The 57,671-nt window shown below is 59.3% G+C and carries 47 protein-coding genes (1 of these 47 running past the window's edge); 30 read left to right on the top strand and 17 right to left on the bottom strand.

The features are described 5' to 3' along the window. The 11 genes from ccmI to ABFT80_RS27315 form a co-directional block, all read left to right on the top strand. Positions 1–407, top strand: partial view of a c-type cytochrome biogenesis protein CcmI gene (gene ccmI, locus ABFT80_RS27365; protein ID WP_347975106.1) — the 3' portion only. The gene continues 718 nt to the left of window position 1, outside the view; the window shows 407 of its 1,125 coding nt (coding positions 719–1,125); the start codon falls outside the window, past its left edge; it ends in the stop codon at positions 405–407. A gap of 3 nt (positions 408–410) precedes the next feature. Then, positions 411–851 (top strand): cytochrome c maturation protein CcmE, encoded by a 441-nt coding sequence (gene ccmE / locus ABFT80_RS27360; RefSeq protein ID WP_347975105.1) that lies wholly within the window; start codon positions 411–413, stop codon positions 849–851. An 8-nt stretch (positions 852–859) separates the two neighbouring features. Beyond that, entirely contained in the window at positions 860–2,851 is a 1,992-nt protein-coding gene (locus ABFT80_RS27355; protein ID WP_347975134.1) for a heme lyase CcmF/NrfE family subunit, read from the top strand. Continuing rightward, positions 2,848–3,318: a cytochrome c-type biogenesis protein gene (locus ABFT80_RS27350; protein ID WP_347975104.1), complete on the top strand. Its 471-nt coding sequence runs from the start codon at positions 2,848–2,850 to the stop codon at positions 3,316–3,318. Before ABFT80_RS27355 ends, ABFT80_RS27350 begins: the two co-directional genes overlap by 4 nt. A 123-nt stretch (positions 3,319–3,441) precedes the next feature. Beyond that, entirely contained in the window at positions 3,442–4,977 is a 1,536-nt protein-coding gene (locus ABFT80_RS27345; protein ID WP_347975103.1) for a Do family serine endopeptidase, read from the top strand. Between the two features lie 223 nt (positions 4,978–5,200). Continuing rightward, positions 5,201–5,872: a response regulator transcription factor gene (locus ABFT80_RS27340; protein ID WP_347975133.1), complete on the top strand. Its 672-nt coding sequence runs from the start codon at positions 5,201–5,203 to the stop codon at positions 5,870–5,872. 4 nt (positions 5,873–5,876) lie between these two features. Further along, entirely contained in the window at positions 5,877–7,328 is a 1,452-nt protein-coding gene (locus tag ABFT80_RS27335; RefSeq protein WP_347975102.1) for a sensor histidine kinase, read from the top strand. After that, a complete protein-coding gene (locus ABFT80_RS27330; protein ID WP_347975101.1) occupies positions 7,329–10,295 on the top strand; it encodes a bifunctional [glutamine synthetase] adenylyltransferase/[glutamine synthetase]-adenylyl-L-tyrosine phosphorylase in 2,967 nt (988 codons plus the stop codon). It begins immediately after the preceding gene. 42 nt (positions 10,296–10,337) lie between these two features. After that, positions 10,338–10,811, top strand: a complete 474-nt coding sequence (locus ABFT80_RS27325; RefSeq protein ID WP_347975100.1) for a DUF1801 domain-containing protein — start codon at positions 10,338–10,340, stop codon at positions 10,809–10,811. 189 nt (positions 10,812–11,000) lie between these two features. Then, the gene (locus ABFT80_RS27320; protein WP_347975099.1) at positions 11,001–11,687 is read left to right on the top strand and encodes a class I SAM-dependent methyltransferase; all 687 of its coding nucleotides are present in this window, start codon (positions 11,001–11,003) and stop codon (positions 11,685–11,687) included. A gap of 189 nt (positions 11,688–11,876) precedes the next feature. Then, the gene (locus ABFT80_RS27315; RefSeq protein WP_347975098.1) at positions 11,877–12,836 is read left to right on the top strand and encodes an ornithine cyclodeaminase family protein; all 960 of its coding nucleotides are present in this window, start codon (positions 11,877–11,879) and stop codon (positions 12,834–12,836) included. 198 nt (positions 12,837–13,034) lie between these two features. Here ABFT80_RS27315 and ABFT80_RS27310 read toward each other — a convergent pair whose 3' ends face one another. The 3 genes from ABFT80_RS27310 to pepN all read right to left on the bottom strand — a co-directional run bounded on the left by ABFT80_RS27310 (position 13,035) and on the right by pepN (position 18,764). Beyond that, a complete protein-coding gene (locus ABFT80_RS27310) occupies positions 13,035–13,592 on the bottom strand; it encodes an L-2-amino-thiazoline-4-carboxylic acid hydrolase (RefSeq protein WP_347975097.1) in 558 nt (185 codons plus the stop codon). 79 nt (positions 13,593–13,671) lie between these two features. Next, positions 13,672–16,002, bottom strand: a complete 2,331-nt coding sequence (locus tag ABFT80_RS27305; RefSeq protein ID WP_347975096.1) for a PAS domain-containing sensor histidine kinase — start codon at positions 16,000–16,002, stop codon at positions 13,672–13,674. A 119-nt stretch (positions 16,003–16,121) separates the two neighbouring features. Continuing rightward, positions 16,122–18,764 carry an aminopeptidase N gene (pepN, locus tag ABFT80_RS27300; RefSeq protein ID WP_347975132.1) on the bottom strand — a complete coding sequence of 881 codons (2,643 nt, stop codon included), beginning with the start codon at positions 18,762–18,764 and terminating at the stop codon, positions 16,122–16,124. 169 nt (positions 18,765–18,933) lie between these two features. Here pepN and ABFT80_RS27295 point away from each other — a divergent pair, with 169 nt between their 5' ends. Both ABFT80_RS27295 and ABFT80_RS27290 read left to right on the top strand, forming a co-directional pair. After that, positions 18,934–21,243: a xanthine dehydrogenase family protein molybdopterin-binding subunit gene (locus ABFT80_RS27295; protein WP_347975095.1), complete on the top strand. Its 2,310-nt coding sequence runs from the start codon at positions 18,934–18,936 to the stop codon at positions 21,241–21,243. Then, positions 21,240–22,184: a DMT family transporter gene (locus ABFT80_RS27290; RefSeq protein WP_347975094.1), complete on the top strand. Its 945-nt coding sequence runs from the start codon at positions 21,240–21,242 to the stop codon at positions 22,182–22,184. The genes ABFT80_RS27295 and ABFT80_RS27290 overlap by 4 nt, the downstream gene beginning before the upstream one ends. Here the strand turns inward: ABFT80_RS27290 and ABFT80_RS27285 are convergent. Further along, positions 22,178–22,993, bottom strand: coding sequence for a helix-turn-helix domain-containing protein (locus tag ABFT80_RS27285; RefSeq protein ID WP_347975093.1), 816 nt, complete (start codon positions 22,991–22,993; stop codon positions 22,178–22,180). The genes ABFT80_RS27290 and ABFT80_RS27285 overlap by 7 nt on opposite strands. A 106-nt stretch (positions 22,994–23,099) precedes the next feature. On the opposite strand from ABFT80_RS27285, the gene ABFT80_RS27280 reads away from it, so the two are divergent. Then, on the top strand, positions 23,100–23,507 hold the full coding sequence (locus ABFT80_RS27280; protein ID WP_347975092.1) for a hypothetical protein: 408 nt from the start codon (positions 23,100–23,102) through the stop codon (positions 23,505–23,507). A 10-nt stretch (positions 23,508–23,517) separates the two neighbouring features. On the opposite strand, the gene ABFT80_RS27275 is transcribed toward ABFT80_RS27280, so the two are convergent. Both ABFT80_RS27275 and ABFT80_RS27270 read right to left on the bottom strand, forming a co-directional pair. Continuing rightward, complete coding sequence (locus tag ABFT80_RS27275; protein ID WP_347975091.1) at positions 23,518–24,360, bottom strand: uracil-DNA glycosylase; 843 nt, start codon at positions 24,358–24,360, stop codon at positions 23,518–23,520. A gap of 37 nt (positions 24,361–24,397) precedes the next feature. Next, positions 24,398–25,057, bottom strand: coding sequence for a hypothetical protein (locus ABFT80_RS27270; RefSeq protein ID WP_347975090.1), 660 nt, complete (start codon positions 25,055–25,057; stop codon positions 24,398–24,400). Positions 25,058–25,299: 242 nt separating this feature from the next. Between ABFT80_RS27270 and ABFT80_RS27265 the strand changes: the two genes are divergently transcribed. Both ABFT80_RS27265 and ABFT80_RS27260 read left to right on the top strand, forming a co-directional pair. After that, positions 25,300–26,976, top strand: a complete 1,677-nt coding sequence (locus ABFT80_RS27265; protein ID WP_347975089.1) for an electron transfer flavoprotein-ubiquinone oxidoreductase — start codon at positions 25,300–25,302, stop codon at positions 26,974–26,976. Between the two features lie 121 nt (positions 26,977–27,097). Next, on the top strand, positions 27,098–27,688 hold the full coding sequence (locus tag ABFT80_RS27260) for a DUF922 domain-containing protein (RefSeq protein WP_347975088.1): 591 nt from the start codon (positions 27,098–27,100) through the stop codon (positions 27,686–27,688). A gap of 229 nt (positions 27,689–27,917) precedes the next feature. Here the strand turns inward: ABFT80_RS27260 and ABFT80_RS27255 are convergent, their stop codons facing one another. The 3 genes from ABFT80_RS27255 to ABFT80_RS27245 all read right to left on the bottom strand — a co-directional run bounded on the left by ABFT80_RS27255 (position 27,918) and on the right by ABFT80_RS27245 (position 30,789). Then, positions 27,918–28,961, bottom strand: coding sequence for an endonuclease/exonuclease/phosphatase family protein (locus ABFT80_RS27255; RefSeq protein ID WP_347975087.1), 1,044 nt, complete (start codon positions 28,959–28,961; stop codon positions 27,918–27,920). Between the two features lie 64 nt (positions 28,962–29,025). Continuing rightward, a complete protein-coding gene (locus ABFT80_RS27250; RefSeq protein ID WP_347975086.1) occupies positions 29,026–30,528 on the bottom strand; it encodes an AMP nucleosidase in 1,503 nt (500 codons plus the stop codon). 66 nt (positions 30,529–30,594) lie between these two features. Next, positions 30,595–30,789 (bottom strand): hypothetical protein, encoded by a 195-nt coding sequence (locus ABFT80_RS27245; RefSeq protein WP_347975085.1) that lies wholly within the window; start codon positions 30,787–30,789, stop codon positions 30,595–30,597. Between the two features lie 171 nt (positions 30,790–30,960). Here ABFT80_RS27245 and ABFT80_RS27240 point away from each other — a divergent pair, with 171 nt between their 5' ends. Next, positions 30,961–31,662 (top strand): glutathione S-transferase family protein, encoded by a 702-nt coding sequence (locus ABFT80_RS27240; protein WP_347975084.1) that lies wholly within the window; start codon positions 30,961–30,963, stop codon positions 31,660–31,662. A 244-nt stretch (positions 31,663–31,906) separates the two neighbouring features. On the opposite strand, the gene ABFT80_RS27235 is transcribed toward ABFT80_RS27240, so the two are convergent. After that, positions 31,907–32,248: a DUF2147 domain-containing protein gene (locus ABFT80_RS27235; protein WP_347975083.1), complete on the bottom strand. Its 342-nt coding sequence runs from the start codon at positions 32,246–32,248 to the stop codon at positions 31,907–31,909. A 417-nt stretch (positions 32,249–32,665) separates the two neighbouring features. Between ABFT80_RS27235 and ABFT80_RS27230 the strand changes: the two genes are divergently transcribed. The 3 genes from ABFT80_RS27230 to ABFT80_RS27220 all read left to right on the top strand — a co-directional run bounded on the left by ABFT80_RS27230 (position 32,666) and on the right by ABFT80_RS27220 (position 35,124). Then, the gene (locus ABFT80_RS27230) at positions 32,666–32,932 is read left to right on the top strand and encodes an SEL1-like repeat protein (protein ID WP_347975082.1); all 267 of its coding nucleotides are present in this window, start codon (positions 32,666–32,668) and stop codon (positions 32,930–32,932) included. A 377-nt stretch (positions 32,933–33,309) separates the two neighbouring features. After that, entirely contained in the window at positions 33,310–34,416 is a 1,107-nt protein-coding gene (locus ABFT80_RS27225) for an ABC transporter substrate-binding protein (RefSeq protein ID WP_347975081.1), read from the top strand. A 429-nt stretch (positions 34,417–34,845) separates the two neighbouring features. Then, positions 34,846–35,124 (top strand): hypothetical protein, encoded by a 279-nt coding sequence (locus ABFT80_RS27220; protein WP_347975080.1) that lies wholly within the window; start codon positions 34,846–34,848, stop codon positions 35,122–35,124. 10 nt (positions 35,125–35,134) lie between these two features. On the opposite strand, the gene ABFT80_RS27215 is transcribed toward ABFT80_RS27220, so the two are convergent. The 6 genes from ABFT80_RS27215 to ABFT80_RS27190 all read right to left on the bottom strand — a co-directional run bounded on the left by ABFT80_RS27215 (position 35,135) and on the right by ABFT80_RS27190 (position 41,951). After that, positions 35,135–37,093 carry an acetyl/propionyl/methylcrotonyl-CoA carboxylase subunit alpha gene (locus ABFT80_RS27215; RefSeq protein WP_347975079.1) on the bottom strand — a complete coding sequence of 653 codons (1,959 nt, stop codon included), beginning with the start codon at positions 37,091–37,093 and terminating at the stop codon, positions 35,135–35,137. A gap of 51 nt (positions 37,094–37,144) precedes the next feature. Next, positions 37,145–37,912, bottom strand: coding sequence for a VOC family protein (locus tag ABFT80_RS27210; RefSeq protein WP_347975078.1), 768 nt, complete (start codon positions 37,910–37,912; stop codon positions 37,145–37,147). Between the two features lie 74 nt (positions 37,913–37,986). Next, positions 37,987–38,517 carry a P-loop NTPase family protein gene (locus ABFT80_RS27205; RefSeq protein WP_347975077.1) on the bottom strand — a complete coding sequence of 177 codons (531 nt, stop codon included), beginning with the start codon at positions 38,515–38,517 and terminating at the stop codon, positions 37,987–37,989. Between the two features lie 50 nt (positions 38,518–38,567). Beyond that, the gene (locus tag ABFT80_RS27200) at positions 38,568–40,175 is read right to left on the bottom strand and encodes a carboxyl transferase domain-containing protein (protein ID WP_347975076.1); all 1,608 of its coding nucleotides are present in this window, start codon (positions 40,173–40,175) and stop codon (positions 38,568–38,570) included. Continuing rightward, on the bottom strand, positions 40,175–41,338 hold the full coding sequence (locus ABFT80_RS27195; RefSeq protein ID WP_347975075.1) for an isovaleryl-CoA dehydrogenase: 1,164 nt from the start codon (positions 41,336–41,338) through the stop codon (positions 40,175–40,177). The genes ABFT80_RS27200 and ABFT80_RS27195 overlap by 1 nt, the downstream gene beginning before the upstream one ends. Further along, positions 41,319–41,951, bottom strand: coding sequence for a TetR/AcrR family transcriptional regulator (locus tag ABFT80_RS27190; protein ID WP_347975074.1), 633 nt, complete (start codon positions 41,949–41,951; stop codon positions 41,319–41,321). Before ABFT80_RS27190 ends, ABFT80_RS27195 begins: the two co-directional genes overlap by 20 nt. A gap of 203 nt (positions 41,952–42,154) precedes the next feature. Here ABFT80_RS27190 and ABFT80_RS27185 point away from each other — a divergent pair, with 203 nt between their 5' ends. From ABFT80_RS27185 to ABFT80_RS27150, 8 genes are all read left to right on the top strand, one after another. Then, positions 42,155–42,892, top strand: coding sequence for an IclR family transcriptional regulator (locus tag ABFT80_RS27185; protein ID WP_347975073.1), 738 nt, complete (start codon positions 42,155–42,157; stop codon positions 42,890–42,892). Positions 42,893–42,918: 26 nt separating this feature from the next. Beyond that, positions 42,919–44,031, top strand: coding sequence for an ABC transporter substrate-binding protein (locus ABFT80_RS27180; RefSeq protein ID WP_347975072.1), 1,113 nt, complete (start codon positions 42,919–42,921; stop codon positions 44,029–44,031). A gap of 66 nt (positions 44,032–44,097) precedes the next feature. Further along, entirely contained in the window at positions 44,098–45,816 is a 1,719-nt protein-coding gene (locus ABFT80_RS27175; protein ID WP_347975071.1) for an ABC transporter permease, read from the top strand. Continuing rightward, on the top strand, positions 45,809–46,885 hold the full coding sequence (locus ABFT80_RS27170; RefSeq protein ID WP_347975070.1) for an ABC transporter ATP-binding protein: 1,077 nt from the start codon (positions 45,809–45,811) through the stop codon (positions 46,883–46,885). The genes ABFT80_RS27175 and ABFT80_RS27170 overlap by 8 nt, the downstream gene beginning before the upstream one ends. 9 nt (positions 46,886–46,894) lie before the next feature. Further along, positions 46,895–48,115, top strand: a complete 1,221-nt coding sequence (locus ABFT80_RS27165) for a CaiB/BaiF CoA transferase family protein (protein WP_347975069.1) — start codon at positions 46,895–46,897, stop codon at positions 48,113–48,115. Then, positions 48,112–48,987 carry an HpcH/HpaI aldolase/citrate lyase family protein gene (locus ABFT80_RS27160; RefSeq protein WP_347975068.1) on the top strand — a complete coding sequence of 292 codons (876 nt, stop codon included), beginning with the start codon at positions 48,112–48,114 and terminating at the stop codon, positions 48,985–48,987. The genes ABFT80_RS27165 and ABFT80_RS27160 overlap by 4 nt, the downstream gene beginning before the upstream one ends. Next, positions 48,980–49,996 carry a hydroxyacid dehydrogenase gene (locus tag ABFT80_RS27155; RefSeq protein WP_347975067.1) on the top strand — a complete coding sequence of 339 codons (1,017 nt, stop codon included), beginning with the start codon at positions 48,980–48,982 and terminating at the stop codon, positions 49,994–49,996. Before ABFT80_RS27160 ends, ABFT80_RS27155 begins: the two co-directional genes overlap by 8 nt. A gap of 11 nt (positions 49,997–50,007) precedes the next feature. Next, positions 50,008–50,682, top strand: a complete 675-nt coding sequence (locus ABFT80_RS27150) for an RraA family protein (RefSeq protein WP_347975066.1) — start codon at positions 50,008–50,010, stop codon at positions 50,680–50,682. A gap of 30 nt (positions 50,683–50,712) precedes the next feature. Here ABFT80_RS27150 and ABFT80_RS27145 read toward each other — a convergent pair whose 3' ends face one another. Continuing rightward, positions 50,713–53,259: a sensor domain-containing protein gene (locus ABFT80_RS27145; RefSeq protein ID WP_347975065.1), complete on the bottom strand. Its 2,547-nt coding sequence runs from the start codon at positions 53,257–53,259 to the stop codon at positions 50,713–50,715. Between the two features lie 282 nt (positions 53,260–53,541). On the opposite strand from ABFT80_RS27145, the gene ABFT80_RS27140 reads away from it, so the two are divergent. Further along, the gene (locus tag ABFT80_RS27140) at positions 53,542–54,903 is read left to right on the top strand and encodes a virulence factor family protein (protein ID WP_347975064.1); all 1,362 of its coding nucleotides are present in this window, start codon (positions 53,542–53,544) and stop codon (positions 54,901–54,903) included. An 89-nt stretch (positions 54,904–54,992) separates the two neighbouring features. Next, the gene (gene mprF, locus ABFT80_RS27135) at positions 54,993–57,623 is read left to right on the top strand and encodes a bifunctional lysylphosphatidylglycerol flippase/synthetase MprF (RefSeq protein ID WP_347975063.1); all 2,631 of its coding nucleotides are present in this window, start codon (positions 54,993–54,995) and stop codon (positions 57,621–57,623) included. Positions 57,624–57,671 lie beyond the last annotated feature (48 nt).

Below are 57,671 nucleotides of genomic sequence, written 5' to 3'. Positions count from 1 at the left end.
ACGACGATGCCGAGAAAGCGTGGCAGGCGATGCTCGATACGCTGCCGCAGGATTCGCCGTGGCGCGCGCCGGTCGAACGGGCGCAGGCCGAAAGCCGCAGACTAGCCGGTGTTCCGCCGATAGCAGGCCCCGGTCAGGCGGATGTGGATGCCGCCGCAGACATGTCCGATGCGGATCGCAATGAAATGGTGGCCGGCATGGTCGCCAGACTGGACGAAAGACTTCGCCAGAATTCCAACGATGTCGACGGATGGATGCAACTGGTTCGCTCCTATATGGTGCTGGGCAACGGTAAGGAGGCCGCCGGTGCACGCGACCGGGGCCTTGCGGCGCTCGGCAAGGACAGCGAAGACGGCAGGAAGCTGGCCGATTTTGCGGCGTCTCTGAATGTGGAGGCGGCGGAGTAGGCGATGAAACGCAAGCATAAAAGACTGATGGTGATCGGCGGCGGGCTGGCCTTTCTGGGTGCCGCGGCGGGCCTGACCTTCTACGCGCTCGGTCAGAAAGCGTCCTATTTCTACATGCCGAGTGATGTTTATGCCGCAACGCTGGAGCCGGGACAGCGCATCCGTCTGGGCGGTCTGGTCGAAAAAGGCTCGATCTCGCGCGGCGAGGGCACGCATGTCGCTTTCGTCGTGACCGATACGGACCAAACGGTGAAGGTGACTTACAACGGCATATTGCCGGACCTGTTTCGCGAGGAGCAGGGCGTTATCACCGAAGGCAGCTTCGGCGCCGACGGCACATTCACTGCCGACAGCGTGCTGGCAAAGCATGACGAGACATATATGCCCAAGGAAGTCGCGGACGGCCTGAAGGCCAAGGGTCTGTGGCAGGAAGACGGACAATGAACGGCAGCATGGTTGAGATAGGCCATTTCGCGCTCGTTCTGGCGTTCACCCTGTCGCTGGTCCAGTCCATCGTGCCCCTTTGGGGCGCAAGGACCGGCGATGAGCGGCTGATGGCTGTTGGCGAGCCGGTGACGATTACCGGATTTGCGCTGACGCTCTTGTCTTTCGCAGTGCTTACAGTGGCTTACATCCAGTCGGATTTCTCGCTGGTCAATGTCTGGGAGAACTCCCATTCGATGAAGCCGATGCTCTACAAGATCACCGGCACATGGGGAAACCACGAAGGCTCGATGCTTTTGTGGGTGGTGATCCTGACGTTTTTCGGGGCGCTCGTCGCGGTGTTCGGCAAGAATTTGCCATCGACCCTGCGCGCCAATGTGCTGGCCGTTCAGGGCTGGATCGGTGCGGCATTTCTGCTGTTCATTCTGGCGACGTCGAACCCGTTCGCACGGTTGATACCGGCGCCTATCGAGGGGCGCGATCTCAACCCTATCCTTCAGGACATCGGCCTGGCGATCCATCCGCCGCTGCTTTATCTTGGCTATGTCGGGTTTTCCGTCTGTTTCTCTTTCGCGGTCGCAGCGCTCATCGACGGCAAGATCGATGCTGCCTGGGCGCGCTGGGTGCGGCCGTGGACACTGGCTGCCTGGGTGTTCCTGACCGGCGGCATCGCGATGGGCTCTTACTGGGCCTATTACGAACTCGGCTGGGGCGGTTTCTGGTTCTGGGATCCGGTGGAAAACGCATCCTTCATGCCGTGGCTTTCGGGTACGGCGCTGCTGCATTCGGCAATCGTCATGGAACGGCGTTCGGCGTTGAAGATCTGGACACTTCTTCTGGCGATCCTGACCTTTTCGCTGTCGCTGCTTGGGACGTTCCTTGTGCGCTCGGGTGTTTTGACCTCGGTTCATGCCTTCGCGACGGACCCGAGCCGGGGCGTGTTCATCCTGTGCATTCTGATGGTGTTCATCGGCGGGTCGCTGGCGCTGTTTGCATTCCGGGCGCAGCAGCTTGTTCCGGGTGGAATTTTCCAGCCGATTTCGCGCGAAGGCGCGCTGGTTCTCAACAATCTGTTCCTGACGACCGCGACGGCAACCGTGCTGATCGGCACGCTTTACCCGCTTCTGGTTGAGGCTATTTCCGGCGACAAGATTTCGGTGGGCGAGCCGTTCTTCAACCTGACATTCGGCCCGTTGATGGTGCCCCTGCTGCTGGCCGTACCGTTCGGGCCGCTTCTGGCGTGGAAGCGCGGGGATGTTTATGCGGTGGCGCAACGGCTGATGTTTGCTTTCGGCGGTGCGCTGCTGGTCGTTCTGGCAACGCTGTTGTTCGTGGACGGGTCGTCGGTCTTCGCCGCGCTCGGTGCGGGAATTTCGGTGTGGCTCATTCTCGGCGCGTTCACCGATGTTTTCTACAAGGCCGGACTTGGCAGCGTTCCGTTCTCAACGGCGCTGCGCCGCATAAGGGGATTGCCGCGCTCGATCTTCGGTACGGCGCTGGCGCATCTTGGGCTGGGGCTGACGACGCTCGGCATCGTTGCGGTCGTCTCGTTCGAAGCAGAGCGTATCGTCGTCATGCATCCGGGTGAAACGCTGGAGATTTCCGGCTACACGCTGCGCTATGACGGATTGAAGCCGTTTCAGGGGCCGAATTTCACGGAAGAGCAGGGCACATTCTCGCTGATGGGCGACGGCAATACCGTCAGAGGCACTATCATGTCGGCCAAGCGCTTCTACACCGTGCGCCAAATGCCGACGACGGAAGCGGGTATCAGGACTATGGGTCTGAGCCAGCTTTACATCGCGCTTGGCGATCAGGGCGAGAATGGCGCGATCGTCGTCAGGGTCTGGTGGAAACCTCTGGTGACGCTGATCTGGCTGGGCGCCGTTGCCATGATGATAGGTGGTACGTTCTCGCTGCTCGACCGCCGTCTGCGGGTAGGTGCGCCGGCAAAGCGTAAGACGAAGCTGCGCGAAACGCCGAGCCCGGCAACGACATGAAAGTGAAAAGCTTTCTCCTCGTACTGGCGGTTTTTTCGAGCCTGCTGTTCGGCGGTTCGGCAATGGCCGTGCAGCCTGACGAGGTTCTGCCAAACCCGGCGCTGGAGGCGCGTGCGCGCAGCCTTTCGGCGCATTTGCGCTGCATGGTCTGCCAGAACCAGTCCATCGACGATTCCGATGCCGAGCTTGCCCGCGATCTGCGCGTTCTGGTGCGGACACGGTTGACAGCAGGCGATACGGACGAGCAGGTGATGGACTACGTCGTCTCCCGCTATGGCGAGTTCGTACTGCTGCGGCCGAAGTTCAATATCCGCAACGCCTTGTTGTGGGTCACGCCAATCTTGCTGCTGGCAGCGGGAGGCGCCTTTATCTTTTTCTCGTCGAGACGGCGGAAGATCGCCGATTCCGCTGCTTTGAGCGGCGAGGAGAAGCGCGCGCTGGACGATATTCTTAAAAATCAGGGCTGAATCTTCTTATCCGCGAACATTACGAAAGTTTCATTCGTCGGAAAGAGTGCCGTAATGTGATGTGTCCTATTTGTACTTCCGACGATGCCCACGATGGCATTGAGTCTAGAAGGACACGATAAGATGAACAGCGTTCCCACCCCGACATCCAAGACACGCAGCCGGCTTCTGGCAGCCGTGGCATCCATCGCAGTCGCTGGCGCGATCGGCGTTGGCGCAATGACCACCGTAACCGCTCCCGTTCTCGCCGATGCGGTTCGCGTAGACGCGCCGCAGGCGCCGAGCTTTGCCGATGTGGTCGAAAAAGTATCGCCTGCCGTTGTCAGCGTTCGCGTAAAATCGAATGTCGAGCCGACCAGCAATCGTGGCGGCTCGTTCAACGCGCCTCCCGGCTTCGACAATCTGCCCGACGATCATCCGATGAAGCGCTTTTTCCGTGAATTCCGCGGCGATGGCGGGCAGGATCGCCCGAACAGGCCGAACCGTCGCAATCGCAATGAAGCGCGCCCGACCGCTCAGGGTTCCGGCTTCTTCATTTCCGAAGACGGCTATGTCGTCACCAACAATCACGTCGTCGATGGCGGCACCGCCTATACGGTCGTGACGGATGACGGCAAGGAACTCGACGCCAAGCTCGTCGGCACCGATCCGCGCACCGATCTTGCCGTGCTAAAAGTCGATAGCGACCAGAAATTCACCTATGTCGGCTTTGCCGATGACGCGAAGGTACGCGTTGGTGACTGGGTCGTGGCGGTTGGCAACCCGTTCGGACTTGGCGGCACGGTGACAGCCGGTATCGTCTCGGCTCGCGGTCGTGACATTGGCGCAGGCCCTTACGATGACTTCATCCAGATCGACGCGGCGGTTAACCGCGGCAATTCGGGTGGCCCGGCCTTCAACCTCAACGGTCAGGTCGTAGGCGTTAACACCGCCATCTTCTCGCCTTCGGGCGGCAATGTGGGTATCGCGTTTGCAATTCCTGCATCCACCACGAACGAAGTGGTCGAAAACCTGATCTCAAAGGGTTCGGTTCAGCGCGGCTGGATCGGCGTGCAGATACAGCCCGTAACGCCTGAAATCGCCGACTCGCTCGGTCTGTCGGATGCCAAGGGCGCGCTCGTTTCGGAAGCGCAGGCAGACGGTCCGGCGATAAAGGCTGGCATCGTTGCAGGTGACGTGATTACCGGTCTCGACGGCAAGCCTGTGTCTTCGCCGCGCGAACTGGCTCGTCTCGTTGCAGCCATCGCTCCTGGAAAGTCCGTGGACGTGACGGTTTGGCGCAAGGGCAAGTCGGAAGATCTGAAGATCGCACTTGGCGAACTTCCCGGCACCGACAAGCAGGCATCTGCCGATGATCAGACGGCACCCGATACCGAAACCCAAACGGATTCGCTTGCCGATCTGGGGCTCACCGTGACGCGTTCGGATGACGGCAAGGGAATTGTCGTGACCGATGTCGACCCGGACAGTGACGCGGCCGACCGCGGCATTCAGGCTGGTGACGTGATCGTTTCGGTCAACTCGACCGACATCAATCAGGCCTCCGATCTGACCAAGGCGATGACCGATGCGGCGAATTCCGGCCGCAAGGCAGTGCTGGTTCGCGTTTCGCGCGACGACACCAGCCGCTTTGTGACGCTGCCGGTTGCCAAAGGTTGAAGCCTTAAACCCTAGCTCCTCCCGACCGCCGGACCATACCCCCGGTACGGCCTAAGGGAAGAGCGAGGGTCGGCGCGATGTGTATCTCTTTCGTGTCCGATCCGGCGGCAGGCGACCCATCATCGGCTGCCGCCACCGGGCTCGAAAGCCCGGAGCATTTGCAGGAGTTCAAGCTATGAACATAGGCTCGGCAGCACCGGAAGAATTAGCTTATAACAGCTCCATGAAGATTCTGGTTATCGAAGACGACCGCGAGGCGGCCGACTATCTCAGCAAGGCTTTTGCCGAATCCGGCCACACCGCGCATGTCGCGGGCGATGGGGAAACCGGCTTCGCGCTTGCCGACAGCGGCGAATACGACGTGATGGTCGTCGATCGCATGCTGCCGCGCCGCGACGGTCTTTCCGTGATTGCCGCCTTGCGTTCGCGGGGCAATTCGACCCCCGTTTTGATCCTTTCTGCGCTAGGCGAAGTGGATGACCGCGTGACCGGCCTGCGCGCCGGGGGCGACGATTATCTGACCAAGCCCTACGCTTTCACCGAATTGCTAGCGCGCGTCGAAGTTCTCAACCGCCGTACCATGTCGCGCGATGCCGAGACGGTTTATCGCGTCGGCGATCTGGAACTCGATCGGCTGTCGCATACGGTGCGCCGCGCGGCGCGCGACATAACGCTTCAGCCGCGCGAATTCCGCCTTCTCGAATATCTGATGCGGCATGCGGGCCAAGTGGTTACGCGTACGATGCTTCTGGAAAATGTCTGGGATTATCATTTCGACCCGCAGACCAATGTGATTGATGTTCACGTGTCGCGTCTCAGAAGCAAGATCGAAAAAGGCTTCGACAAGCCGATCCTGCATACCGTGCGCGGCGCGGGCTATATGCTCAGGGCATAGAACGGTGTCGCTGCGCCTGCCAGCCATAATGAAGACGACGGCAGCGCGGCTTTCGGCGCTGTTCATGGTGCTTTTCGCGCTTTGCGCGATATTGCTTGTTTTTTACATGACATCGCTGTCGGTCAACATTCTGACATCGCAGACGCAGGAAACGATCAACGAGGAAATGCAGGGGCTTGGACGTGCCTATCAGCGGGGCGGACTACAGACGCTGGTTCGCGTCGTCGGCATGCGCGCGCGCCAGCCGAGCGCCAATTTGTACCTGATCGCCGACCCAAATGGCCGCATCCTTTCGGGCAATGTCGAAAGCATCGCCCCCGGCGTTCTGGAAACCGAGGGCTGGACCGAAAGGCCATTTTCGTACCGGCGCTACGGTGAAGCGACTGTCCCGCAGGAAAATGACGAAGCCAATGAGGTAGCGGCGCAGCCTGCACGGCAATCCAACCATGACGCGATAGCACTGGTGCTCAGGCTTCCGAACCAGATGATCGTTTTGGTCGGCCGCGATCTTGGCGAACCGGAACGCCTGCGAGATGTCGTCAGCCGTTCGCTGATGGTGGCGCTCGGCATGATGGGGATCGGCGCTTTGCTGATCTGGTTCTTTGTCGGCCGTCAGGCGCTGAAGCGCATCGACAAGGTTTCCGAGGCAAGCAGCCGGATCATGGGCGGCGACCTTTCCGGGCGTCTGCCGGTGAGCGGCGCTGGCGACGAATTCGATCGCCTGTCGGAAAATCTCAATACGATGCTGAGCCGCATTTCGAACCTCAACGAGGGACTGAAACAGGTTTCCGACAATATCGCGCATGATTTGAAGACCCCGCTGACGCGTCTGCGCAATCGGGCTGAATCCGCACTTGGCGGCAAGCAGAGCCCGGAACAATACAAAGCCGCGCTCGAAGGAACGATCGCCGAATCCGACCAGCTCATCCGCACCTTCAACGCGATTTTGATGATCTCGCGGCTGGAGGCAGGCTATTCCTCGGAGGCTGTGTCGCGGGTCGATCTGGCGGCGGCGGTGCGCGATGTGGTCGAGCTTTACGAGCCGGTTGCGGAAGAGGGCGGAGTTTTGCTGGAAGCCTCTGTGGTTGGCGAATTCGCCGTTCAGGGCAACCGCGAACTGATCGCGCAGGCGCTTTCCAACATCGTCGACAATGCAATCAAATACTCAGCCGGTTCGAACGAAAAACCGCGCGTGCTGGTGAGCTTGAAGCGCGAGGCCGGTTTCATCTCGCTGAAAGTTGCCGACAATGGCGAGGGCATTCCCGATGATGTCGATCGCCAGCGCGTGACCGAACGTTTCGTGCGCCTCGAAAAAAGCCGCTCCCAGCCAGGTTCAGGCCTGGGCTTGAGCCTCGCCAAGGCCGTGATGAAATTTCACGGCGGCACCCTTGATCTTTTGCCCGAAAACCCCGGATTGTCCGTGGTAATGAAATTCCCGGAGCAAAAGGCAGGGTAAATGGCGAAAGCGGCAAAGAAAATCGCGGAAAACCCGGTTTTTCACCTCAAACCGTCGCGAAAGCTTCTGCCGCTTGATTCTAACAATGCGAAGACCGTGATGGCCGACCTGTTGGAAAATGCACAGGAGGCTGGCCTCGAACGCCTGACCCAAGCGCTGCCGGCGTCTGGTGAAATCGGCGGTTTGTTGGCAGCGGTGTTCGATCTTTCGCCTTTCATGCGCGATTGCGTGCGACGCAGGCCGGAAATTCTCGACCGGCTTCTCGATACTTCCGTGGAGCAGCGTCTGGCTGAAATCCTCGAAGAGATAGAAGGCCTGCCAAAGACCGAGGATGTCTCCGAGGCATCGATTATGAAAGGCCTCCGGTTTCTGAAATCGGAAGCGCATTTTCTGATCGCGCTTTCCGAACTGGCCGGTGAGGTGAAGGCTGAAATCACCGTCCAGCGGTTGAGCGATCTTGCGGATCGTTGCACGGCGGCGGCGGTCGATTTTCTTCTGCTCGACGCACATGCGCAGGGAAAGCTTAAACTTCCCGACCCTGAAAATCCCGGCAAGGGTTCCGGCTGGATCGTGCTCGGCATGGGCAAGCTCGGCGCGCACGAGCTGAATTTCTCGTCCGATATAGATCTGATCGTCTTCCTTGAGCCCGAAGCGGAGGCAGTGCCCGACCCGCTGGACGCCACGGAACTGTTCGCGCGCCTGACCAAGCGGCTGGTGCGTATCCTGCAGGACCGCACCGAGCATGGTTATGTTTTCCGCACCGACCTTCGGTTGAGGCCCGACCCCGGCTCGACGCCGCTTGCAATCCCGGTTCCGGCCGCGCTGCTCTATTACGAGGGTAGGGGGCAGAACTGGGAACGCGCCGCGATGATCAAGGCACGGCCTATCGCGGGCGACATCAGCGCGGGCGAGAATTTTCTGAAGGAACTGCGCCCCTATGTCTGGCGCAAATATATGGATTTCGCGGCCATCGCGGACGTCCATTCGATCAAACGCCAGATCCATGCCCATAAGGGCCATGGCGAAATCGCCGTCAAAGGCCACAACGTGAAACTTGGACGCGGTGGCATCCGCGAGATAGAGTTTTTCGTGCAGACGCAGCAACTGATCGCCGGTGGCCGTTTTCCTGAATTGCGCGGCAGCGGAACGATCGCGATGCTCGGACAACTCGCCGAACGCGGCTGGATCACCAGCGAAGCGCGCGACGCGCTTTGCGACCAATACTGGTTCTTGCGGCAGGTCGAACATGCCATTCAGATGGTTGCCGACGAGCAAAGCCATACACTTCCCGAAGACGATGAAGGCATAGAGCGCATTGCGCGCATGCTGGGTTTTCGCAATGCGACGGCGTTTTCGGCTGCGTTCCGAAGCTCGTTGCAGGAAGTTGAAAAGCACTATGCAGCGCTGTTCGAGACGGCGCCGGAGCTTTCTTCCGGCATCGGCAATCTCGTCTTTACCGGCGATGTGGACGACCCTGACACGCTCCAGACGCTACACAGTTTGGGCTTTCAGCGTCCGAGCGACATTTGCCGGGTCATTCGCGGCTGGCATTTCGGGCGCTACCGCGCGACACGGTCCGCAGAAGCACGTGAGAGGCTGACCGAACTGACGCCTGCGCTCCTCGAAGCTTTCGGCAAGACACAACGGGCCGACGAGGCGCTTTTGCGCTTCGATGAGTTTCTGGCGGGCCTGCCTGCCGGCATTCAGCTTTTCTCTCTGTTGCAGACCAACCCACCGCTGCTCAAGCTGCTGGCGACGATCATGGGCGCGGCACCGCGTCTGGCAGCGGTGATCACCAGAAGGCCGCATGTTTTCGATGGGTTGCTCGATCCTGCACTGCTCTCGGAACTCCCCAACCGGCAGTATCTCGCGGCCAGACTTGAATCCTTTATCGGCGGTCTGACGCTCTATGAAGAAGTACTCGACCGCCTACGCATTTTTGCGGCAGAGCAGAAATTCCTGATCGGCGTTCGCCTGCTTGCAGGCTCGATCGACGCGGCGCGGGCGGGCAAGGCGTTTTCCGATCTGGCCGATCTGACGATCGATGCATCGCTCACGGCGGTTACCGACGAATTCGCCATCCGCCACGGCAAGGTCAAGGGCGGCAAGGTCGCGATACTCGGCATGGGCAAGCTCGGCAGCCGCGAACTGACGGCGGGTTCTGACGTCGATCTGATCCTGCTTTACGACCATGATGCGGATGCGGAGGAATCCGATGGCGAAAAGCCGCTGGCGCCCTCGCACTATTATTCGCGCATGACGCAACGGCTTATCGCGGCGGTTTCCGCACCAACGGCTGAAGGCGTTCTCTACGAACTCGATCTGCGGCTTCGGCCTTCCGGCAACAAGGGGCCGGTGGCCACCCACATAGATTCCTTCCGAAAATATCAGCGCGAGAGCGCCTGGACGTGGGAGCATATGGCGCTGACGCGGGCGCGCATCGTTGCTGGCGATCCGTCATTGGGCGAAGCTATCGAGCAGGAAGTGAGCGAAATCATTGCTCTGCCGCGCGATGAGGCGAAGCTTCTGAAAGACGCCTCGGAAATGCGCAAGATGATCGAAGCGGAAAAGCCGCCTCGCGACCTCTGGGACATAAAGCTGGTTCCCGGCGGCCTGATCGATCTCGAATTCATCGCGCAATGCGCGACCCTTTCCGGCCATGTTTCCGGCGAGGGCAGGGTAACCGCCACCGGTGAGGTTCTGGCCCGCCTCGATGCCGGTTTCGTGGATGCACAAACGAGGCAGGAACTGGTCGACGCCAACGCTCTCTATGCGGCGCTGACGCAGATGATCCGCCTTTGCCTGACAGGCCCGTTCGAGCGTGAAGATGTGCCGCCGGGCCTGTCCTATCTTCTGCTCAGAACAACGGATCTGCCGGATTTCGGCGTGCTCGAAGCGCATGTCAAGGAAACGTCCCAGATGGTCAGGAAGCATTTCAGCCAATTGCTTCGCCCGAAGCGGAAATGACAGTGATGGATCGGGCCACCGGGCCGAAGGAGCGTGAACATAATGGCCAATGAAGCGCCCAAGACGAAAGCGCCCGCCAAGCCACGAAAATCCGCACCTCAGCCGGAACCCAGCAAGGTCACACTCCTTACTGGGGGCAATCCACAAATTGCCAAGGGATATGGAGACGTCCCTGTGCAGGCCTATATTGCGGCGATGCCGGGCTGGAAAAGCGACATCGGCCGCCGCCTCGACGCGCTTGTCGAGCGCACCGTTCCCGGCGTGAGCAAGGCCGTCAAATGGAACTCGCCTTTTTACGGCGTCGAGAGCGGGATCTGGTTTTTGAGTTTTCACTGCATGACGAAGTATATCAAGGTGGCCTTCTTTCACGGCGCGTCCCTGCATCCTCTCCCGCCCGGTAAATCCAAGCAGCAGCATGTACGCTATCTCGACATCTACGAGGACGATCAGTTCGATGAAGTCCAGTTCGCCGACTGGGTGAAACGGGCCAGCCAATTGCCCGGCGAGAAAATGTGAGCCTCGAAGGACGCACAGCTTCACGACAATGAAGAGCGGGTGAAACGGAAATCGCCTGCTTCCGCCTGTGACCTTGACACTCGATCCATCATGAAACATATTAAGTTACATGAACTGATGTTGCCTGGCTGACGTACTCTGCGTGTAGGGCATCATGACATTTGCCATGCTCGACACCGGGAAAATTCCATGCCTCGCAACATCGAAACTCCTTTTTCCGGTAGCTCCGTCAGTTCGTATGCCGAAGGTCCGCCGCGGCAGGTTCCTGGTTATTCCAGCCTTCACCGGATGGTGTCGCTGTTGCTCGCAGAGCGTACGCCGCCGGATGGCCGTGTGCTGGTATTGGGGGCGGGTGGCGGACAGGAGCTCAAGGCGCTCGCCGAAGCGCATTCGGGATGGTCATTCGATGGCGTGGACCCTTCAGCCGATATGCTTCGGCTGGCCGAGCAGGTGACGGGGCCGCACGCCGCGCGGATGCGGTTTCATGAGGGCTATATCGATGCCGCCCCGCAAGGGCCGTTCGATGCCGCCACATCCATTCTGACATTCCATTTTATCCCTCACGATCAACGCCTCGAAACCATGAAGCAAATCCGGCGCCGCCTGAAGCCCGGTGCGCCATTTGTCATGGTCCATCTGAGCTTCCCGCAGACCGAGCCTGAGCGATCCTTATGGGTAGCCCGTCATGTCGCCTTCGGCCTGTCGAATGGAATGGACGCTGCCCATGCGGAGAAAGCCCGTCAGGCCGTAGGCAGCAGGCTGACGATCCTGTCACCGGAGGAAGAGGTGACAATGCTGTGCGATGCAGGATTTTCGAATGCCAGCCTGTTCTATGCCGGATTGAGCATCAAAGGCTGGGTCGCTTACGCCGAGTAGTTTGGTCCCGCGAAAAAATGGCGGACGAAAGAGAACCGGCAATAAGGAAAGGTTGCAGTTTGGTGGAAAGGGAGCGCTGCATGGAGAAATGTGCGTTGCCAGCGCTGCGAACATATCGGACGTTTGCGTGTGGTTCGGAATCGGCCTCAGTTTACAAGGGCAAGTTGCTCGTGATGGATAAAGAAAAACATGCTGCCACAACTCCTGACCTATGAGGGATGCGAAAACGCGCTTGACTGGCCCGGCGCGATCGACGCTCTGCGTCGGGGCCATAAGCTTGCTCGTCCTCAGCAGGGAGATTTGCTCCTGGGTTCGGGTGATGCAAAGCTTCTAAACCGTGCCGCCCGCATCGAGGGACTTGGTTTCGTGATCAAGGGTGAGAGCGTGTTCCCCGGTAATGCGCAGAAAGGGCTGCCCTCGGTACAGGGCGCCGTATTGCTCTACGATCCCGATTGCGGGTCGATACGCGCCGTTATCGAGAGCAGAGTGGTCACGCAATACAAGACCTCAGCGGACTCCGTTCTGGGTGCTCAATGCCTGGCACGGCCAGACAGCAGTCATCTGGTCATTGTTGGAGCCGGAATGGTGGCTTCGACATTGGCGCGGGCCTATGATGCAGCGTTTCCCAGCGTTGAGCGCATCTCCATCTGGTCGCGTCGCCCGGAACAGGCGCAAGCTCTTGCCGCAACGCTCAACGATATCAGGTCCGAGGTGGCGGCTGTTACCGACCTGCCGAAAGCGGTTGGACAAGCTGATATCGTTTCGGCCGCAACCATGTCGCAGCAGCCAGTCGTTCTCGGGCAGTGGGTGCGCCCCGGCACGCATATCGACCTAATCGGTGCGTTCACTCCCGACATGCGCGAGGCTGATGACAATCTGATCGCTTCATCTCTGGTCTATGTGGATTACGTCGATACGGTCGTCGAGCAGATCGGAGAGCTGATGCAGCCGATCCAGTCTGGTGTCATCACGCGGGATCATGTGCGTGGCGATCTTTACGATCTGGTGGCAGCGGACGGCCCCAGCCGGCGATCAGAGGAACAGATTACCCTCTTCAAGAATGGCGGGGGCGCACATCTCGATTTGATGATTGCCAATTACGTCGTGAACGCGGTGAATACAGCCAAAGCTCCAGCTTTGCCTGGATAGCGCGCTGAACGGGAGATCAGGCCGCTGGCGCGGGTCGATCAGCGAGCCAAGTTGGTATCGCGACAACATGGCGGACGAAAGCAAGCCAAGAAAGTTTCCGGGCTTTGTCCAGGACAGGAGCTCCCGATGATGGCAAAGGGAATATTTCCTGAGAATTCAGTGGCATTAATTTTGTCGCGAAACTTAGGAATTACACACCTAAAATGGTAGCTCTGCGGACGAAGGTTCGGTCTTCTCTGTAATCCGGGTCAGGCAGCACCCCTCCTGTCCGGGGGACCAGAGTTCAATCTCAAAGTCGAAGCCCGCCGCTTCCAGAGTCGCCTCGTCAAGCGCGGAGGCGCAGTAAAGCAAGGTGACGATTTCCTCTTCGCTGCATCCGGCCTCAACCCAAGCGTCTTTGATCGGGCATGCCATCATCTTCACTTCGAGGCATGTGCTGTCGAGCCGCCTAATGTCCGGGCAAAACACTGACCCGTCATCCGGTGATTTCGCGAAGCCTTTTGCCATACATTCGAAGTCCTTCGGGGCGCAGCCGGCGAGCGATTTTCCGATATGAAGACCGTGGGCGCGACTTGCATTTCGCATCACGTCCTTGGCTTCATCATCGCCATAACGGGCTCTGAGTTCGCGAAAGACCATCAGATAGGCCGTGCCTCGGTCCTTGATGGCGTCATACAGCAATTTGTTGGTTGGCTTGTTGGTCAAACTTCCCCTCCGAATATTGCGCTTAGCTGCTCTCGCAAAATTCCCGGTCACAGCGGCAGTTTTGCATCCGATATTTGCGCGTCCCTAAATCCGAGCTTTACGACAAGGGCATTTGGAAAACCGGAACGGCTCACGCAGCCTTCTTCTGAAACTTCCGCACATTGGGCTTGCCGACCGGGATGCGCACGGAGACGATGGTGCCGACGCCTTCGGTGGAGCGGATTTTCAAGGCGCCGCCTTGCAGCTCGGCCAGCGAGCGCGAGATTGCGAGGCCGAGGCCCGAGCCGGTGTGGTTCTTCGAGAACTGGTTCTGGACCTGCTCGAACGGACGGCCGAGCTTGCTCAACGCCTGCTTGGGAATGCCGCAGCCCGTGTCCTCGATGGTCAGCATCATCGCGCCCGAAACATTGCGCGCGCGCACCGAAATGCGTCCGCCTTCGCCGGTGAATTTTACCGCGTTGGACAGAAGGTTGATGACGATCTGCTTCACCGCACGGCGGTCTGCGTAAAGCTGCATGGCCTCCGCGATTTTCGTTTCGACGGTGATCGACTTTTGTGCGGCCTGCAGCGAAATCACCCGCACCGTTTCGCGGATGAGCGGGCAGAGGTCGATTTCCTCGCGCTCCATCGAGAACTGACCGGCTTCGATCTTGGACATGTCGAGAATGTCGTTGATGACGCCCAGCAGATAATTGCCGCTGCTGTGAATGTCGCGGACATATTCGTCATATTTGTCCGAGCCGAGGGGGCCGAACAGGGCCGATTGCATCAATTCCGAAAAGCCGATGATGGCGTTGAGCGGGGTGCGCAGCTCGTGAGACATGTTGGCGAGGAATTCGGATTTGGCCCGGTTGGCGGCTTCGGCGCGCTCGGTTTCCTTCATGTATTTGCGGTTCAGTTCAACGAGTTCCTTCGAGCGCTCTTCTTCCGAACGGCGCGCGAGGCTGAGGTCGTGGATCGTCGCCATCAGGCGGCGTTCGCTGTCGACCAGCTTTTCCTGGTTCTGCTTGATCGGGGTGATGTCGGAGCCGACCGAAACGGTGCCGCCATCGCGGGTTTTCAATTCGTTGACCTGCAGCCAGCGTCCGTCTGCAAGCTGGCGCTCATAGCTGGCCCCGCCCTTCGAGCCGTTCGAATTCACCAGACGGCGTTCCGAAGCGAAGGCGGTGCGGCGTTCCTCGATGGCAGTGCGATCTGCGCCCGGCAGCACATCGCGCTCGGTCAGGCCGTTGTCCTGCTGGTATTTGCCGTTGCACATGACAAGACGTTCATGCGCGTCCCACAGAACGAAGGATTCGTTGATGTTTTCGATTGCCGTGCGCAGGCGCAGATCGGCAGTCTCGGAGCGCTGCACCAGATGGCGCTGTTCGCTGACATCGACGGCGATGCCGATGAGTTGGATTTCCGGCGCTTCCGGGTCGATGACCTGAGCGCGCGCGCGCACCCAGACCCACTGGCCATCGGCATGCTTCATACGAAACACCTGATCGATCTGATCGATTTCGCGAGCGACGATGCGGTTGGCAAGCTGGAAGAGGTCGCAATCTTCCGGGTGCATGATCTGATCGACCTCGCCGAAGGACAGCATATTGTCGAAAGGCTCATAGCCGAGCATGTTGTACATGGAGCGCGACCAGAACATCTTGCCGCGCACCATGTCCCAGTCCCACAGGCCGCAGCGACCGCGCAGAAGCGCAAGGTCGATCCGCTGCTGGGATTCCAGGTAGATGCTGTCGGAAGCTTGGGCGCGCGCCGCCTGGCTGAAATAGGCGTAGAGAATGATGATCAGCACGGCCGCAGTCATCACGAACAGCGTGACGTTCAGCGTCACCGATTTGCGCCATTCGGCAAGCACGGCCTCCTGCGAGATCATGACGGCGGCGGCTGCCTTGCGGTCGGCGCTGTGATGCAGGGCCGCGTACCAAAGTGCGCCGCCGATGTTCACCTGCATGACGCCTGCGCGCTCGCCGAACATGAACAGCGGCTGCCCGTCCGAGATGATAGCGTCGAGCGCCTTGCCTTCCCATGACGCGCCGCTTGGCGATGCGGCAACGACCGAGTTCGAGCTATCGATGATGGTGATGACGTGACGGTTGCTCAATGCGCCGTGGCGCAGCGTGCGTTCAACGACGTTGCGGCTGTTGCCGAGATCGGGTGCCGCGTCGCCCGGCTGAACGGCAAGCGCGCTGACCAGCTCGCCGGTCGCGAGGCCCAGAATGGCGGTGGCGTTGCGCTCCACATCGTCGCGCCAGGTCATCAGCGACATGGCGCGCGTGCAGGCGATCCCGATCAGGAAAATCACGATGAGGGTAGGGATGGATTTGCGCAGCAACGGCTCTGCGGCCAGCAATTGCCGGTATGCGGGTCCGGCAATAAACCGTGCGCTGCCGGCGAGGCGTCCAGCCTTGCGCGCGGCAAACGAATTCGTATCGGGCGCGCCCCACGCGTCCGTCTTTGCCATGAATGGCTCCCCTACCTTTTTCAGCTATCGATCCGGCAACACCGCACGCCCGAATCACCCATAAGGAATCAAATGTGATTCGCCTTGTCCAGTGGGTAGGGCAAAAACTTGGTCGGCTGTTATGAAAGCGTGCGCTCCACGATGTCGCGCAAATCCGCCGAAAGCCCTTCGCGGGACGAAATATGCAGCAGCGCAAGCCTCGCCTTGGATTGCCGTTTCGGCTCCAGCGAACGCCATGAGCGAAGTGCCGTCGCAAGGCGGGCTGCGACCTGCGGATTGGTCTTTTCGATGGCCAGAACCCACTCGACGAAAAACGCGTAACCCTTTCCATCGACTCGATGAAATCCGGTCTGGTTCGACGTCAGGAATGTGCCGATGAGGGCGCGCGTGCGGTTCGGATTGGTGATCGAGAAAGCGGGATGAGAGGTCAGTTCGCGCACCGTCTCCAACGCGCCTTCGCCCGGAGCCGTTGCCCTGATCTGGAACCATTTGTCCATGACGAGGGGATCGTTCGCAAAGCGTTTTTCGAAGGCAGAAATTGCTTCCAGCGCTTCCGTGGTTTTGCCGTGGCGATGTGCCAGCACGCTCAATGCAGCGGCGCGATCGGTCATATTGGTCGCCGATGAGAAATGATCGGCGGCGAGCGCCACGCCTCCGGGCAGCAGCGCCAGATAGTCGAGCAGCGCATTGCGCAGCGCGCGCCGTCCGGCACTGGCGGCGTCGGGGCTGAATTTTTCTTTTACCTGCAAGCCCTTGTAGAGTTTGGCAAAAGTCTCCTTGTTGCCTTCCGCGATTGCCAGGACGAGCGCTTCACGCGCCTTGAATATGGCATCGGGATCGATGTTCTCGCCGATTTCACGGGCAATATCGGCTTCGCTCGGCAGGCTCAATGCGAGTGCGCGGAACGCGTGTTCGAGGCTTTCGTCTGCCGCGATCTTTCCGGCAAGGCGGATCAGATCGCCATGAAATTCGAGCGGCTTCTGCCCAAGCACGTTGCGAAAGCCGCTGATGATCGCATCGGAAAACAGCGTGTTCAGCGATTGCCAGCGCGAAAATCCATCGCTGTCGTGCTCCGCCAGAAAAAGCTGATCCTCAAGGCTCTGTTCCGTGCTCAGCGTTATCGGGGCCGAAAAGCCGCGATTGAGCGAGATCGCAGGGCGCTGCTCGATGCCGGAGAAACGGAAAGTCTGATGCCGCTTCTTGAGATGGATGACGCCGTTTTCAACGGATGCGCCGTCCTTGACCTTGTATTCGATGTCCTTGCCGTCGCGTCCGACGAGGCCGAAGGCGAGCGGAATGTGCATCACCTTCTTGCGGCTCTCGGAAGGTGTCGGCGGAACCGATTGCTCGATTTCGAGGACGAGTTCCTGCTTGCCGGCATCATGCGAGGCAGCGACCGTGACGTTGGGCGTGCCGGCCTGATGGTACCAGAGCGAGAATTGCGAAAGGTCCTTGCCCGAAACTTCCTCGAATACCCGAACGAAATCCTCGATCGTCGCCGCATCGCCATCGTGGCGTTCGAAATAGAGGTCCATGCCTTTTCGGAAAAGCTCAGCACCAAGGATCGTGCGGATCATACGCACGACTTCCGAGCCCTTTTCGTAGACGGTCGCCGTGTAGAAATTGTTGATCTCGCGGTAACGGCGCGGGCGCACCGGATGAGCGAGCGGGCCTTGATCTTCCGGGAATTGATGTGCGCGGAGAATACGCACTTCGGCAATGCGCTTGACCGGGCGCGAGCGCTGATCCGCGGAAAACTCATGATCGCGGAAGACGGTCAGCCCTTCCTTTAGGCAGAGCTGGAACCAGTCGCGGCAAGTGATTCTGTTTCCTGTCCAGTTGTGGAAATATTCATGCGCGATGATGGCTTCGATATTGGCGAAATCCATATCGGTCGCTGTGTCTTCGGCGGCCAGAACATATTTGTCGTTGAAGATGTTGAGGCCCTTATTCTCCATCGCTCCCATGTTGAAATCGGACACGGCGACGATGTTGAACACGTCCAGATCGTATTCGAGGCCATAGGTTTCTTCGTCCCATTTCATCGAGCGCTTCAGCGCGTCCATCGCGTAGGAGGCCAAGTGTTCCTTGCTGTGCTCGACATAGATGCCAAGCTCCACCTTGCGGCCCGATGATGTGATGAACTCGTCGTGAATGCTGCCGAGGTCGCCGGCCACCAGCGCAAACAAATAGGACGGTTTCGGGAATGGATCGTGCCACACCGTGAAGTGACGGTCGCCTTCCAATTCGCCGGATTCACCCGGATTGCCATTGGACAGAAGCAGCGGCACGCCAGCCTTCGGCGCTTCGATCCGCACAGTGTAGACGGACAGAATGTCGGGCCGGTCGAGGAAATAGGTAATGCGGCGGAAGCCTTCCGCCTCGCATTGCGTGCAGTAGACGCCATTCGACAGATAAAGCCCCATCAGCGCCTTGTTGCTTGCCGGCGCGATGACGGTTTCGATTGTCAGCTTGAAGCGTTTGGCAGCGGGCGGGTTCGAGATGACCAGACTGTCAGCGGTCGCCTCATAGTCGGCCTGTTTCAGCTTCTTGCCACCGATCTCTATGCGCGTCAGTTCAAGCCCGTCACCGTCCAGATGCAGCGGGCTATGCTCCGCGCCCTCGGCCCGCTCGATGGTCAGCTCGGCGGTGACGATCGTGCGATCCGGCGAGAGTTCGAAGCGCAGATCCACTTCGGGGATGAGGTAATCGCTGGGCTTATAGTCTTCGAGACGAAAAACCTGGCCGGTATCTGTACGCATCAATCGACTTTCCGGAAAAACCATATGGACCACCGAAGCGAAAACGCATCGGCATGCAGGCGTCGTTGTTTACACGAAAGCTTTTATCGACAAAACTGCCAGCGTCCCTATCTCATTAGGGTAGCCAGATTTCCCAATGTTCAAATCCTGACAGCAGGGACAGCCAATCATGACAATTGCCACTCCCAAATTTGGAATGGGCGCTTCTGTTTTGCGCCTCGAAGATCAGGCCTTCATCAAGGGCGAGGGGCGCTATACCGACGACATCGCGCCCGAAGGTGTCCTGCATGGCTATGTGCTGCGCTCGCCCGTTGCGAAGGCAAGTTTCAAGATCGGTTCGACGGAAGACGCGAAATCCGCGCCCGGCGTGCGCCTCGTCCTGACCGGCAGCGACCTTGCGCATCTCAATCCGCTGAAGTCCGGCGCGATGCAGAAACAGCCGGATGGTTCGCGCGCGCCTACCCGCGATATTCCTATCCTCTGCACCGACCGGGTGAACTATGTCGGCGATGCCGTTGCCTTCATCGTTGCCGAAAGCCGTGCGCAGGCGCAGGACGCCTCCGATCTGATCGAGATCGATTACGATCAGGAAGACGCGATAGGGCAGACCTCCGAGGCACTGGCCTCCGATGCGCCGCTTGTCTGGCCCGATCTCGGTTCCAACCGGGCATTCACCTATCAGATAGGCGACCCGTCGAAGACCGATGCGGCTTTCGCGAAGGCCGCGAAAATCACCCGCATCGAGTTTTTGAACAATCGTCTCGTTTGTAACTATATGGAACCGCGCGCGGCAATCGGCGAATGGAGTGCCAAGGAGGATCGTTTCACCCTGACGACCGGCTCGCAGGGCGTGCACTCCATGCGCAAGATCATTGCCGAGCAGGTGTTCGGCATCGAGCAGAAAAAGCTGCGCGTCGTGACGCCCGATGTCGGCGGCGGTTTCGGCCCGAAGACCTTCGTCTACCGGGAGCATCCGCTGGTGCTGGAGGCCGCGAAGCGGCTGGGTGTGCCGGTGAAATGGACCGGCGACCGGACCGAGCATTTCCTGACCGACGCGCAAGGGCGCGACAATGTCGTGACCGCTGAAATGGCGATGGACGAAGAGGGGCATTTCCTCGGTCTGCGCGTCAGGCTGACGGCAAATCTCGGCGCTTATATCTCGCAATACGGCCCGTTCATTCCCTATGTCGGGTCCAGCATGTCGACCGGCGTCTATGACATTTCGAACCTGGATGTGCTGATTACCGGCGTCTACACGAATACCTGCCCGATAGACGCCTATCGCGGTGCGGGACGCCCGGAAGCGGCGTTTCTGACCGAGAAACTTGTCGATGCATGCGCCCGCGAGATGAATATCGGGCCGGATGAAATCCGCCGCCGCAACTTCATCAAGCCGGAAAATTTCCCCTATCTGACGCAAACGGGCAGGCTTTACGATGTCGGTGAGTTCGAAGGCCACCTGTCGCAGGCAATGGAAAACGCCTCCTGGTCGGATTTCGCCAGCCGTTATGCTGAGTCCGAAAAGAACGGAAAGATCAGAGGCATCGGCATATCGACCTATATCGAGGCATGCGCCTTTGCAGGTTCCGAACCGGCCCATGTAGAACTGAATGGCGATGGCACGGTCACGCTGTTCATCGGCACGCAATCGAATGGCCAGGGCCATGCGACCGCCTATGCGCAGCTCGTTGCCGAAAAGCTGAACATGGAAGTCGCCTCTATCAAGATGCATCAGGGCGACACCGACAGACTGGATTCCGGCGGCGGAACGGGCGGATCGCGGTCGATCCCGCTGGGCGGCGTTTCTGCGGCGCGCGCTGGCGAAGCGCTGGCTGAAAAGATCAAGAAGCTCGCCTCGAAAGAGCTGGAAGCCTCGACCGGCGACATCGAACTGGAAAGCGGCGAAGCCCGCATCGTCGGCACCGACCGTTCCATCAGCTTCGCGGACCTCGCCAAGAAAGCCTCGGCCCCGGATGACCTCAAGGCATCTGCCGAATTCGTGCAGGACGAGGCGACCTATCCGAACGGCACACATATCTGCGAAGTCGAAATCGACCCGCAGACCGGCAATGCAGAGATAACCGCCTACACGATCGTCGATGATTTCGGCGTGACCGTTAATCCGATCCTGCTGGCCGGACAGGTTCATGGCGGCGTGGTGCAGGGGGTCGGGCAGGCGCTGACGGAAGATACGGTCTATTCGGATGACGGGCAGCTTCTGACCGCGAGTTTCATGGATTATGCAATCCCGCGCGCCGACATTATTCCGATGATAAATTTCGAAACACGCAACGTGCCATCGACCACGAATGCACTTGGCATGAAGGGTGCGGGCGAGGCAGGAACCGTCGGTTCGACGCCTGCGGTCATGAACGCAGTTACCGATGCGCTCTATCGCGCCTACGGAATTTCGCATATCGAGATGCCTGCAACACCCTTGCGGATTTGGTCCGCGATACAGGACGCATCTCTAAAGTGAATCCAGCCAGTCCCGTCATACCCAATTCGCTTACCGGAATTACGCTCAAGATTCTCTCCGTCACGTCCTTTGTCGTCATGTCCAGCCTGATAAAAAGCGCTGGCGAACTGCCGCTCGGGCAGATCGTATTCTTTCGCTCGTTCTTCGCACTTTTCCCGATCCTGCTGGTCTATGCCTACAGAAAGCAGCTCACGGGCATCTGGAAAACCAGCAATCCGGTCGGCCACGTTATGCGCGGGCTGGTCGGCATTTGTGCGATGGGCCTGACATTCTTCGCGCTGACGCGGCTGCCCTTGCCCGAAGCGATCACGCTGAATTACGCGCAGCCGCTGCTGGTGGTCATTTTCAGCGCGCTCATTCTTCGCGAGACGATCCGTATCCATCGCTGGAGCGCGGTCGTCGTTGGGCTGATCGGCGTTTTCATCATCTCGATCCCGAAATTCACGCTGCTGGAAACGGGTGCCGGTATGGGCTCTCAGGAACTGCTTGGCGTCTTTGCAGCACTCGGCGGCGCGGCTGCATCGGCAATCGCGATGATCCTTGTGCGCAAGCTCGTTCACACGGAAAAAACGGCAACCATCGTTATCTGGTTTTCGATTACCGGCAGCGTGGCGGCTCTGCTGACCATCCCCTTCGGCTGGAGCATGATGAGCACCCAGCAATGGGTCTTGATGATAAGCTCCGGCATATTCGGCGGCATTGCCCAGCTTTTCCTGACCGAAGCCTATCGCCATGCCGAAGCCTCGACCGTCGCACCCTTCGAATACACGTCGATGATACTGGCAATCGCGTCGGGCTATTTCCTGTTTGGCGACGTCCCGACCATCCATATGCTCGTCGGCGGTGCCATCGTGGTGGGCGCAGGGCTCTTCATCATCTGGCGCGAGCGCCAGCTCGGCATCGAGCGCCGCGAGGCGAGAAAAGCCTCAAGTCCTCAGTAGAGCGCGCTTTCGCGCTGCGCCGCAAGCTTCTGCAGATAAAGGCCGGTATCCCGGTCCGCCGGGAAAAACGACTCGATCGCCAGTTCCGAAAGCGTCACGTCGAGCGGCGTTCCGAAGATGGTGATGGTGCTGATGAACGACAGGATCGTGTCGTCCATACGCAGCAGCAGCGGAACAGCGACCGATGCATGCGGATCGTAGGGTTTCGAAGACCCGCGGCCCGGATAGGAGGAAAGCTCCTTTTCCAGTTCGATCAGACCGGCATCCGCCGAGGCGTCGATCTGCATTTTGAGGCGCTCGATCAGATGCGTGCGCCATTCGCTCAAATTGACGATGCGCGGCGCAATACCTTTGGGGTGCAGCGCAAGCCTGAGCACATTTACCGGCGATTCCAGAAGTGCAGGATCAGAAACGCCTTCCAGAAAAGGCGCAATCGCATTGTTCGACGCCACCATGTTCCATTGCCGATCGACCGCGATTGCCGGATAGGGTTCATGGCCGTTCAGCACTGCCTGCACCGCGCTCATGGCGGGCTTCATGGAAGGGTGATCGAGCCCGCGTTCCTCATAGCTTGGCGCGAAACCGGCGGCGAGCAACAGGCGGTTGCGCTGGCGCAGCGGCACCGACATGTGCTCGGCGAGCTTCAGCACCATGTCACGAGAAGGCCTGGATCGCCCGCTTTCGACGAAGCTCAGATGACGTTGTGAAATCTCGGCGTCCAGCGCCAGATCGAGTTGGCTCATGCGGCGGCGCTGACGCCATTCCTTGAGCAAATCTCCAAACGGGTTTTCTTGCAATGAAGTAGCCATGCGAGATTTCTAAAACGAAAATGTATCACAGACCATTACCCGCGAGGTAATCGCGCAATGCCGGTGCGCCTGCCATCCTTCGTTCATCAACAACGGAGAAACCGACATGACCATCCAGAACACACCCTTCCTGCGCAACACACTTATAGCCGATGCAGGCGTCGGACTGGCCGCCGCTGCCTTGACGATCTTTGGCGCAAGCTTTCTGTCGCCGCTGCTCAACCTGCCGCAAGGTCTGATCTTCTGGGCAGGCGTGGCGCTCCTGCCTGTGGCGGCATTGCTGATAGCAGCGGCCCGGCGCAGCGAAATCCCGCGTTTTTGGCTGCGCGAGATCGTCTTCATCAATGTTGCATGGGTGATTGCGAGCTTCGGCATATTGATCGCCGGTCTGGTGCAGCCGAATGCGCTGGGCATCGCTTTCATCGTCGCGCAGGCGCTGGCGGTTGGGCTGTTTGCGGAACTGCAATATATCGCTTTGCGTCGCTCTCGCGTCGCGGATTTGCAGAGCGCATAAAACAGGGTGATTACCCTGTTTCGCGAAGCCTGACCTTCACTTCCACGAAATCCCGCCATGCAAGTTTCTTGTGGGCGGGATTTCTCAATAGATAGGCGGGGTGCAGCGTCGGCATGACCGGGATAATCGTTCCGGCCGCTGTCGTATGCGAACGCCAGTTTCCGCGCAGCCTCAATATGCCCTCGGTCGTATTGGTAATGAGCTTGGCGGATGGCCCGCCAAGACTGACCAGCACACGCGGATTGACGAGTTCTATCTGCCGCTCGACGAAAGGCCGGCAAATCTCCGTCTCATGCGGCGTCGGCGTGCGGTTTCCCGGTGGCCTCCACGGAATGACATTGGCGATATAGGCGGATGTCCGGTCGAGGCCGATCGCGGCCAGCATACGGTCGAGCAATTGGCCGGAGCGTCCGACGAAGGGCAGGCCCTCAATGTCCTCGTCCCGGCCCGGAGCTTCTCCGACGAGCATGATCGCGGCTTCAGGGTTTCCATCACTGAAAACCGTATTTTTCGCCGTGAATTTCAAATTGCAGCCTTCGAACGCCGCCACATGCTCGCGCAATTCCTCAAGCGTGTTGGCGGATGCGGCAAGCTGGCGGGCAAGGGCCGCCTGCGCCTCGTCCGGCACGGCGGCAGTCGGACGGGGGCGCATCGGCTCTGGCTGCGCCGCCGCCAATGACTGGCGCGGTTGCTGCTGGGCGGGCGCTGCCTGTGGTGCGGGTTCTGCCGGTTTCTTCGGCTGGTTGAAGCGGTTGACGCCCTCTTCCTCGATCGCATCATCGACGCCCGCTTCCGCATAGAATGCGAGCAGGTCTGCCATGGTCGGCGTGTTGTCTCTTGAAGCGGGGGTCATGATTTTACAATCGTCGCTACGCCTCGCGATTGCAAGGTCAACTGGACGGGATGCGCGGGTCCTGAACAATGTAAAACTGACGGTTCGGCGTAAAATCCGTAATCAGGAAGCTGAAACCGGCGCTTTCGCCCGGATCGACCTTGCCGTTGCGGTAAAGTAGCCTGTCATACGGCTCGAAATCGCGGCTGAACTCCGCAAAGCTATCCGCCGAACTCGTTTTCGAATCCGTGCTGCGCTGGTCGAATGATAGCCCGTCGCCAAACAGGCTGGGCACGCCGAGTATTTCCTGCAATTCGAATTCGAACTCCATCCAGGGCTGGCCGCTGCCATTGATGGTGACGATGCGCATATAGATCATGCCATTGGCATAAAGCCCGCTATTGTCGAAGGCGCGTACCGGCCTGATCGCCCTGATCACAAGCGTAATGGGGCTGGAAGACGCGAATTCCTCCACGATGATGACCGGATCGTTTTTTCTGCCTGTGCCGGAGACCGAGCGGATCGTGAAGCCGCCAAGCTCGTCCGAAAAGGAATAGGCACCGGCGATCCAGAGCGACGGCACCTGTTCCTCGTCCTGAGCGCGCGAAAAGGCGGTGAAGCCAAGGAGCAGTAAAAGCCCTGCTGCGATTGCGGCAAAGCGCTGCCATCGGCTGCCGTTCCGCGAAAAGCAAAACCTCGATGGCGCTGTCTTGCGCATGAAACAAAGTATGGATGAGAAACGCGTTCAGGAAAATAGGACCAAAATCGGAACCATTGTTTTACGAATACGTAAACGTAAGATAGTGTGTTGCCTGTCGTTCAGCGGCTAAGCAATGGTAAGCTTCGAGAATTATCGCTCGCGCGACAAATCGAAGTGTTTCCAGTCGTGAAACGATGCGTTATCAAACGCGCCAAGCCAGCAAGGTGTCAGATAGTGGCCAAGCCAGTGCGGAGGGATTTATGAGCGAAGTCGAACGCGAAAGCATGGAATTCGACGTGGTAATCGTCGGGGCAGGGCCTGCCGGTCTTGCTGCCGCAATCCGGTTGAAACAGGTCAACCCGGAGCTTTCGGTCGTCGTGCTCGAAAAGGGCGGCGAGGTCGGTGCGCATATACTGTCCGGTGCCGTGGTCGATCCGATCGGCATCGACAAGCTGCTGCCCGAATGGCGCAGCGAAGAAGGCCACCCTTTCAAGACGCCGGTAACGGACGATCACTTCCTGCTGCTCGGTCCTGCTGGGTCCGTGCGCCTCCCCAATTTCCTGATGCCGCCGCTGATGAGCAATCACGGCAATTACATCGTCTCGCTCGGCAATGTCTGCCGCTGGCTGGCAGGCCACGCCGAAGCGCTGGGCGTCGAGATTTATCCGGGCTTCGCCGCCGCCGATCTGGTCTATAATGACGAAGGCGCGGTAACCGGCGTCATTACCGGCGACATGGGCGTCGAGCGCGACGGCTCGCACGGCCCGAACTTTGCGCCCGGCATGGCGCTGATGGGCAAATATGTGCTGATCGGCGAAGGCGTGCGCGGCTCGCTGGCCAAGCAGCTTATTGCCAAATACAGCCTCGACGCGGACAGCCAGCCCGGCAAATACGGCATCGGCCTCAAGGAACTCTGGCAGGTAAAGCCGGAAAACCACAAGCCCGGCCTCGTTCAGCACTCGTTCGGCTGGCCGCTGGGTATGAAGACGGGCGGCGGCTCGTTCCTCTACCATCTCGAAGACAATATGGTCGCGGTCGGCTTCGTGGTTCATCTGAACTACAAGAATCCGTATCTCGCGCCATTCGAGGAATTTCAGCGCTTCAAGACGCATCCGGCCATCCGCGGCACATTCGAAGGCGCCAAGCGTCTTTCGTACGGCGCGCGTGCGATTACCGAGGGCGGCTATCAGTCGGTGCCGAAGACTTCGTTCCCCGGTGGCGTCCTCATGGGCTGCTCGGCGGGCTTCGTGAACGTGCCGCGCATCAAGGGTTCGCACAATGCGGTTCTTTCCGGCATGCTCGCAGCCGAACATGTTGCGGATGCGATTGCAGCCGGTCGCAACAATGACGAACTGAAATCCTACGACGACGCATGGCGCGCCTCCGAGATAGGCAAGGATCTCAAGAAGGTGCGCAATGTGAAGCCGCTATGGTCACGCTTCGGCCTGACCGGCGTTGGCATTGGCGGGTTGGACATGTGGCTGAACACGCTGTTCGGCTGGTCGCCTTTCGGCACGATGAAGCACGGCAAGACCGATGCGCAGTCGCTCGAGCCCGCATCGATGCACAAGAAGATCGCCTATCCGAAGCCGGACGGTGTTCTGACCTTCGACCGTCTGTCATCCGTTTTCCTGTCCTCGACCAACCATGAGGAGGACCAGCCGGTCCATCTTCAGGTGAAGGACATGGAATTGCAGAAGCGTTCCGAGCATGATGTGTTTGCCGGTCCGTCGACCCGCTATTGCCCGGCTGGCGTCTATGAGTGGGTGGATGCCGATGGCAATGCGGCTGCCGACCCTGAGGCGAAGGATGTTCGCTTCGTTATCAACGCGCAGAACTGCGTGCACTGCAAGACTTGCGACATCAAAGACCCCAACCAGAACATCAACTGGGTGCCGCCGCAGGGTGGAGAGGGTCCAGTCTACACAAATATGTAAGGTTTTCTGCAACCTTCGGATGCTGCGTTTGTAATTTTCACTGTGTCTTTTGACACAACCTCTTCGCAGTTGAAATGATACTGTCAGTGTGCTCTGTTTTGATCTTCGCGAGGGTCTCGGAATGCGTGCACTGGCAGTCGCATCTGTAGCATTGACGTGCGGGCTGGCATCGCCAGCTTCGGCAGGGCCGAAGGTTTCGGTCAAAATCGAGACTTACCGAATACAGGGCAAGACCGGCAGGCTCCTTATGGATGCCATGGACAGCCGAGGCCCGAAACATGGATTTCTGACCCGCGCAATCGCGCAAACCCGCTACAAGGTGAGCTGGGACATCGACTGGGTCGAGAAGGACGGACGCTGCAGCGCATCGCGCGCAAATGCCGGTCTGGCTTTGACCTACAGATACCCGGAAGTCGAGGGTCCGGTATCTCCCGAACTCAAATCCCGCTGGAAACGATTCTTCGCAGGCGTGCGCAAGCATGAAGAGATTCACGGGAAAATCGCGACCGAAATGGTGATTGTCGCGCAGAAAAGCGTAAGGGCGGTCCAGACCACCGGCGATCCGCAATGCAGTAAGGCAAAACGCGAGGCCAAGGGCCGGGTCGCGACGATCTACAAGGAATATGAGGCACGGCAGAACAAGTTCGATGCCGTCGAGCACCGCGATGGCGGCAAGGTCGAAGGGTTGGTTGCTGCGCTGACGAGACGCTAGGTCTTTCACTCTTAGATAGAAACGCTGGCGGGACAGCGCCCCCCTCTGTCCTGCCGGACATCTCCCCCACGGGTGGGGAGATTGGCTGTCCGTTTTTGCAGGAGCCAGATTTTGCAACGATCAAAATTGGCGAAATCATAGATGAAATCTAATCTCCCCACCTGTGGGGGAGATGTCCGGCAGGACAGAGGGGGGCGCCTCGTGATTTCGTCAAAACATCACAGCTAGTTCAGTTCGCCAACGACAATCTCTCTGCCTCGGCATGATCCGCAAGCACCGTCGTTTTCTCTTCGCTTGGCGGTGGGGGTGGTGCGGGCAGCGAAAATTCGACAAGTATCGGCAGATGGTCCGAACCTGCTTCATCCGACGTGTGGGCGGAGCGGATATTGACGCCGCCCTTGTGCAGAACCTGATCGATCGGCAGGCCCATAAAGCGTAGCGCCGTTGGCAGGCTGTGATGCAGCCATGTCGGGCCGATCGATGGCGTAATCGCCATATCGGTTGCCGCCGCCACGCGTCTCACCGAAGCGCTCCAGGGGGCTGCATTGAAATCCCCCGCCAGAATAGCGTCGCCCTCGATCGTCGAAAGCCGCTCTTCGATCAGGCCGATCTGGCGCGACTGTTCGAAGGGCCACGGCCAGCCGAGGTGAAGCGCGGTGATCGTGACCGGCCTGCCGCCGAAATCGACCGGCGCGATGGCCAGCGCGCCGCGATCGTGGCAGGCGGCCTCCTGTCCCTCGACCATCGGTCTGCGCGAAAGGATTGCCACGCCGAAAACCTTGTTCGGGCGCGGGCAGACGATGCCGTATGGATAGCTGGCTTTCAGTATTTCCAGCCTGTCCTGCCACATGGAGGAGACTTCGTTGAGCGTGATCACGTCCGGCTTGGTCCTGCCGATCAGCGATAGCACTTTTCCCGGTTCAGGATTGTCGAAGCGCAGATTGAGGTGAAGCAGCTTGTAAACGGGCTGGGCGGTGTCCGCTGGATTGGCGGCATGAACCTGAAGACCCGGAATGGAGATGAAATTTGCGACGGTCGAAAGGGCTGCAATCGCGAAGGCCAGTGCCGCAGCGCCTTCCCAGCGAAAACGGAACGCGAAAAGCAGGACCGCTACGAGCGCCAGAAGCACGCCGAGATGAACGCGAAAATGCGAGAAGGAATCGAAAGCCGGATGCAGCCGGCCCATAAATCCGAAAATAAGGGCGGCCGCGATCGCCATGCTCGCGCAAATCAGCCCAAGGCTGATCAGACTTTTCGTGCTTCTCGTCTTCATGCCGCTTCTATTCTCACAAAATGCGGCTCATTCAAGTCAATCAAGTGCTGGCAAGATCAAGGTACTACTGGAACGCCGTCTCCGTGAAACTGCGCAATTTTCTGGAATGCAGGCGCTCCATCGGCATTTCGGCCAGCTTTTCCATCGCCTTGATGCCGATGGTCAGATGCTGCGCGACTTGCCGCTTGTAGAACTCGGTCGCCATGCCCGGCAGTTTGAGTTCGCCATGCAGCGGCTTGTCGGAAACGCAAAGCAGCGTTCCGTAAGGCACGCGGAAGCGGAAGCCGTTCGCCGCGATGGTCGCCGATTCCATGTCGAGCGCGATGGCGCGCGATTGCGACAGGCGCTGCACCGGGCCGCGCTGGTCGCGTAATTCCCAATTGCGGTTGTCGATGGTGGCGACCGTGCCGGTGCGCATGATGCGCTTCAGATCGTAGCCGGTCAGCCCGGTCACTTCCGCAACGGCCTCCTGCAAGGCCACCTGAATTTCAGCCAGCGGCGGGATCGGCACCCAGACCGGCAGATCGTCGTCCAGCACATGGTCCTCGCGCACATAGGCGTGGGCCAGAACGTAATCGCCCAGCGCCTGCGTGTTGCGCAGGCCCGCGCAATGGCCGAGCATCAGCCAGGCATGCGGGCGCAGCACGGCGATATGGTCGGTAATCGTCTTCGCGTTGGAAGGCCCAACGCCGATATTGACCATGGTGATGCCGCCATGATTGCCCTTTTTCAGATGATAGGCAGGCATTTGCGGCAGGCGAGGCGGCGTTGCACCGGTGGTCGGCTTCGTCTCGCCAGCCTTCGTGCAGACATTTCCGGGCTCGACGAACTCGCTATAGCCTTCGCCACCATCGGCCATCAGCTTACGCGCATAAAGGCAGAATTCGTCGATATAGAACTGATAGTTCGTGAACAGCACGAAATTCTGGAAATGCTGGGGGCTGGTTGCGGTGTAGTGCGACAGCCGGTGCAGCGAGTAATCGATGCGCTGCGCGGTGAAAGGCGCCAGCGGGCGCGCTTCGCCCGGCGCGGATTCGAATGTGCCATTGGCGATGTGATCGTCGGTGCCATCGAGATCCGGCACATCGAACAGATCGCGTATCGGCCTGTTCAGGCGGTCGGCAATCGAACCGTCGACATGCGTGCCTTCGATAAAGGCGAAATGCACGGGGATCGGCGTGTGCGATTCCGACACCGTCACCGGTACGCCGTGATTGCGCATGATAAGGCCGAGTTGCTCGGTCAGATATTTCTGGAACAGATCCGGCCTTGTGATCGTGGTCGAGAAATGACCGGGCGTCGGCATGTGGCCGTAGGCCTGCCGCGAGTCGATCAGACTGTAGGAAGAAGTCGTGACTCCGACCTCAGGGTAGAATGCGCGGTATTTCTTGGAGATGTCGCCGCCCTTGCCAAGCGCGGAAAATGAATCGCGCAGGAAGGCGGTGTTGCGATCATACAGCTTCTGGAGAGCAGCGACGGCTTCCGCCGGATCATTGAAGCTTTGCGGCGCGATGCGCGCGGGTGATTCTATTTCGCCGATTGGTTGTGGGTAGATTCGATTTTCCATGTCCCCTTATAAAGAAGAGCCGCCCGGCTTGGGAGGGGGCCGGGCGACCAATTTTTTGGGCCAGTATCAGGCGCGCTGCAGGCTCATGAGAAGGACAAAGCCGACGCCCTGCTTTTTCAGGGAAGGCGCTTCGATTGTGACGGACTGGCCGGCCTGGATCGAGGTGATCGCTGCGAGCGGCGAGGCCATTACGGCCAGCATGACGAAGGCGCGCGACAGGATCCGAAGAAACTCGACTTTCTGTGAAAGAATGTTGCTCATCTCGAAATTCCTTGGCCGCTTCGGCATCTCTTTGCTCAGTGTCAAAGAGACTATGCCTTCCCGGCGCTGAACCACTTCTGATGCCGCCGTTCATATTCGGTTCAATTTCGAGAGCTTGCGTTTCGAAACGATCTGCTTATCTGCAATGAAGTTTCAACGCGGAGAATGCCGATGACGACCCAAACCAAGCCGATCGAACTCTATTACTGGCCGACGCCGAATGGCTGGAAAATATCGATCATGCTGGAGGAGCTCGGCGTTCCCTACGAGGTCAAATACGTCAATATCGGCAAGGGCGAGCAATTTGAGCCGTCATTTCTCAAAATCGCCCCGAACAACCGCATGCCTGCCATCATCGATCCCGAAGGCCCGGATGGTAAGCCGATTTCCGTCTTCGAGTCTGGCGCGATCCTGCAATATCTCGGCCGGAAATTCGGAAAATTCTATCCGTCGGACGAGCGCGCCCGCGTCGAAGCCGATCAATGGCTGTTCTGGCAGATGGGCGGACTTGGCCCGATGGCCGGGCAAGCGCACCATTTCCGCCAATATGCGCCGGAAAAGATCGCCTATGGCATCGATCGTTACACGAATGAGGTGAACCGCCTTTACGGCGTGATGAACCGGCGTCTGGCGGATCGCGAATTTCTGGCGGGCGAATATTCGATTGCCGATATGGCCTGCATCGGCTGGGTCAAGCCTTACAAGAACCAGGGGCAGGATCTGGAAGACTTTCCGAATTTGAAGCGCTGGTTCGAGACGATGCTGGCACGCCCGGCTGTCGCCAAGGGCATTTCAGTGGGTGAAGAGCATCGCAAGAACGTCGCCGACGACAAGGAAGCGCAGAAGGTTCTGTTCGGTCAGAAGGCGCGGTGAGCTTATCTGCGTTAAAACCCTGCATTTTTGAATAGAAGCGCTGGCGGGACAACACCCCCCTCTGTCCTGCCGGACATCTCCCCCTCAAGGGTGGAGATTACCCTAATCACGAACCTGCGGCGCCAATTGCTGGCGTTGCAGAATGAAAGCAGAAAGTCACATCGGCTAATCTCCCCCCTTGAGGGGGAGATGCCCGGCAGGGCAGAGGGGGGTGCCTCGTGCCTCTATCTAAACAGGAGCAGCCCTAAAGCTTCGACCAGACCTGCGTCTTGCAGAAGATCTTGAGCGCGCAGCCGGTCATGTTGAGTTTCGAGCCGGAAAGCGATGCCGAGCCTGAATAGGTCTTGTCGTCGGCCGGATCGGTGATCGAGCCGGAATATTTTCCGCTGCCCGAAGCATTCATCTTGCCGATGCTCTTGCCGGAAAACTTGCCGGATTTGAGCGTGATGCAGTAAGCACCACCGCAATTGGCGATGGCTGCCGTCTCGCCGCTCTGCGTTTTCCAATTGCCTTCGATCGGATCGGCATAGGCCGCGCCTGATATAAGGAATGCCGCCGCTGCGGCCATAACCACTCGTTTGAACATTCTTGCCTCCTCCTCTGAGCGCAAATGTCTGCCGTATCGGCACCTTACGCAAACGTAAGCTAGTCGAAACATGGAAGACTGGAAAGCGGGTGCCGCAAGGGAAGGTTGCACGAATTTTGGCGCCGCAACGCCCATGTTTTAACGAGGATGTTTTTAGCTGACGATTCCTGTGGTTAGCGAAGTCTTGCAAAAGCCATTTCATATTTTCAGAAAATTTGAGGCAAATCCCGAAGATTCCGCGATTTCTATCCTTAACGAAGTCCTTGATTTACTTCTTGTTTGGACTTTGTTTGTTCCAAATTAAGCACGCCATTTAACGGCGGATTCAAGCCTCGCTGGCATTCTCGAAAGCATCGGAAGAGCAAGCCCTGGGGACAAAAAAGGGGCGCTCTCGGATCAGTGACAGGGAGCTTGAAAATGGCACGTTTTGAAATGCTTGATGCCGGAAACGGCGCAGTCGGAACTAGCGCCCAGGCGGACATTCTGTTCGAACTCGGCCTTATGTATGCAACAGGCCGCGATTGCGAAACCGATCTGGTGAGCGCGCATAAATGGCTGAACATCGCCGCAATCAGGGGCTCGGCCCGCGCAGCCGAATTGCGCTCCGAACTGACGGCGTCGATGAGCAAGATCGAACTGGCGCGCGCCCTTCGCGAAGCCCGCGAATGGATGACCACCCACTAAGAGCGATTTGTTCCAGAGTGCACAATAAGGCCCATGCTCCAACATAGGGCCGCACCGGAACGCGACGGACTGCAAACCATAAGCCGCACAAGACGGCAGGTTTCAAGAACAGAACGCGGCAGCCATGAGGCGAGCCAGCCGCGCGCGAAGAGAGTTTAAGAAGGGACGGCGGGGCGGAAGATGCAGGACACGGGCATCTCCGCTCCAGGATAAGGAATTGCGGGAACAGGGCTGCGACCGGCTGAGACAAAGCCGGCGCGGCCTTTTTCGTTTCCGTGGCCCTAGAAATCTTTATTCTGGCCCGTGGCAGGCGCATTCAGGCTGCTGTATCAGTGTCGCTTTCGGCCGCAATCATAAGGCCGTGGAGGGAATAGGAAATGATCAGGAAAACACTTCTGGGCGCGGCAATCGCCGGCCTCATGCTGTCTGCGCATGCACGCGCCGAAGACATCACAATCGCCGTGGTCGGCCCGATGACCGGCCAGTTGGCCAATATCGGCGACCAGTTCCGTCAGGGTGCGGAAGCGGCTGCCGCGGCCATCAACGAAAAGGGCGGCGTCATGGGCCGTCAGGTCAAGATCGCCATCGAAGACGATGTCTGCGATCCCAAGCAGGCCGTTTCGGTCGCAAACCGCATCGTCGCCAATGGCATCAAATTCGTCGATGGCCATGCCTGCTCCGGCTCCAGCATTCCCGCGGCGGACGTCTATGCCGAAAGCGCGGTGCTGATGATGACGCCAGCATCGTCAAACCCGGTTTTGACCGAAAAGGGCTTCCCGACCATCATGCGTCTCTACACGCGCGACGATGCGCAGGGCGCCTTCATCGGTCCGTGGATTGCCAAGAAATACGCGGGCAAGAATGTCGTCGTCCTGCATGACAAGAGCGCCTACGGTCAGGGCATTGCCGATGCCGTGCGCGCCACGATGAACGAGAATGGCCTCAAGGAAGTTCTTTATGAAGGCCTGAACGCTGGCGAGAAGGATTTTTCCGCGCTTGTGACCAAGCTAAAGGATTTGAAGGCCGATGTGGTCTATTTCGGTGGTTATCACCCCGAAGCTGGCCTGATGCTGCGCCAGTCTGCCGAACAGGATCTGAAGTTCCAGCTCATCATGCCCGACAGCATCGCGTCGCCGGAATTCTGGCAGATCGCTGGCCCGGCAGGCGAGGGCACGATGTTCGTGTTCCCGTCCGACCCGCAGGCAAAGCCGGAAGCCAAGGAAGCGGTCGAAAAGATCAAGGCTGGCGGCTTCGTGCCGGAAGGCTTCACGCTGTTCTCCTACGCGACCATCCAGGCTATCACGCAGGGCATCGAGCGCGCCGGTTCGGACGATCCGTCTGCCGTAGCCGAAGCATTGAAGAATGGCGAGCCGGTCGAAACCGTTGTCGGCTCGGTTACATTCGATGAAAAGGGCGACCTGAAAAACGCCAGCTACGATATCAACCAGTGGCACGACGGGAAGTATGCGCCGATCGCGCAGTAGGCTCGTTTCAAAGTTATAAACGTCGATGGCCGGGTAACTCCCGGCCATTTTCTGTTTGGGGTTGTGCGTGCTTCGACAGGCTCAGCATGAGGGAAATTGGCGCTTCGGTGCGTCCTTCGAGGCTCACTGCGTTCGCACCTCAGGATGAGGGAGGTGGGTTGTTAAAGCGATAATTTCAGAGGCTTAACCATCGAGTTATCGCTACCTCCCTCATCCTGAGGTGCGAACGCAGTGAGCCTCGAAGGACGCACGACTTGCTTCTAATCTGATACCAGATGTCCTCTGCGCGAAGTCAGGCAACGCCTCATAGGCTAGCTTCAAAACAATGCGCTGGATGCATTTTCTTACGCACTGCATTTTCGATTGAAAAAAATTCGGAATAAACGTTTTAATTGCAGTCGTTATTTTCCACGCGGAGAGGAATAAGCATTGGCACCAATGATTGGCAGTTTGCTCGGTATCATTGTCGGTGCGGCGTTGCTGGGAGCCCTGATCGCCTGGATCATCCGCAAGATCGTCAGTATATCGGTTGTCGTTTCCTATGCGATTGGGGTCACTCTATCGACGCTGATCTACATGGTGTTCGAAGGAAGTTTGAGCGCGCGACTAGGGTCGGTGCCAGCCACCGTTGCCGTCGGCATCGCTTGCGGTCTGGTGGCCTTCGGAATTCTCGTTTTGACCTCGCGTCGCGCAAGCAGGCTAAAATAGTAGACGTTTTTCACTCAACCTCTTCAAACCGCACCAACACCGTGCCATCGCTGACCTGCGACCCCTCACTGGCGATGTCTGCAATCACCCCGTCATGCGCAGCGGCAATCGTGTGCTCCATCTTCATCGCTTCGAGGATGAGCAGCGGCTGCCCTTTCTTTACAGTTTCACCAGCCATGGCGCGCACCAGCTTCACCAACCCCGGCATCGGCGCGCGCATGCTGCCAACGCCGCCTTCGGCATCCTGCGCTTCGTTCAGCGGATCGTGGACCCCGAACGTATACGCCTCACCATTCGCAAAAACCGTGATGTGACCCGGCCAGTTCGCGAAGCTCGAACTCTCATCCTTCAAAGATGCGAACGCAAACCGGCGTGGAGCGTCTTGCTCGCTGCCATCCAGCTCGACAATCGAACGCCCATCGTCGCGCGCCGAAATACGTGCCACGATTTCCTCGTCTCCGGCACGCAGTCGCGTCCGTCGCTCAATCGGGTTGAAATGCGCGTAGCCCGAAATCGCACCCCAAGGATCGTTCGCGGCCGGACGTTCCATGCCGGAAGAGGCAAGCGCGGCAAAAGCGATGATCTGCGCACCGGGCTTCGACACCTTCGTCAATTCGGTCTGATTGCGCCCGATCAAACCTGTATCGACATCGCCTGCCGCAAACTCTGCGTCCTGCGCAAGTGCCGTCAGAAAGCCGATATTCGTGACCGACCCTGCAATCTCCGTGGCCTTCAACGCGTTGACCAAAGCCTGCAACGCAGCAGCGCGGTCTGCGCCATGCACGACCAGTTTCGCAATCATCGGATCGTAGAAGGGCGAGATCGACGCGCCTTCGCGCACGCCCGTCTCGACCCGGATGCCCGGTTCATCGGGAAAGCGCAGATGGTGCAGCGTGCCGATTGCTGGCAGGAAATCGCGCGCAGGATCTTCGGCGTAGATGCGCGCCTCGAAAGCGTGGCCGTCCAGTGTAATTTCCGCCTGCGCCTTCGGCAGTTTCTCGCCCGCCGCGACCCGCAATTGCCATTCGACCAGATCGACGCCGGTGATCATTTCCGTCACCGGATGCTCGACCTGAAGGCGCGTATTCATTTCCATGAACCAGAAGCGGTTGGGCTTCAGCCCGTCCGAGGCATCGACGATGAATTCGATCGTGCCCGCGCCCGAATAGGATATCGCCTTCGCGGCCTTAACGGCGGCGTCGGTCATGGCCTTTCGCATCTCCGGTGTCATGCCGGGTGCGGGGGCTTCCTCGATTACCTTCTGGTGGCGTCTCTGTGCCGAGCAATCGCGTTCGAAAAGGTGGACGGCATTGCCGTGATTGTCGCCGAACACCTGAACTTCGATATGGCGTGGCTTGTCGACATATTTTTCGACCAGCACCCGGTCGTCGCCGAATGCGGCCTTCGCCTCGCGCCGTGCTCCGGACAAGGCTTCCGCGAAATCGTTGGGATCATCGACGCGACGCATGCCTTTGCCGCCGCCGCCTGCGCGCGCCTTGATAAGCACCGGATAGCCGATCTCGCGCGCCTTCGAGGCCAGAATGACGATCTCCTGCGCCTCGCCATGATAGCCCGGCACGACCGGAACGCCCGCCTTTTCCATCAGCCGCTTGGCCGCATCCTTCAGGCCCATCGCGCGGATCGAGGATGCCGAAGGGCCGATGAACACCAGTCCGGCGGCCTCCACCGCATCCACGAAATCCGGGTTCTCGGAGAGAAAACCGTAACCCGGATGGATCGCCTCAGCCCCCGTTTCCAACGCTGCAGCGATGATGCGATCGGCGCGCAGATAGCTTTCCGAAACGGGCGAGGGGCCGATATGCACGGCCTCATCCGCCATTTCCACATGCAAGGATTTCGCATCGGCGTCGGAATAGACCGCGACCGTGCGAATGCCCATCTTCCGCACCGTGCGAATGATCCGGCATGCGATTTCGCCACGATTGGCAATGAGAATTCGTGAAAACATGCTTTTTCCGAAAGTTGGAAAGGGCCGGTTGCGACCGGCCCTTGATTGAAATCAGCGGCGGGTGGCAGACAGCGCGAACATTGCGCCTTGCGGGTCCATGCATTGAATGATCCAGCTTCCGCCGGGCACTTCCATCGGGCCGTTCAACACCTGGCCGCCATTTTCGGTCACGCGCGCGGCTGCGGCGTCGATGGCCTCTACATTGAAATAATACAGCCACTTCGGCATAGGCACCTGCTCCGGCCTTGTCATCATGCCGATCTCCGGCTCGCCGCCAGTGGAAACGAGCTGGTAGGAGCCCATCGGTCCCATATCCATGGCCTCGCCTGCCGTCCAACCGAATTGGCTTGAATAGAAATCGAGCGCCTCTTTCAGATCACCAGCGTAAAGTTCACGCCAGCCGATATGCCCCACAGTGTCAGGCGCGACGGATGGCTGTTCCTCACCTTGCGGCGTCATGAGCAGGAAGGATGCGCCATGCGGATCGGCAACGACCGAAAACCGGCCGATTTCGGGAATGTCGCTCGGCTCGCGCAACACGGAACCGCCTGCCTTGCGGAGTTTTTCTGTCGCGGCATCTGTGTCGGACACATAAATATAGCCAACCCAGCAGGGTTTCGCGCCCACTGCCTTTGCTTCTTCGGGAGTTTCCATAAGGCCCGCGACGCCGTTTTCGCCAGCCTTCAATATTGTATAGCCGCCGCCGCCGCTCCAGGCTTCCGGCGTCCAGCCGACGACCTTCGTGTAGAACGCCTCGGCGGCGGCGGGGTCCGATGTCATGACTTCGTACCAGATGAACTTAGACGCAGATGCAGACATGTCTTCCTCCACGGGGTTTCAGGAACGATCCAGAGAATGCACTGGAAATATGACTTCTATTACGTTGGGGAAGGTCAAGCGGCCTCCACCTTTCGGGTCGATGCGTTCGGTTTGCTTAGGTTTTTCAGAAATGCTTCTACGTCGCCGCGATTTTTCAGATGAAAGACATCGAGATGCGGCGGCAGGGATTGCATGAGATCAAGCGCTCTGAGCCTGCCATTCTTCCCATAATTCGCGACGAATTTTAAGAACTCCCAATCGAAGCGCTCGGAGCAGCCGGGCGGCATGTCGGGGCGGGAGCGGCCATAGTGCTTTATAGTCCGCACCACCACGCGCCAAAGCCGCAGCGGGGTGGGAATGTCGAGAAAGATGAATGTATCGGCCCGCTCGATCCGCGCAGCCATCGAGGCAGAGTGATTGCCTTCAAAAACCCATTCCGGGCGTGCCGCCGCTTCCAGCGAAAGTGCCATGGTTTCCGCCGCCGGGCGCTGCACCCATCCGGGAGACCAATACATCGGATCGATGTGAATGACCGGCAGCCCGGTCTTGTCGCCAATCTCCCGCGCCAGAGTGGACTTGCCCGAGCCTGCACCGCCTATGATCATGATGCGTTTAATAGGGATACGGAGATGATTTGGGATCGGCCTCTCCATCATCACATCCGAAACACGCCGAATTTCGTCTCCGGCACAGGCGCATTTAGGGCCGCACTCAAGGACAGCGCGAGTACTTCGCGGGTCTTGGCGGGGTCGATGATGCCATCGTCCCAGAGCCGTGCCGATGAGTAGAGCGGATGCCCTTCGCGCTCATATTTCTCCAATATAGGCGCGCGGAATTCGACCTCTTCGGCAGAGGACCATTTTCCGCCCTTGCGCTCTATTCCCTCGCGCTTGACCAGCGCCAGAACCGTCGCTGCCTGTTCTCCGCCCATCACCGATATGCGCGCATTCGGCCACATCCACAGGAAGCGGGGCGAATAGGCGCGACCGCACATGCCGTAATTGCCCGCGCCAAACGATCCGCCGATAATCATCGTGACCTTCGGCACCTGCGCGGTTGCGACCGCCGTCACCAGCTTCGCACCATCCTTGGCGATGCCGCCCGCCTCATATTTGCGGCCCACCATGAAGCCGGTGATATTTTGCAGGAAGATGAGCGGGATTTTACGCTGGCAGCAAAGCTCGATGAAATGCGCGCCCTTGAGAGCGCTTTCGGAAAACAGCACGCCATTATTGGCGATGATGCCGACCGGCATTCCGTAAAGATGCGCAAAGCCGGTAACAAGCGTCGTGCCGTAATTCTGCTTGAACTCGTCGAATTCCGAACCGTCGACGACACGCGCGATTACTTCACGAACATCATAGGGTTGGCGCGTATCCTTCGGGATAAGCCCGTAAATCTCTTCCGGCGCATGAAGTGGCGGTAGAGGTTCGCGAAGCTCCAGCCCGATCTCCTTCTTTCGATTCAGGTTTTTGACGATGCGGCGAACGATCGCCAGCGCGTGTTCGTCGCTCATTGCATAGTGATCGGCCACGCCGGATTCGCGTGTATGAAGGTCGGCCCCGCCAAGGTCTTCGGCACTCACATCCTCGCCGGTCGCGGCCTTTACCAGAGGCGGGCCGCCGAGAAAGATCGTCGCCTGACCTCGCACCATGATCGTCTCGTCCGACATCGCCGGAACATATGCGCCGCCTGCCGTGCACGATCCCATGACGCAGGCGATCTGCGGAATTCCCGCCGCGCTCATATTGGCCTGATTGTAAAAGATGCGGCCGAAATGGTCGCGGTCGGGGAAAACCTCGTCCTGATTTGGCAGGTTCGCGCCGCCAGAATCGACGAGATAAATGCAGGGCAGATTGTTCTGCATGGCGATTTCCTGCGCCCGCAAATGCTTCTTCACGGTCAGCGGATAATAGGTGCCGCCTTTGACCGTCGCATCGTTCACGACGATCATCACTTCGCGTCGCTCGACACGCCCGATACCGGCAATCATGCCCGCCGACGAAATATCGTCGTCATACATATCCCAGGCGGCAAACTGGCCGATTTCGAGAAACGGCGCACCGGGATCGAGAAGCTGCGCCAGACGATCTCGCGGCAGAAGCTTGCCGCGCGAGATGTGGCGTTCCCGCGCTTCCTCGGTGCCGCCTTGCTCGACAGTTTTCGCCTTGGCGCGAATGTCGGCCACCAGCGCGCGCATACGCCCGGCATTTTCCCGGAAGGTTTCGGACGAGGTCGAAAGTTGCGACTGGATGACCGGCATTAAACACCCTCCGCCATGATTTCCCGCCCGATCAACCAGCGGCGTATTTCGCTCGTGCCTGCGCCGATTTCGTAGAGCTTTGCGTCGCGCAGCAGGCGTCCGGTCGAATAGTCGTTGATATAGCCGTTGCCGCCAAGAAGCTGGATCGCGTCGAGCGCCATCAGTGTCGCTTTTTCCGACGCGAAGAGGATGCAGCCTGCCGCATCCTTGCGGGTCGTCTGGCTGCGATCGCAGGCGGAAGCGACGGCGTAGACATAGGCGCGGGCGGCACTCGTCGTCGTGTACATATCGGCCAGCTTGCCCTGAACGAGCTGAAACTCGCCGATCGCCTTGCCGAACTGCTTGCGCTCGTGAACGTAAGGCACGACGACATCGAGGCAGGCGGCCATGATGCCGAGCGGCCCGCCCGCCAGAACCGTGCGCTCGTAATCGAGACCCGACATCAGCACTTCGACACCCGCACCTTCCTCGTGCAGCACGTTTTCGAACGGCACTTCGACATTTTCGAACACCAGTTCGCCCGTGTTGGAGCCGCGCATGCCAAGCTTGTCGAGTTTCTGCGCCACGGAAAAGCCGGGCATGGTCTTTTCGACGATGAAGGCCGTGATGCCGCGCGAGCCGCGTTCGGGATCGGTCTTGGCGTAGATGACCATCGTGTCGGCATCCGGCCCGTTGGTGATCCACATTTTCGAGCCGTTCAGTACGTAGCAATCATTGCGCTTTTCTGCGCGCAGGCGCAGCGAGACGACATCAGAGCCGGAGCCGGTTTCAGACATGGCCAGCGCGCCGACTTTCTCGCCGGAGCACAGATCCGGCAGGTATTTTTCCTTCTGCTCCGGCGTTGCCCAGCGGTTGATCTGGTTGACGCAGAGATTGGAATGCGCGCCGTAGGAGAGGCCGACCGAGGCGGAAGCGCGGCTGATCTCTTCCATCGCCACGACATGCGCCAGATAGTTCATGCCGGAGCCGCCGAAATCCGGGTCGGCGGTGATGCCGAGAAGGCCAAGCGCGCCGAGTTCCTTCCAGAGATGGCTTGGAAATTCGTTCTCACGGTCAAGATCGGCTGCCAGCGGCGCGATTTTGTCGGTCGCAAAGCGCCGAACCATCTCGCGCAGGCTTTCAATGTCGGGATCGAGCGCGAAATCAAGCGTGTGCGTGTACATGTTCTTCCTCCCGCGCCGGTGCGTTTACGCCGACCAGCCGCAGCGTCATTGTCAAATAGGTCTCGGCCACTTCTTGAACAGAGAGCCGTTCGTCCGGCCGGAACCAGACGATAACGCCGGTGATCATCTGGATGATGGCAATCGCCGTCAGGCCGACATCGTCGATCTGGAAGTCGCCATTGTCTGCGCCGTCGCGCAGGATTTTGCGCAATTCTTTCTCATAAGCACTGCGCAGGCGCAGAATATGGGTCAGATTTTCGCGCGAAAGACTACGCAATTCCATATTGGAAACGTGAGTCGCATGACGCCGGCTGACGTGAAACGAGATGTGGTTCCGCACGAAGGCTGAAAGGCGTTCTGGCGAATCGCCCTGAACGGGCCGGGCCTCGTCCCATGCGGATTGAAGACCTTCCATATGCTCGCGCATGAGCACGAAGAGCAAATCTTCCTTGGTGGGAAAGTAGCGGTAGAGCGCTGCGGCCTGCACGCCGACTTGCGCGGCAAGCTGGCGCATGGATACGGCCTCAAACCCATATCGCGCGATCAGGTCGATAGCAGCATCGCGTATCGCAGCCTGCGTTTTGCTGCCTTCCGAGCCTGTCGTGCGCGCCATGATAGATCCTCCGGCAATTAATAAAACAAACGTTCAATTAATTATCAAGCAAAAAGCGCAGGGAGAATCGCGTGCCTTTCCCACGACCGGATTCCCACAGGTGAAAATCTCGCCGGAAGCGGTCGGGTTGACATTCCGTCGCCGTCCTGACTATTAATTCAGTATGTTGGACTAGTTCAGTATATTGAACTAAGGAGGAGTTCATGAGTGGACGGGGCGCCGAACGTATCCTTGACGCTGTAGAGTGGTTCGCGACGACGACGTCGCCGGTGACCTATACGGATTTCGTCCAGGCCCTCGACGTGCCCAAGAGCAGCGCGCTTCTGTTACTGCGGCTTCTGGTCAGCCGGGGTTACGTTCAAAGACTTCCCGACAATCGCTATGTGCTCGTCAGGCTGCCCGGCGAAATACTGGGCGGCGGCGATACATGGGGCACGATCCTTCGCCTTGCAGACCGTCATCTGCGCGAGGCGGTGGCGACAGTCGAGGAAACCGGCTTCGTCGCCGTGCTCGACAATGACCGTATCCGCTACCTGAACAAGATCCTGCCCAAGCGTGAAATCCGCTACGACCGCGACATTGGGCCGACGCGCCTTCCGCATCAGGTCGCCAGCGGGCTGGTGATGCTGTCCGGCTTCGCGCAGCCTGATCTCGACCGGTATCTGGATGACGTGAACGTTTCCGCCGAGGAGCGGCAGAACATTCTGGCTGCGACCACAGGCGCGCGCTCGGATGGCTTTTACGTGAACATCAACGGCGTTGTCGAAGGTGCGGCAGGCATCGCCGCCCCCATCCGGGATGCGCAGGGCCGCGCCGTTGCCGCAATCAATATTTCCGGTCCGCGTGATCGGATTATCGCCAATCTCGACCGCATCCGCGATGCCGTCGTGAGTGTTGCCGGGGCCGTTTCGAAAGAAGTGGCGCACCGGACAAGGAAATGAGTGTGATAAACGGAGGAATAGATCACATGATGAAATTTGTCAGATCGAGTGCTCTTGGCTTGGCCGTGTCGGCAATTGCCATTGGCGGTGCCTTTGCGCAGGAAGCCACTGTGCCGGATTACTACCCGGCCGAATACAAGGACATCGTTGAAGGATCGCGCGCCGAGAAGGGTGTCGTCATCTACTCCAACATGGCCGACAACAATTGGGCGCCGATCATTCAGGGCTTCAAGGCGCAGTATCCTTGGATCAATGTCGAGACTCTCGACCTGGGTTCGGGCACCGTGCATTCGCGCTGGGAAGCGGAAGCGGGCAGCGGTTCGCGCTCTGCCGACATTCTCGTGTCCGGCGCCAACGACCGCTGGGCGAGCTACGGTGTCGAAGGCACCAAGCTGCTCGACTACAAGAGCCCGGAACTTGCAAAGCTGCCTGAATTCTCCAATCCATATCCCGGCGTGAACGTGCTTTCCGCCGATCCGCTGGTCATCACCTACAACGCAGCACTTCTGACGGAAGAGCAGCGCCCGACCGGCATGAAATCGCTGGTCGAGGATGCTGTCGCGAACCCGGATGTGTTCGATGGCAAGATCACGACCTATGACGCCGCGCGCAATTCGTTCGGTCTGGCTGCCTGGTACAGCTACATGAACAAGAAGGGCGAGGATGGCTGGAACGATCTGCGCCAGATCGGCAAGATGATCCGTGGCGAAACGTCGGGCGGCCCGATGAACGAAAAGATCGCGACGGGCGAATATGTCGTCGGCATCGCGGTTTCGGGCATCACCATCTTCCCGCGTCTTGAACAGCCGGGCGGCGAAATTCTCGGCTTTTCGTTTCCTGATGACGGCACCATCATGATGCTGCGCGGCATGGGCATTCCCAAGGATGCGGCCAACCCGAATTCGGCAAAGCTGTTCCTCGACTATGCGCTGAGCAATGCCGGTCAGACACTGGTCGGCAAGGGCGGTCTCGTGCCTTACCGCGACGATGTCGATGAAGCTGCGGTGCGCTACACCTATCAGGGCATTACGCAGGAAATCGGCGCGGACAATCTCATCATCGCTGGCTTCGATGAAGGTCTCATCAAGGATGCGTCCGCATTCGTGACCAAGTGGAACGCTGCTCTGCAGGGCAACTAAGACTTTGGACAAGGGCAGCCGCAAATGGCTGCCCGATTCCGACCTGCGGCTAACGGATTATTCAAAATGTCTGACACCACACTGACACAGGATCGCGCACGGTCCTTTGACCGGTCGAACCTTATTTTCTGGGGCGTATCGCTGCTGACGGCCGTGCTTGTCATCGGCCCGATAGCGCCGATCGTCATCCAGGCGTTCCTCGACAAGCCTCTCTACGCAAGCGATGCGGCAGCGACGCTTGGCAATTTCACGCGCCTGTTCCAGGAAGCGGGAATGCTGAAAGTCGTCTTCAACACGGTGTTCTTCGCCGTTTTGACGATGGTCGTGGCGCAGGTCTGCGGAGCGGTCATGGCCGTCATCATCGGCCGCACCAATCTGCCGGGGCGTCAGTGGATCGGTGAGATATTCGTCTGGCCGCTTTTCGTTTCCAATCTCGTCATCGCCTTTGGCTGGTTCACCATGTACGGCCCATCCGGCTTCATCACGCTTGCCATGCGCTCATGGTTCGGCGTCGTGCCGTGGAACCTTTATTCTTTGACGGGCATGGGCATCGTCGCCGGTTTGAGCCAGGCGCCGCTCGCCTTCCTCATGTGCGTCGGTGCCGTCACCAAGGCCGATGCGCAGCTTGAAGATGCAGCGCGCTCCGCAGGTGCAGGCCCGTTCCGCGCGCTCTGGTCGGTCACCGTGCCGATGATGCGCCCGGCGATCATCTATTCCGCCGTTCTGAATTTTGTCATCGGCATCGAAATGCTGGCGATCCCGCTGCTTTTCGGCGGCCCGAGCGGCATTCAGACGGTCACGACCTTCCTTTACGATCAGGGTATCAACGCTGCCGTTCGTCCTGAATACGGCATTGTCGGCGCAGTCGCGGTCATGCTTCTGGTCGTCGTCGCATTCCTGGTCTGGCTGCAGGGCTACCTTCTGAGGGGCAGCGGCCGTTTCGTGACCGTCCGCGGCAAGGCGAGCCGTCCGGCGTTGCTGGAACTTGGCAAATGGCGCTGGCCCGCATTCGGCATCGTTTTCGCCTTCGTGTTCTTCACGATCATCACGATCTTTGCCGGTATCTTCCTGCGCGCCGGCGTCAGCTTCCTGACCCCGCTGATTCCGTTCTGGAAGCTGCTGACGACGGCGAATTTCGACGTGATCTTCGCATTGTCCAACTATATGCGCTCGATCTACAATTCGGTCATCATCTCGTTGATCGGTGCTTTGATCGGCACGTTCTTCGTCGCGATCATCGCTCTTGTCGCCCGGCGTTCCGAGTTCCGTTTCAGGCGGCCTCTGGAGTATCTGGCGCTGTTTCCGCGCGCGGTTCCAGGCATTATTGCGGGTCTCGGCTTCTTCTATGCGGTCGTCTGGCTGCCCGGTCTGGACGCGATACGCGGGACGATCTGGATTCTGATCGTTGCCTTCATCCTTCGCTATATCCCGGTCGGCTTCGGCACGATTTCGCCAGCACTTTCGCAGATCGGCGAAGAACTCGACCGTGGCGCGCGCATTTCGGGTGCGGATTGGTGGACGACGGTAACGCGCATCATCATGCCGATCCTGAAGCCTGCGCTGTTTTCGTGCTTTGCGCTGCTCTTCATCCACTTCTTCAAGGAGTATGTGACGGCCGCCTTCCTGTTCCAGCCGGGATCGGAAATCATCGGCACGACCATGCTGCAACTCGTGGCGCAAGGGGACAACGGTCCCGTATCTGCGCTTGCAACCATCCAAGTCATCATCACAGCGGTCTTCGTCTTCCTGGCGCGCCGCGTTCTGGGAGCCCGGATCTATGGCTGATCTCGTTCTTGAAAATCTGACCATCAACTATGGCGACGTAACCGCCGTAAACAACATCTCGATCAATGTCGCTTCGGGCGAATTCCTGACGCTGCTCGGACCTTCCGGCTGCGGCAAGTCCACGACGCTCTTTGCGATCGCCGGTCTCAACCATGCGACCTCCGGCATCATCCGCATCGGCGACAAGATCCTGTTCGATGGCGCGACCAATACGGTCGTGCCGCCGGAACACCGCAATATCGGCCTCGTCTTCCAGAGCTACGCGCTCTGGCCGCACATGACGGTTGCCGAAAATCTTGGCTTCCCGCTCAAGCTTCGCAAGATGGGCAAGGCCGAGCGTGATGAGCGCATCAAGGAAGCCCTGTCGCTGGTCGAAATGCTTCCCTATGCGGAACGCTACCCGTTCGAACTGTCGGGCGGTCAGCAGCAGCGCGTCGCCCTTGCACGCGCACTCGTTTATCGCCCCAGCCTGCTTCTTCTCGATGAGCCGCTCTCCAATCTCGATGCCAAGCTGCGCGAGCGTGCTCGCGTCTGGCTGCGCGAACTTCAGGAGCGCCTGAACGTCACGACGATCTACGTCACCCACGATCAGGCCGAAGCGCTGGCCGTCTCCGACCGCGTCGCGGTGATGAGCATGGGCAATCTGCGCCAGCTCGGCAGCCCGAAGGACATTTACGAGCGTCCGACGGATTCCTTCGTTGCCGACTTCATCGGTTCATCGAACTTCCTCGATGCAAAGCTTGTCGAGGAAAACCGGGAATACAATGTCGTCGAACTGAAGAACGGCGCACGGTTGAAGACTGCTCCCGGCAAGGCAAGCCCGGACGGCACTCTGGTCGTTGCGATCCGGCCCGAGCGCGTCGAGATCGTGTCTGCCGCGTCGGAAAACACGCTGGAAACCGAAATCTCGGGCAGCACCTATCTCGGTTCGACCTATCAGTATGCCGTCGATGTCGCCGGTTCGGAACTGCGCATAATCACGCCCGCCGATGTTCCGGCAGGCAAGGTGCATGTGCGCATTCCGCCGGAAGCGACAGCAGTCTACGCCGCCCGGCCGGATGCGGCCTGAGGCGTGGATATGAGTGCATCCAACACGATCCGCTTTTCGCCTGACGCCACGGGGCCGCTCTCCGATGTCAGGGTGCTTGATCTCTCCAGGCTGGTCGCGGGCAACATGCTGTCCGTCCAGCTTGCGGATTTCGGCGCGGACGTCATCAAGATCGAACCGCCTGCGGGCGATCCGCTGCGCGATTGGACGGATGAGGGCCAGTCGCTGCATTGGAAGACCTATGGCCGCAACAAGCGTTCGATAATGCTCAATCTGCGCGAGCCAGCCGCGATGGCTGCACTCAAGGCGCTTCTGCCGAGCGCGGATGTCTTCATCGAAAACTACCGGCCGGGCGTATTGGAAAAGATGGGGCTTTCCCCGGAAGTCCTGCTTGCGATCAATCCCGATCTGATCGTCGTGCGCATATCCGGTTTCGGCCAGACCGGGCCATATGCGCAAAATCCGGGCTTCGGTACGCTTGTCGAGGCGATGAGCGGCTTTGCCGCGCGCACCGGCTTTCCCGACCGCGAGCCGGTTCTCCCGCCGCTTGCACTAGCGGATATGATCTCCGGCATCTTCGGCGCGCAGGCAGTGACGATGGCGTTGCTGGCCCGCGAAAAGGGCCAGACCCGCGGGCAGGTCATCGATCTTTCGCTGCTTGAGCCGATGTTTGCCGTGCTTGGCCCGGAAGCGTCGATCTACAAAATCACCGGCAAGGTGAAGGAGCGTTCGGGCAGCGCGTCGAACACCGTCTCGCCGCGCAATGTCTACAAATGCCGCGACGGCAAATTCGCGGCTCTGTCCGGCTCGACGCAGACCGTAGCAATGCGGATTTTCGACATTATCGGCAGGCCCGATATGAAGACCGATCCGCGCTTTTCGACCAATGTCGAGCGTGTGAAGCACCGCGATCTGGTCGATGCCGCCGTATCCGGCTGGTTTGCCGAGCGCGATCGCGCCGACGCGCTTGCCACGATGCGCGCCGCAGGCGCGACCGTTGGCCCGGTCTATGACATCGCCGACATCGCCGAAGACGCGCATTTCGCCGAACGCGGCATCGTGGTCGATGTCGAGGACGCGGATAACGGCTCGTTGCCGATGCACAACATCCTGCCGCGTCTGTCCTCGACGCCCGGCGTCTGGCGTCGTCCGGCACCATCGCTCGGCGAACACACGGGCGACATTCTGAAAGAGGCAGGCGTTTCCGAAGCCGACATCGCGTCGATCCTTGCCAGCGGGGAAGGCGAATGATCGTCCGCTCGCTTCTCTACGTTCCCGGCAGCAATCCGCGCTTCATTGAAAAGGCGCATGCCCGCGGTGCCGACGCGATCATCATCGATCTCGAAGATGCTGTCGCGACCTCGATGAAGACCGAGGCGCGCGAAGCGTTGGCGCAGAGCGTGCCGCTCGCCGGAAAGGCCGGAACGCCGGTATTCGTGCGTCTGAACAACACGGAAGACCGGCTGCTTGCCGATTCCGAAGCAGCCTGCCGCGCCGGTGCCTTCGGGCTCTATGTACCCAAGGTCGAAAGTGCTGCACTGCTTCAGCAATTGGCAGCGCATCTGGAGCCCATCGAACGCGAGCTTGGTCGGGCACCGACCGTCTTCGTTCCACTGATCGAGTCGCCCGCAGGCGTTCTCGCGGCAGCAGAAATCGCACGCGGCGTCCGGGTTTTCGCCATTAGCGGCGGTGGTGAGGATCTTGCAACCAGCATGGGCGCAAAACCCTTGCCGCAAGTGCTGAGCCTGCCGAAGCAGCTTATCCACCTTGCCGCGAAGGCCGCGGGCGTTCTGTCTTTCGGCCTGCTGCGCACGGTAGCCGACTATGCCGATCTGGATGGCATGCGCGATGCGGCTCAAGAGGCCCGTTCGTTCGGTTTCGATGGCGCAAGCTGCATTCATCCTTCGGTCGTGCCGATCCTCAACGCGGCCTTTTCGCCATCGCCGGAAGAGATCGATTGGGCGCGCAAAGTTATCGCCGCCGACAAGATCGCGGCAGAAGAGGGCAGGGGCGCACACACGGTCGATGGCGCCTTTGTGGACGCACCCATCGTCGCGCGTGCGCTGGCCATTCTGGCGCTGGCGGACACTATTCAAGAGACTTCGGAGACTGCAAATGGCTGACGCTTCGCCGTCCGCAACGGGAAATCGCGGACGCAAAATTCTGGTCACGCATGACAAGATCGCGCCCAGCGCCATCGATCTTCTGAACGCCAACGACATCGACGTTTATTTCTCGCCGCCCTACACGCCCTCAAACGAGGTGGCCGCCCGCTGCGCGACGCTAAACGTGGACGCCATCATGGTCCGGCAGGGCAAGATCAACGCCGAGGTCATCAACGCTTCGCCCGCGCTCAAGGTCATAGTCAAGCACGGCGTTGGCGTCGATAATGTCGATATTGCCGCCGCGACCGCGCGCGACGTGCCCGTCCTGCGCTCCATGGGTTCCAACGCGCTTGCTGTGGCCGAACACACGATCACGCTGGCGCTGACGCTGCTCAAGCAGATCGCGCCTCTCGACCGCGCGATCAAGACTGGCGAATGGCCCAAGCCCACCTTCATCGGCCGCGATATTGCAGGTTCCGTCATCGGCCTTATCGGCTTCGGCGCAATCGGCCGCGAGACCGGTCGTCTGGCCAAGGCGCTCGGCATGCGCGTTCTCGTCCTCGACCCGATGACGCCTGCAGACGCGGTGAACCAGGCCGGTTTCGAAGTCGCCGCCGACCTCGATGATCTGTTGGCCAAGGCCGATATCGTCAGCCTGCATTGCCCGCTGACCAACGAAACCCGCAATCTGATAGACGCCAAGCGCCTGTCGCAGATGAAACCGGATGCGTTGCTCGTCAACACGGCGCGCGGTGGCATCATCGACGAGGCGGCACTGCTCGACGCCCTGCGCGACAAACGCATCGGCGGTGCGGCGCTCGACAGTTTCAGCGTCGAGCCACCTGCGGCAGACAGCCCGCTCTGGTCGCTCGATAATCTCATCGTCACGTCGCACGTCGCAGGCGTCACCAAGGGCTCGGCCATCCAGATGGCCGAAACCGCAGCGCGCCACATCATTTCGGTTCTGGACGGCAACCCGCCGGACCAGCGCTCGATCGCGCTCGCATCCGAACTTTCCGCTTCCTGAAAGGACTTACCATGACTGCCGGTTTTCGTATTCGCACCCAGTGGGACCGTCTGGACAGCGCATTCGTGGATGATTTCGCCAAGCTGCCCGTTTCCGTGGTCAGCGATGTCATGTCCCGTCTGGCTTCCGGCGGCACCAATCTGCGCCCGATGCACCGCAGCGGCGTGCTGGCAGGTGCGGCACTCACCGTCAAAGCGCGCCCCGGCGACAATCTGATGATCCACAAGGCAATCGAAATGGCCGAGCCGGGCGATGTCATCGTCGTTGATTCCGGCGGCGACATAACGAATTCGCTGATGGGCGAACTGATGCTGGCGCATGCGATCAAGCGCGGCGTCGCTGGTTTCGTGCTCAATGGCGCGATCCGTGATGCGGAAGCGTTCATTCAGCGCAATCTGCCCGTTTACGCCACCGGCATCACCCATCGCGGACCGTACCGCGATGGCCCGGGCGAAATCGGCCTGCCGATCAATCTGGGCGGCATGACCGTCGAACCCGGCGATCTCGTGCTGGGAGATTTTGACGGCGTCGTCTGCGTATCCCGCGCCGACCTTCCGACGGTCTTGGCTGGCGCTCGCAAAAAGCTGGCCTCCGAAGACAAGCAGATGAAGGAGACCGACGACGGATCGGTCGACAAGAGCTGGATCGACAAGGTCCTTCAGGAAAAGGGCTGCGTTTACGTTTGATGCGGGGAAGGGCGGCGCTGCCGCCCTTGTTCAGGCGATCATTCGCGCTTCGTAATCCAGCAGCAGTTTTGCGATGCCGGAAGCGGGTGCCGGGCGGCCTAGAAAATAGCCCTGAACCTCCGTGCAACCCTCATTGCGCAAGCGCTCCAACTGATCGGCGGTTTCAACGCCCTCGGCCGTTGTCGAAATGCCGAGACTTGAACCGAGATTGGCCACCGCGCGCACGATTGCGGTATCGCCCTTGTTCTCGGCCATGTCCTTCACGAAGCTCTGGTCGATCTTGATCTTGTCGAACGGAAACGAGCGCAGATAACTGAGGCTCGAATAGCCGGTGCCGAAATCGTCCATCGATATGCGCACGCCAAGCGCGCGCAATTGATGAAGCGTTGCCAGATTTGCTTCATTGTCCTTCAGCAGCACGGATTCCGTGATCTCGATTTCGAGACGTTCGGCGGCAAGCCCCGCACTGGCAAGTGCGGAGGCGACGATTGCGGTCAGCTTCTGGTTCTTGAATTGCACGGCTGAAATATTGACTGCGACACTCAGAGGCTCCGGCCAGTTCGTCGCCTCTCGGCAGGCTTCACGAAGCACCCATTCCCCGATGGGCACGATCAGCCCGATGTCTTCCGAAAGCGGAATGAAGTCGTTCGGCGGAACGTTTCCGCGCTCCGGGTGCGCCCAGCGAAGCAGCGCTTCAAAACCGGTGATACGGCCTGTCTTCGTCGAGACCAGCGGCTGGTAGTGCAGGTTGAATTCTCCGGCGGGCAGGGCCTTGCGCAAATCCATTTCCAGAGCGCGGCGCACTTTCATGCGCGCATCCATCTCCGCCTCGAAATAGCGATAGGTGCCGCGCCCGTCATCCTTGGCGCGGTAGAGCGCCATGTCCGCGTTCTTGAGCAGCACGTCCGCCTCGTCGCCGTCACTGGGCGCAAGCGCGATGCCCATGCTGGCGCTGATAACGACATGATGCCCGTCCAGATCGTACGGCTCCGAAAGGACCGCCACTACGCGCTCTGCCAGAAGCCCCGCATCGCTCGGCTTTTGCAGCGGAGACTGGATGATCGCAAACTCATCGCCGCCAAGGCGGGCCACGATGTCCGTATCGCGCAGCGCCTTGGTCAGCCGCGCTGAAACTGCGCAAAGCAGCATATCGCCGATAGGGTGGCCCAGCGTGTCGTTGACGTTCTTGAAGAAATCGAGATCGATGCAATGCACGGCAACGGCTTCGCCATAACGCTGAACACGGCTCATCGCCTCCTCAAGTTTTTCGCGGAAGAAAGCGCGGTTGGCGAGGCTGGTCAGTGAGTCGTTATGCGCCAGATAGCTGATGCGGGCTTCCGTGCGGCGCTGTTCGGTCACATCCACGATTGCGGTTATGCGGGCATTCGCGCCGCGATAAATGACCTGACGAGAGTAGACTTTCACCTCGATGATCGAGCCATCGGCCTTCAAATGACGCCAGTGATCACCATTTCCGGGTGGCACATCCGCAGATTTGAAGATTTTCTGCACCTTAGCGCGGTCTTCATAGGGGCGAATGTCGAGGATTGTCTTTGCCAGAAATTCCTCTCGCGAATAACCGTAATGGCTGATCGCGGCCGCGTTGATGTCGATGATTTTGAAATCTGTTGGATCATACACAAACATTGGCATTGGATTCTCTGCAAAGAGAAGCCGGAACGATTCCTCCCGCATTTTCATCGAAGTCACGTCGGTCAGCGTTGCGGCAACCAGATCGCCCATGGCGGATGCACTGACCGAAAAATGAGCCGTCTGCCCGGAAGAGCGCGGATAGGCGAGTTCGAACTGTTTCGCGCCTTCGGAATTCAGAACCTGGACCAGTTGGGCGACGATGTCGCTGCTGGCAAGGTTCGGAAACAACTCGGTCAGGCGCTGCCAGCTTGCGTCTTCGACACGCCTTTCCATCAGCCGCGCCGCGCCGTCATTCAGGCTGACGATCTGGAAATCCTCGATCTCGCCGTTAATCGTGCGAACGGGAGCGAGCGCCATCAAGCCATCATGGGTCGCCGCGAACATCGCATCGATCAGGCTGTAGCGGTTCTGCCTTTCGCGAACATAGGCCAGCAGCAGCGGATTTCCCCAGCGGTTCGCAAGCGGAAAAACGATGAGGTCATAGGCGCTCACATGCCCGTGGCGAACCGAGTGTGCGACCGCATGAACCGGGTTTCTGGTCGCAAGCGCATTGTCGAGCGCTTCGCGAAAGACCCGCGCACTGTCCGGCGCAAGCTCTCCGATATCCAGATCATTCGCCTGCTTGCCGATCCAGTCTTCGAATGCGCTTCCGGCAGATGAAATTACGAAATGCGACTGCCCGACCGAGCGGACGAGAGCCGTTTGCGCACCGGCCCGGCCCACCCGGCCAAGCACGACTTCTTCATAGGGCGGAAGGGCGGTGTTGCGCCGTGCGGCTTGCCAGTTGCGCAGGATCACTCTTGCGTCGAGCGATGCATAGTCGCTGTCAAAAAATGAAATTACGTCTCTCAGGGATATGTCGGACACAGGTTTTTCGAGAGAGGTGTCGTCATTGTTGTGGGTGGCAACAGACGTTTTTGACATTCAAAACTTCCTGTCGGGATCGTTACTTGTTACCCCGGACAGATAGAAAGAATGAGTTGTAATTTGGTTATCTGAATTGAGAAAATATCGAATTATTTCTTGATGTTAATGGTTGTTTTATAAGTGAAAAACTCTCAATCTTCTTCCCTACATGTTCTGTATTACGGCAGTGTGACAATGGGTCGAAAGTCGACCTCCATATGGCGAAAATTCCGTCACCGCAATTTTTCCGCAAATGGCCTATAGTCCGAGCGCAGATTGGTTCTCCGGAGAAAATCGGGCATGAAGCGGAAGTTTTTTCGCATGGTCTGCGCACTGGCTCTCACAGTGGCCGCGCAGACTGCCTTTGGCGCGGAATTCGATACAGGAATGCTGCCTTCCGACCACATAAACCTGCCGGACGGTCCGCCATCGGTGACGATTTTCCTGTTTTCCGACAGCAAAGGCTGGACGCCGGAAAACGACGCCACGTCGAAGCGTCTCGTAGATGATGGTGCGGCGGTCGTCGGCATCGATCTGCCGGCCTATCTCGGCACGATCAACAAGGATGACGGCGACTGCGTCTATCTGGTTTCCGACATTGAGGAACTCAGCCATCAGGTGATGCGCGCAGGCAGTGCCGAGGCCTACCATCCGCCGCTTCTGGCCGGGGCAGGCGCGGGCGGCGGCATGGTGATGAGCATTGCCGCACAAACGCCTGCCGCGACGGTGGGCGGCACGCTGGCGGTTGATCCGACAGTGACATTCCCGGCCGAAAAGACTTTGTGCAGCGGTGCGCCGCGTCGCAAGATCGCTTCGGGAACCGTGTACGATCTGACAAAAGGCAATCTGCCCGACCCGCTTTCGGTAACATTCACCAATGCGGCGTCGCAGGACAGTCGCGATCACGTCGCCGACCTCCAGAAGCAGGGCTTTCCGATAAAGGTCAGCGAAAGCACAGAAACGGACGGCGCGGCTTTCGACAAGGCGTTGTCTGACCTGGTCGCGGCACAGCCGGATACATCCGATCTTCCGATCGTGGAACTGCCCGCAACCCCGACGCGCGATACGCTTGCAATCATCTATTCCGGCGACGGCGGCTGGCGTGACATCGACAAGACGATTGGCGGCATCTTTCAGGCGAAAGGCATTCCGACAGTCGGCATGGATTCGCTTCGCTATTTCTGGTCGCAAAAGACCGCGCAGCAGGTGGCGGACGATCTCCACGAGATCATCGCCACCTACACCGAGAAATGGAACGTCAAGAACGTCCTGCTCGTCGGCTATTCCTTCGGCGCGGATATGCTGCCCTCCGTTTATGACAAGCTTGGCCCGGAAGACCGCGCGAAAATCGATCAGGTCTCGCTGCTTGGATTTTCCAACAGCGGTTCGTTCGAAATTTCCGTATCCGGCTGGCTGGGAACGTCGAGCAGCGACGGTTTCCCGACAGTTCCTCTGGTTTCCAGCCTGAAGCCTGAAATGGTGCAGTGTTTTTACGGTGCGGATGAAGAGGATACGGCGTGCCCGAAACTCGAATCCACCGGCGTTGAGGTCGTAAAGACTGCTGGCGGACATCATTTCGATGGCGATTACGATCAGCTTGCCGACAAGATTCTCGACGGGTTTGCGCGGCGATCCGAAAAAAGCGCCGATGCGAAGCCCTGAGCAGGGCGATTTTTGCGGAACATTCTTCTGGATTCCGCAATTGTTTTCACGAATTTTCATGAAAATTCATCCGAAAGGCGCGCTGCGCTATGCAAAATGAAGCGGTTTCCGAGCCGTCTATCGCCCAGAGGCTGAAGGCATACATCCAGCCTGCAGCCGCCGTTGTCGTCACTGTCGGCGCCCTGTGGATGTTCCATCGCATGACGCTGGGCGTGAGCCTGACGGACATCGAGGCTGCGATGGAGATGATGCCATGGTCGGCAGTTGCGCTGGCCTTCGCTGCGACTCTGGCAAGCTACGTATTCCTTGCCACCTACGACATCATGGCCTGCCGGATCGTGGCAAAGGGCCGCGTGCCGTGGCCAAACGCGGCGTTTTCCGGCATGGCCGGATACGCCTTTTCCAATTTTCTGGGCTTTCACCTCTTCACCGGCGGCGCGGTACGTTTCCGCACCTATGCGCGAAGCGGGCTGGATGCTGGCGAGATCGGCCAGATCATCCTGATCACTTGGATGGGGTTGTGGCTGGCGTTCACCGCGCTTGTCGGCCTTGCGCTGGTTTTCGATCCGGCTGGCGTGCCGGTCTTTCAGGCAATCCATCCGGCAACCGAGCGGGTTCTGGGCGCTGCAGTGGTGGCTGCTCTCGTCGCGCTCTTTGTGTTTGCCGGAAACGATGGGCGTGAAATCCGGTTTTTCGGCTGGTATCTGCCGGTTCCGCCGCGCAAGCTTCTGCTTTTTCAACTTATCATCGGCATAGCCGATCTGGCTGCCTCGGCTGCCGTTCTCTATGTCCTGCTACCTGCCGATGCGCAGGGCGGCATGGCGCTGTTTCTGATCGTTTACATGGTTGCCGTCATTCTGGGTGCCGCAAGCCACGTTCCGGGCGGTGTCGGCGTGTTCGAGGCGACGCTGATCGCGGGCCTTGGACTTGAGGGCAGGGCGGACATTCTGGCAGCGCTGCTGGCATATCGCATCATTTATTATGTCGTGCCGTTTCTGATCGCGTCGGTGTTTCTGCTGTTCATCGAGGCGGGCGTATTGCGCAATGTGCTGACGCGCCGCGTCATCGGTTCGGCCAAGGCCGTCAAGACGCTGGTGCCGCCGGTTGCGGCTGCAATGGTCTTCATTTCAGGCATCGTCCTGCTGTTTTCAGGCGCAACGCCCGGCATTCCCGCGCGTCTCGAACTGCTCGAAGAATGGCTTCCGCTGTCCTTCGTGGAATCCTCGCATTTCCTCGGCAGCCTGATCGGACTTGCACTGCTCATCATCGCCTATGGGCTGCAACGCCGCCTGTTTTCAGCCTGGGCGATTTCGGTGGTGTTGCTGCTGCTCGCGGCAGTTCTGTCGCTTGCCAAAGGCCTCGATTGGGAAGAGGCGTCGATATTGGCGGCTTCGGCGCTGTTCCTCATCGTTTCCCGGCATGCGTTCTACCGCCGTGCGCCGCAAAGCCTTGGCCGCATCTCACTGAGCTGGCTGTCGCTTGTTGCCTTGGCGCTGATCGCAACGATCTGGCTCGGCTTTTTCTCCTACAGCAATGTCGGTTATTCGAACGAGCTTTTCTGGGAATTCGAATGGAGCGGTGAAGCGCCGCGCTTCCTGCGCGCGATGCTGGGGCTTGTTGCAGCCGCAATCGTGCTTGGCATCTATATTCTGGTTCACCGCCCGCCTGCGCGCATGAAACGTATTCCCGACAAAGTGCCGGAAGGGATCGAGGCGATCGTTGCGCAGTCGCCGGACTCTCAATCGAACCTCGCTTTGATCGGCGACAAGGCGTTTCTCTGGTCGGAAAACCGCAAAGCGTTCCTCATGTATCGTCGCACTGGCAATTCGCTGGTCAGTATGGGCGATCCTGTCGGCGACGAGAGCGGGGCCGCTGATCTGGTCTGGCAGTTTCGGGATATGGCGGATCGGGCTGCCGCGCGCGCAGTGTTCTATGCCGTTCCACCCGAAAGCCTGCCGCTTTATCTCGACATGGGATATGCGCTTTTGAAGCTAGGTGAAGTGGCGCGCGTCGATCTTCATGCCTTCACGCTCGAAGGCGCGAAAAATCAGGAACATCGCTATGCGGACCGGCGCGCCGCCAAGGAAGGTCTGGTTTTCGAGGTGATACCGCGCGCGGATGTGCCGGGCATCATGAGCGAACTGCGCGAGGTTTCCGATATCTGGTTGAAAGAAAAGGGCGGCAAGGAAAAGAGCTTCTCGCTCGGCAATTTCGACCCGGACTATATGGCGTTTTTCGACTGCGCGGTGATGCGCCTCGAAGGGCGGATCGTTGCGTTTGCCAATATCTGGCGCAGCGGCGAGCACAATGAAATCTCGATCGACCTGATGCGCTATCGCGGCGGCGTGTCGAAAGTGCTGATGGATGCGCTGTTTGTTAAGTTGATCCTCTACGGCAAGGAGCAGGGGTTCCGCTGGTTCAATCTGGGGGCCGCCCCCCTATCGGGTCTTTCCGATCATGCGCTCGCTTCCCGCTGGAACCGCATGGCACGCCTCGTCTTCCGTCATGGCGACGATTTCTATCACTTCGAGGGACTGCGCGCCTTCAAGCAGAAATTCTCGCCGGTCTGGACGCCGCAATACCTCGCATGCCCCGGCGGACTTGGCATTCCGCAGGTGCTGCTCGATTTGAACACACTGATTTCGGGCGGGATTGGGCAATTGCTGGGCACGGCAACGCGTCGTGCGGGGTTGGTGCGGGTGAAGAAGGAAAAGCTTTAGAGCGCTTTCTGTCTAAAGGCACCACGAGGCGCCCCCCTCTGTCCTGCC

The organism is Foliimonas ilicis, from assembly GCF_039939195.1.
GTDB classification, from domain to species: Bacteria; Pseudomonadota; Alphaproteobacteria; order Rhizobiales; family Rhizobiaceae; genus Foliimonas; species Foliimonas ilicis.
This window is presented reverse-complemented; position numbering and strand designations above follow the sequence as displayed.

Excerpts from the sequence above, each read along its gene's own strand:
- ABFT80_RS27215 (WP_347975079.1), bottom strand. The coding sequence starts at position 37,093 with ATGTTTTCACGAATTCTCATTGCCAATCGTGGCGAAATCGCATGCCGG.
- ABFT80_RS27255 (WP_347975087.1), bottom strand. The coding sequence starts at position 28,961 with ATGAAGACGAGAAGCACGAAAAGTCTGATCAGCCTTGGGCTGATTTGC.
- ABFT80_RS27150 (WP_347975066.1), top strand. The coding sequence starts at position 50,008 with ATGACTGCCGGTTTTCGTATTCGCACCCAGTGGGACCGTCTGGACAGC.
- ccmE (WP_347975105.1), top strand. The coding sequence starts at position 411 with ATGAAACGCAAGCATAAAAGACTGATGGTGATCGGCGGCGGGCTGGCC.
- ABFT80_RS27345 (WP_347975103.1), top strand. The coding sequence starts at position 3,442 with ATGAACAGCGTTCCCACCCCGACATCCAAGACACGCAGCCGGCTTCTG.
- ABFT80_RS27165 (WP_347975069.1), top strand. The coding sequence starts at position 46,895 with ATGAGTGCATCCAACACGATCCGCTTTTCGCCTGACGCCACGGGGCCG.
- ABFT80_RS27200 (WP_347975076.1), bottom strand. The coding sequence starts at position 40,175 with ATGCCGGTCATCCAGTCGCAACTTTCGACCTCGTCCGAAACCTTCCGG.
- ABFT80_RS27320 (WP_347975099.1), top strand. The coding sequence starts at position 11,001 with ATGCCTCGCAACATCGAAACTCCTTTTTCCGGTAGCTCCGTCAGTTCG.
- ABFT80_RS27315 (WP_347975098.1), top strand. The coding sequence starts at position 11,877 with ATGCTGCCACAACTCCTGACCTATGAGGGATGCGAAAACGCGCTTGAC.
- ABFT80_RS27305 (WP_347975096.1), bottom strand. The coding sequence starts at position 16,002 with ATGGCAAAGACGGACGCGTGGGGCGCGCCCGATACGAATTCGTTTGCC.
- ABFT80_RS27225 (WP_347975081.1), top strand. The coding sequence starts at position 33,310 with ATGATCAGGAAAACACTTCTGGGCGCGGCAATCGCCGGCCTCATGCTG.
- ABFT80_RS27260 (WP_347975088.1), top strand. The coding sequence starts at position 27,098 with ATGCGTGCACTGGCAGTCGCATCTGTAGCATTGACGTGCGGGCTGGCA.
- ABFT80_RS27355 (WP_347975134.1), top strand. The coding sequence starts at position 860 with ATGGTTGAGATAGGCCATTTCGCGCTCGTTCTGGCGTTCACCCTGTCG.
- mprF (WP_347975063.1), top strand. The coding sequence starts at position 54,993 with ATGCAAAATGAAGCGGTTTCCGAGCCGTCTATCGCCCAGAGGCTGAAG.
- ABFT80_RS27175 (WP_347975071.1), top strand. The coding sequence starts at position 44,098 with ATGTCTGACACCACACTGACACAGGATCGCGCACGGTCCTTTGACCGG.
- ABFT80_RS27140 (WP_347975064.1), top strand. The coding sequence starts at position 53,542 with ATGAAGCGGAAGTTTTTTCGCATGGTCTGCGCACTGGCTCTCACAGTG.
- ABFT80_RS27185 (WP_347975073.1), top strand. The coding sequence starts at position 42,155 with ATGAGTGGACGGGGCGCCGAACGTATCCTTGACGCTGTAGAGTGGTTC.
- ABFT80_RS27210 (WP_347975078.1), bottom strand. The coding sequence starts at position 37,912 with ATGTCTGCATCTGCGTCTAAGTTCATCTGGTACGAAGTCATGACATCG.
- ABFT80_RS27180 (WP_347975072.1), top strand. The coding sequence starts at position 42,919 with ATGATGAAATTTGTCAGATCGAGTGCTCTTGGCTTGGCCGTGTCGGCA.
- ABFT80_RS27155 (WP_347975067.1), top strand. The coding sequence starts at position 48,980 with ATGGCTGACGCTTCGCCGTCCGCAACGGGAAATCGCGGACGCAAAATT.
- ABFT80_RS27275 (WP_347975091.1), bottom strand. The coding sequence starts at position 24,360 with ATGACCCCCGCTTCAAGAGACAACACGCCGACCATGGCAGACCTGCTC.
- ABFT80_RS27245 (WP_347975085.1), bottom strand. The coding sequence starts at position 30,789 with ATGAGCAACATTCTTTCACAGAAAGTCGAGTTTCTTCGGATCCTGTCG.
- ABFT80_RS27160 (WP_347975068.1), top strand. The coding sequence starts at position 48,112 with ATGATCGTCCGCTCGCTTCTCTACGTTCCCGGCAGCAATCCGCGCTTC.
- ABFT80_RS27265 (WP_347975089.1), top strand. The coding sequence starts at position 25,300 with ATGAGCGAAGTCGAACGCGAAAGCATGGAATTCGACGTGGTAATCGTC.
- ABFT80_RS27230 (WP_347975082.1), top strand. The coding sequence starts at position 32,666 with ATGGCACGTTTTGAAATGCTTGATGCCGGAAACGGCGCAGTCGGAACT.
- ABFT80_RS27195 (WP_347975075.1), bottom strand. The coding sequence starts at position 41,338 with ATGTACACGCACACGCTTGATTTCGCGCTCGATCCCGACATTGAAAGC.
- ABFT80_RS27280 (WP_347975092.1), top strand. The coding sequence starts at position 23,100 with ATGACCATCCAGAACACACCCTTCCTGCGCAACACACTTATAGCCGAT.
- ABFT80_RS27295 (WP_347975095.1), top strand. The coding sequence starts at position 18,934 with ATGACAATTGCCACTCCCAAATTTGGAATGGGCGCTTCTGTTTTGCGC.
- ABFT80_RS27350 (WP_347975104.1), top strand. The coding sequence starts at position 2,848 with ATGAAAGTGAAAAGCTTTCTCCTCGTACTGGCGGTTTTTTCGAGCCTG.
- ABFT80_RS27285 (WP_347975093.1), bottom strand. The coding sequence starts at position 22,993 with ATGGCTACTTCATTGCAAGAAAACCCGTTTGGAGATTTGCTCAAGGAA.
- ABFT80_RS27145 (WP_347975065.1), bottom strand. The coding sequence starts at position 53,259 with ATGTCAAAAACGTCTGTTGCCACCCACAACAATGACGACACCTCTCTC.
- pepN (WP_347975132.1), bottom strand. The coding sequence starts at position 18,764 with ATGCGTACAGATACCGGCCAGGTTTTTCGTCTCGAAGACTATAAGCCC.
- ABFT80_RS27325 (WP_347975100.1), top strand. The coding sequence starts at position 10,338 with ATGGCCAATGAAGCGCCCAAGACGAAAGCGCCCGCCAAGCCACGAAAA.
- ABFT80_RS27235 (WP_347975083.1), bottom strand. The coding sequence starts at position 32,248 with ATGTTCAAACGAGTGGTTATGGCCGCAGCGGCGGCATTCCTTATATCA.
- ABFT80_RS27190 (WP_347975074.1), bottom strand. The coding sequence starts at position 41,951 with ATGGCGCGCACGACAGGCTCGGAAGGCAGCAAAACGCAGGCTGCGATA.
- ABFT80_RS27205 (WP_347975077.1), bottom strand. The coding sequence starts at position 38,517 with ATGATCATAGGCGGTGCAGGCTCGGGCAAGTCCACTCTGGCGCGGGAG.
- ABFT80_RS27250 (WP_347975086.1), bottom strand. The coding sequence starts at position 30,528 with ATGGAAAATCGAATCTACCCACAACCAATCGGCGAAATAGAATCACCC.
- ABFT80_RS27330 (WP_347975101.1), top strand. The coding sequence starts at position 7,329 with ATGGCGAAAGCGGCAAAGAAAATCGCGGAAAACCCGGTTTTTCACCTC.
- ABFT80_RS27340 (WP_347975133.1), top strand. The coding sequence starts at position 5,201 with ATGAAGATTCTGGTTATCGAAGACGACCGCGAGGCGGCCGACTATCTC.
- ABFT80_RS27170 (WP_347975070.1), top strand. The coding sequence starts at position 45,809 with ATGGCTGATCTCGTTCTTGAAAATCTGACCATCAACTATGGCGACGTA.
- ABFT80_RS27240 (WP_347975084.1), top strand. The coding sequence starts at position 30,961 with ATGACGACCCAAACCAAGCCGATCGAACTCTATTACTGGCCGACGCCG.
- ABFT80_RS27270 (WP_347975090.1), bottom strand. The coding sequence starts at position 25,057 with ATGCGCAAGACAGCGCCATCGAGGTTTTGCTTTTCGCGGAACGGCAGC.